Below are 43,627 nucleotides of genomic sequence, written 5' to 3'. Positions count from 1 at the left end.
GAATAGAACGTCGAAAGGTGCCGATAAACGATGCGAGCCATCGTCAGGGTTTCCTTGCCCCGCTCAAATGCGATCTTCTCTACGAAGCGGCTGACGTCGCTTCGGGTAATCGAATCGGCGAGGCGGTCGCCTAGCTCAGGTTCGATGTACTTGCGGAAAACCCGGTCGAACTCATTCGCGCTCCGCTTTTTGCCGACGATCTGTTGAGCCAGATATGTCTCGTATAGCTCGGCGACGGTGCCGACACCCTTGGATCCCTTCCTCTTCGCTCCCGGCTTTCTGGCGATGCTTTTGCCTTGCTCAACGTCGACGAGCAGGTCCCGCGCCTTCCGACGGGCGTGTGCGAGAGTGAAATTCGGGCCATGCCGCCCGATCGTCACGTTCAACCATTTACCTTGGACGCGCTTACGCAAGATATAAGTCTTGGTGCCGCTCGCTCCCATTCGGAGCCTCAGGCCGGTCACGATGCCATCAGCGACCTCAATTTGCCCGCTTGCAGGCGCTTTCAATCCTGCGATCCGAGCATCTGTCAAACCAACTTTGTTCGCCATATGATCCTGCTACCTTAGGTAGCTTTTTGTAGTGGATACTGGCGAACATTTCAAGAACAATGCGGACTATGAATCGCAGATTTCTGCCGTTTTTGGACGCATGCGGAAGCGTAAGGACCCTCTGATTTCAGCTATCGCGAAGTGGCTCGTACTTTTTGGACTCCACCCCGATGAGATGGTTTGGGTCACAACGGCGGCATCAAGCCAAGGGTGACGACCGCCCTGCCAAGGAAAGCGCATCTGGCGTTCAATTTCGACCGAGACGGCTGGTCATCTGATGTCATCGAGCCCTGGGAAAGCAGGAAGCAGGCTTGGCCTCTCGATGAACCAGCCAAACCCATTCGCCGCCAATGCGGCGCTACTTTCGGGACTGGCGAATTTGCCGGAGGCCAGTCCATTACCACCCGCTCTATCTAATGACGGGCCGACCAGGTCAGCTGGCACTCCTGGGAGAAACAGTTCACTCATCATCGCCCCATACATCGGGCATCCGTCAGAAGCGGTCGTAGCTCAGACCTGCACACCGCAACTACACGCGGTCGAATTGGGTGGCTCACGGTTGGTGATCCTCCACTTATGGACACCCCATCCCGGTTCGTCGCCGAGGTCGATCGCCAATTGCCGCATCCGGTCATCGACAACGGTGCCGAACCTCGCCACGACCTCCTGGTGGTCCCAAGCCTGATACTCGTAGTGAGCGCCGATTAGAGTGCCACAGTGGGCGCATCTGTTGCTCAGGTAACGAGAGCCTTCCTCTCGACTGTCGCGGTGCGTGATCCGGCCAAGCGATGCTTGCGCAGCGATCGCCTGCAAGGTGGGATGTTCATGGTTGCCTGATCCTGGGAAGAGGGACGCTGGCGAGATCAACGCCCAATGGCGACCGCGTCCTGATCCGACAAATCCTGCCAACCGGCTGCAAGTGCTTTTTGAAGGGCCACATAGCAAGTGGTAAGGTCGGCACGGGCCTGAATCTCGATGACCTCTGCGGCGAGCCGATCATTTTCTGCGGCAAGCGCGACAAAGAACGCTGTCCGACCCGCCCGCCAGGATTGATCGGCGAGGTCACTGCTCCCGCCCGCCAATAACGCGCTTCGTGTCGCGCTCGCCAGTGTCCTGCGCGCCGCACCGTAGCGGTTGAGCGAACCTTCCGCGTCCTGCAGCGCGGCAAGCACGACGGCGCGATAACCGGCCTCCGCTTCGTCACGCCTAGCGACAGCTCCATCCACACTCGCGCGTCCGCGACCGAAATCGGCCAGATTCCACTGGAGCGTCGGTCCGGCGAGCGAGAAGAGATTGTCCGCATTGACGACGTCGTCCTTCATCGCCCCGCCCAGCCCGATCACGCCGGCGAGGCTGATCCGGGGCATACGCGCCGCTTCCGCGATGCCGATTCCGGCATTGGCCGCACGCAGGCGCTGCTGGGCCGCCCTGATGTCGGGACGGCGCGCAAGCATGGTTGTCGGATCGCCAACCGCCACCTCGGCCGGCGGAAGCGGCAGCGCGGCAGGGGGATCGAGCATGGCGTCAAGCGTGCCGGGCGCTTCGCCGGCCAGCACCGCGATAGCATCCTTCTGGTCGGCGAGATCGGCTTCGAGCGCGACGATGGCCTGACGCCGCATCTCAAGACCACGGTCGGCCTGCTCGCGCTCGATGCGCGACACCTTGCCCGCTTGTTCGAGCTGTCCTGTCAGTTCGGTGATCCGCTCCTGATTAAAGAGCATCCGCTTTGCAAGGTCGAGCCGCTGTTGACCCGCTCGCAACATCAGATAGCGGCGCGCGATCTCGGTGGTGAGGCTGAGCCGGGCGTCCTCGGCATCGGCCTGCGCGGCGCCAAGTTGCGCCTGCGCCGCTTCGATGCCCCGCTGGCGTCCGCCAAACAGGTCGATCTCCCACAAGGCGTCGAATCCGGTCACGAACACCGACGAGGAGCGCGCTTCGCCACCGGTCACGAGGCCTGGCGCCCGGACGTCCCCTGCCCCGGCGCCCGTGCCAAGGACCGGTGCCAGCCCGGCCTGGGCGCCTCGAACCTGCGACCGTGCCTGTCGAACCCTCGCCTCGACGGCCTCTACCGTGGGACTCGCCGAGAGGGCGCTTGTGATCAGCTGATCGAGCAGCGGATCGTTCAGGTCCCTCCACCAGGGCGACAGGCGAGGCGTCGCTGCCGCAGCGGACTGGTCAGCCCGGACGAACGCCTTGCTCATCGACGCCGGCGGCGGCGGCTGGCGGAAGTCCGGCCCCATCACGCATGCCCCGAGCATCGGCAGCAACAGAAGCGGGGGAACGAGAGTAAGCACACGCATCACAGTCTCCGGGTTTCGGATCGCCTTTGCCGGCGCCTTCACAAGCCGCTGGACAGCCATCGGCGAATCGCATATTAGCTCACTTAACGGTCGTTCAACAAGTAGGCTTTTCACGATGTCGGACATGCGGTTCCAGCTGCTCGAAACTGCGGCAGCTCTCTACGCCGAGCGCGGCTATGAAGCGGTGTCGATGCGCGATATCGCCAAGGTGGTCGGCGTCACCCAGGCGAACCTCTATTATCATTTCAAGGACAAGGCCGATCTGATCCAGGCGACGCTGGCGCATGTGTTCGAGCTGCGCGGATTGAGTCTGCAGGGCTGGATCGCCGAGCATCCCGGCGATCAACTGGATGCCTTCGTCCGCTGGTTCGTGACTGCGCTGATGACCGACCGCGTGTTCGCGCGGCTGCTGTACCGCGAACTGATCGACGGCGACGGGGAGCGGATCGCCATGCTTTCCCGGACCGTGCTCCAGCTGCCCTTTCAGGTGATAACCGATGCCGTTGCCAACGGCCGCAGCGCGCAAGACGCGAAGATGGTGGCCATCTCCTATGTGGGCTTCGTCGTCGGGCAGGTCCTCATCCTGCCATTGTCGCCCGGCCTCACCGGACAGGATGACGGATCGGAGAACGCCGACGCCGTTGCCACTCGGCTGCTGGGCCTGATGCGATCCGCCAATGTGGAGGCGTGACATGAGCGATCCCATGCGTCGTGCGAAAGTCATTTTGCTGCTGGCCCCTGCATTGCTCGCGGGTTGCGGTGACAGCCATGGGCCGATGGCGCCGCCCGAGCCGCCGGCGGTCAACCTTCCGGTGACGACCGTCGCCGCGGCAGCTGCGCCGGATGGCGCAATGGCGAGCGGCACTGTGGAATCCGACGATCGGGCGCAGTTGATCGCCCGCGCGGCGGGCACGCTGCGTGCGCCGGGCTTGTACGACGGACAGCCGGTCAGGCGCGGCCAGGTGTTGGCCACCATCGATCCGCGCCAGGCCGATGCGGCGCTTCTCCGGTCACGCGGAGCACTCGATGCCGCGATCGCGGAACAGCGCGATGCCGCGGCGGATGTCGCGCGCGACGCTCCGCTGGCGCAGAGCGGGGCCTTGTCGGGCGACGCCTATCGCAAGGAACGGCTGCGCCATGATCTCGCCACCGCTAACCTTGCGCAGGCGCGCGCAGCCCTCGCCGCGGCGCAGGTCGATCGCAGCTACCTGTCGATCACCAGCCCAGTCGACGGTGTCGTTGTCGCGCGCCTCGCTCATGACGGGGACATGGTGATGCCGGGCTCGCCGCTGGTGGCGGTGGAGGGGCGCGGACGGCTGCTGTTCCGCTTCGCGGTGCCTCAGTCGAGCCTCGGCGCATTCACGCCTGGAAGCTCGGTTCCCGTGCTGCTCGACGGTCGCGAGGACCGGCCCGTCACGGGAAGGGTACGGGGGGTCGTCTCTTCGGCCGACCCCGCGACTCGCCGCTTCACGGTCGAGGTGGCGCTCCCGCGCGACAGCGAGATACTGCCCGGGATGTTCGGGCGCGTCCGGTTGCCGGCCGATGGCAGCCAGCGCGGCACGGCCGGAGCCGTGTCTGTGCCGGCGGCTGCGGTCGTGGATCGCGGCGGCCTGACCGGCGTGTTCGTTGTGGGCCGGGACAACCGTCTAACCTTCCGCTGGGTGCGGCTCGGCGATCACGTCGGTGACAATCTGATCGTGACCTCGGGCCTGTCGGCGGGCGAGCGCATCCTTGCCCGCGCCGACACCAACGTGCGCGACGGCGCGCGCCTGGCATCGGGAGCGAGGCCGTGACCGATATGCCGCTCAATCTCGCCGGCCGGCTCGCGAAGACGTTCATCACCTCCAAACTGACGATCGTGTTCCTGGCGGTGTCGCTCCTGCTTGGGGCGCTGGCTGTGGTGATGACGCCGCGCGAGGAGAACCCACAGATCGTGGTTCCCGGCGCGATGGTCACTGTCGCTCTGCTCGGCGCGAGCGCCGAGGAAGTCGACCGGCTGGTGGTCGCGCCGCTCGAGGGCGTGCTCAGCGAAATGACCGGCGTGGATCACAGCTATGGCGTGGCCCAGCCGGGGGTCGGCATAGTGCAAGTCCAGTTCAAGGTCGGCCAGCCGCCCGAGGATTCATTGGTCAAGCTCTACAACCGGGTCATCGCCAATCGCGGGCGCCTTCCTGCCGATGCCGGCCTGCCCCTCATCCAGGCAGTCGATGCGGATGACGTGCCGATCGTCACGGTCACGCTGGCCTCATCCGCCTATGACGATCACGGCCTCAAGCGGCTTGCGGATTCGGTGGCCGAACGGCTGCGCAGCACGCCCGGTGTCTCGGTCGTCTCGGTCCATGGCGGGCGCGACCGCGAGATTTCCGTCGCGCTCGATCCCGTCCGCCTTCAGGCCTTCTCGATCACGCTGACGGAGGCGCGCGGAGCACTGGGCGCGTCCGATATGGGCCTCAACCTTGCCGGACCGGTCACATCGGGCAATGTCGAGCGGCTGCGCTATTCGGGCGAGCTGGGATCGGCGGCGGCGGTGCGCGACCTGGTGATCGGCGTGCGTGGCGGCCGCACGATCAAGATCGGCGATGTCGCGACGGTCAGCGACGGTCCCCGCGACGAAGTCACGCGCCTCAGCCGTTTCGCCTTCGCGGCTGGCGATCCCCGTGCAAAGCTCGGCGAGGGGGAGATGCCGGCCGTTACCATCGCTGTCGCCAAGAAGAAGGGCGAAAATGCCGTCACCGTGTCCGAGGCGGTGGCGGGTCGCGTTGCGCGAATGCAGGCGAACTTCATCCCCCGCGCGGTCCATGTCGTCACGACCCGCGACGACGGCCAGAAGGCCGACGAGGCAGTGAATGGCCTGATGGAGCATCTGGGAATAGCCCTCGTGACCGTCAGCTTCATCATGCTGCTGTTCCTGGGCTGGCGTGAGGCGCTAATTGTATCGGTGACGGTGCCGGTGATCTTCTCGATCACGCTGGGCGCCGACCTGCTCGGCGGTGTCACGATCAACCGGATCACCCTGTTCGCGCTGATCCTGGCGCTCGGTCTGCTGGTCGACGCCTCGATAGTTGTGATCGAGAACATCCACCGCCATTATCATCACGAGCGGTCGGACGCATCGAAGGAGGACGTCACCGTCCTTGCGACCAACGAGATCGGTGGCGCTACCAATCTCGCGACTTTCGCGGTGATGCTGGTGTTCGCCGCGCTGCTGCTGGTGACGGGCATGGCGGGCGACTATTTCTACCCCATCGCCTATAATGTGCCGATCGCAATGCTCGCTTCCATCGTTGTCGCCTATATCGTCACACCCTGGGCCGCCAACCGCTGGATCAAGCGGCCGGCCCCGACCGGCGGCCTGCTCGACAGCGAGGACGAAGAAGACGGCGAAGCGCATGGCGAGCACAAGCCCGACTGGCTGCGTGACACCTATCTGCGGATCATCCGGCCGCTGCAGGAACGCTCGAAGGCGCGCAAGGCGCTCATGGTCGGCACCATTATCGCACTTGTCCTCTCGGCGGCACAGGGCGGTTGGCAGTTCGTTCGTCCGTCGGGCGTGGGCGGCCCGGTTTCACCGCTCGGCGTCGCCATGGGCTTCCTGCCCAAGGACAACAAGAATACGTTCAACATCGTAGTCACCGCGGCGGAGGCCAGCCCGGTCGAGAATACCGCCCGGATCGTCCATGACATCAACGGCCTGCTCGCCGCAGATTCGCTGGTCGTGAACTATCAGAGTTGGATCGGCCGGGCCGGCGTGCCGGACTTCAACGGGCTGATGCAGGGCACGTCTCTGCGCACCGGCGAGAATGTCGCCGAAATCCGCGTCAATCTCGTCGACAAGCATGAGCGCTCGAAAAGCTCGATCGACCTCGTCCGCGACCTGCGCCCGAAGATCGACGCCATTCGCGCCCGCTATCCGGGTGCCAGGGTAAGGCTGGTGGAGGATCCGCCGGGGCCGCCGGTGCGTGCGACCGTCCTTGCCGAACTGCATGGCGATGATCTGGTGGGCCTGCGCCGTCTTGCCAGGCAGGTCGAGGCCGAGTTCGCCAATACATATGACATGGTCGATATCTCCACGAGCGAGCCGACCGAGGTCGCCGAGTGGCGCTTCACGCCGGATCGCGAGAAAGCAGCGCTCTCGGGCGTTTCGGCGGCGGATGTCGCGGAGGTTCTCGGCCTCGTCTACGAAGGCCAGATCGTCGGCCGCGCGCATATCGGCCCCGAGCGCAATCCCGTGCCCATCCGCGCCTATGTGCCGCGCGCGGACCAGCCCGATCCCGCGCGGCTGGAAGGCCTCTATGTGACCAGCCGCGACGGGCGGCAGATCCCCATCGCCGAACTGGTGCGCCGTACGTCCACGCAGGCGGACAAGCCCATCCAGCGCAAGGACAACGAACGGGTCATCTTCATCGGCGGCGAGCTTTCCCGCAGCGTGCCCGTCTATGCGGTGCTTGATCTGAACAGGCGGCTGTCGGCCCTCACCGCGCCCGATGGACAAAAGCTTGCCGTCGGCAATCTCAGCCTCGGCGAGACCGCGCCCGACATCGTCGACGGCTACCAGCTGCTGTGGAGCGGCGAGATGCGCATGACGCTCGATATCTACCGCGACATGCTGATGGCGCTCGGTGCGGCATTGACGGCGGTCTATTTCCTGCTCGTCGCCTATTATCGCTCGTTCGTCATCCCGCTCATCGCCATGTCGGCGGTGCCGCTCGGGATCATCGGCATATTCCCCGGCCATTGGCTGCTGGGCACCGATTTCTCGGCGACCTCGATCGTCGGCATCATCGCACTGTCCGGTGTGGTCATCCGCAACTCGCTCCTCATCATCGACTTCATCCAGGACAACCGGAAGCAGGGCATGCCGCTCGCCGAAGCGGCCCGCATGGCGGGCGCCGTGCGCCTGAGGCCGATCCTGCTCACCACGCTCGCGATCGTGCTGGGATCGGCGATCATGATCCCCGATCCGGTGTTTGGTGGCCTCGCGATATCGCTGATCTTCGGCACGCTCGCTTCGACCGCACTCACCGTGTTTGTTGTGCCACTGCTCTACGAACGGTTCGCTGACACCACACTTACCCCGATACAGGGCGGCATTTCGATGCCGTGATCCGATCAGGCATCGGACTGACGAGCCAAGCGGGTCTCCGCCCTACGGGCGATATGTTTGGCACTCATGGATCTCAGCGGGATCCGATTTGGCTCCACCTCGTTCACTTCTATGACAGCCTGTTCGACTTCGATCACACGGTCGAAAAATGCCGGGACCAAACATATAGCTTGTCGGGATCGTGCGTGATCACCATGACAAAGACCTCGCACTCGATCGCGATGCAACTGAACAGTTCACTGCTTGCCCTTCACACAAGCTGTCGAGTCCAGTAATGAACTCGACAGCCAAGACCAGCGGCGGGTCGCAGGAGAGCTAGGGTGGTTTATCACGCGCTGCTGCTACGACGCCGATCGCGTCGTGATCACGCAGGCGCGGCATGCCCCCAATCGCTTGTTTCCTGGTAGGTCATGACCTGCCAGTGCTCGCGGTCGATGATGATCTCGTTCCACAGAATTTCAAACTGGAACCCGCTCGGCCCGTCCATATAGAAGGATACGGACTTGGCATTGGGGTGGTGCCCGATCGATGCAGTGATCGTTATCCCCGCCTGCTGTGCGCGGTCCAGAGCTCGCCCGACATCGTCGAGCGACATGACCTCTATTCCGATGTGGAATATCTTTTTCGGCATCGGCAGGTTCGCCGTGGCCAGCGTGTGGAACCGTCCGGTGCGCGAATGGAAGAAGACGATCTTAGAGCGGTTTCCACACGAACTGACTCGGTGGGGATTCCCATAGGCGGCCTGATGTGATTCACGCTCCCTGCTGGTGGCAGGAGGCCAGTATGGATGGCACGCACGCTTTCGCAGGATCTTCGGGACCGGGTTGTCGCCGCGATTGACGGCGGCCTGAGTTGCCATGCAGCGGCGGCCCGGTTTGGGGTCAGCGTGTCGAGTGCGATCCGCTGGCGCCGACTTGCGCTGGAACATGGCCGGGCTGTCGCCAAGCCGCGCGGTGGCGACCGGCATTCTGGCAGGATCGAAGCGCACGGCGGCTTCATTCGGGGACTGATCGCCGAGCAGGGTGACATGACCCTGGTCGAGGTTCAGGCGCGGCTGATCGAACGCGGCGCCTCCGTTGGGATTGGCACGGTGCATCGCTTCTTCGTCCGTCACGGGATCACGCGCAAAAAAAGACCGGGCACGCGATCGAGCAGGACCGTCCCGACGTCCTGAGGCAACGCCAGCGCTGGTTCGACGGACAGATCGACCTCGAACCCGAACGCCTCGTTTTCATCGACGAGACCTGGACTGCCACCAACATGACCCGCAGCCACGGCCGCTGCGCCAAGGGTGAGCGGCTGCGGATGGGCTATCCGCATGGCCATCGCAAAACCACCACGCTGGTCGCCGGCCTGCGCATGACCGGCATGGTCGCGCCGATGGTGCTCGATGGCCCGATCAACGGCGACTGGTTCGAAGCCTATGTGGCGCAGGTCTTGGTGCCCGAACTGCGGCCCGGCGACGTCGTCATCATGGATAACCTCTCGAGCCACAAGCGGGCCGCCGTGAAAGAACGGATCGAAGCGGCGGGAGCAAACCTGCGCTTCCTCCCGCCCTACAGCCCCGACTTCAATCCCATCGAAAAGGCATTCTCTCGTCTGAAAGCGATGCTGCGCAAGGCCGGTGAGCGAACCGTCAGCGGCCTGTGGGGGCTGATCGGCAGGCTCGTCGACATCTTCCAACCCGCCGAATGCGCCAACTACTTCAGTTCGTGCGGATATGAACCGGAATGAGTGGAAACCGCTCTAAGATCATCGTTCGGGCGCATGTAGCCGGACACGCCCAGCTTCAGAACGTTCTCGTAAAAGTGTTCCGACGTCTCGACATCCTGTGACAAAGGGACAAAGTGGCCCAGTCCCAGTTCTCCCGTGCGAAATGCGCTGACAAGCACTTTCGAACGAAAAGGCTGGCAAAGCCGCTTGTAGCCCGCGCCGAACTCATGGACGAAGCCGTTCGGGTCATCGCAAAGATAGAGACGCTCGACCTTGCGTGAACGGCGAAGGTCCTCGCCGGCCTCACCCACGTTGATGCCCTGAGCCCTGAGGTGAGTTACGAACGCCTCCAGTTCAGCCTGATTGTCGAGCTCCCAGCCCGCGCTCGCAAGGTCTTCCTCGGGGCCCTGCTCGATGATCAGGCGATAGGCGCGATCATCCATGCGCAGGCAAAGCCGCTCAGCGCTTCGCTCGGCCACTTCCATGCCAAGGATGTTTACGCCGTAGTCGGCCCATTCGTCCAACTTCATCGAACGTATCACGATATGCGACAGGCACGTGATTTCTGCCATGTGAATCCTCTCTCGGGAAATGGTGTGCCTGCTCATCGGCAGGTTGAAAGCCCTGCCATGGGGTCGCCGGATGACCGGCGATCCCATGGTCTCACGGCCTTTGGTGGTGCCAGCTGGCGCGTCAGAAGAAGACGCTGAGATTATTCGCCAGCAGCGTGCTCTGGTCCAGAATGATGGTGCGCTTCGAAATCTCGAAACCGAACCGGGTGTTGGCGCGGCGAATGATGTCGCGCCTTTCCCCGGCCCAGATGTCCACCTGATTTTCGCTGCGGTTGCGGTAGCAGATGAATGCCGAAGTCACGCGATAAGTATCCTCCGGCATGACGTCGATCATCACGTTGGACACCAGGTGACGCGTCTTTGAACCGGGATTCTCCGACCAAGACACCTCCGTCAAAAGCTTTCGAATGCGCCCGCGCATCATAACGATGTCATCATCGAAGCTGGCGAACTCGTCGTCGGCCGAGAATTCCTCGCTCTCAAATCGCTTCATGCGGCTGAAACGCAGCGGCATGAAATAGCGCAGGCCTTCGAGCACGATGCGGATCTTGTCCTCGGCCGAGAAGTGCCGACGCGTCCGCCGCCGGATGTCCTTCACCACCCGCTCCGCAGGGGCCTTCACCGGTGATTTAAGGAGGGTTTGGGCTTCATCTTCGTTCCTTCGTCACTACGACGAAGCCCAAACCCTCCTTAAATCACAACCTCAAATCTGTGCCATGGGTGCTGACGGGGGACATTTTCAGTTGTTAAATAGCTTCATACTATCCGCCAATAATATCGCCTGGACGCGATTTTTAACTCCAAACTTGGAAAATATGTTGTGGACATGCCATTTAACGGTATCTTCGCTAATTCTATATTTCAGGGCAATTTCGCGATTTGAAAGACCGTCTTTAATTTTATGGAGAATTGCCAATTCTTTTCTCGTAAGGATATCATTTTTGATTTCTTTTGATGTGAAGGCAGGATAATCATTTAACTTGATGCGGTGGCTGCCAAAATCCTGATCGCCTGGCAGGAGATCGAGCAGCGGTATCGAGCTTGGTCCTAAAAATTCCAGATATTGACGCTCGTCAAGCAACGTTCGATAACATCCCTTCCGTTCGGCAATTTCGATGGCATCCGCCACGCGTTGCTCGGCAACCGTCAGCCTTTCTGTTGCCGCATTGGCGCCCGCGAGGCACAACAGAGCTGAAATTTCCAGCCTGCTCGATTGGCTGCGACGCGCGTGATCCAACGTGGCGCTCGCTAACCGGCCCGACAGATGATGCTTCCCTCTTCGCGCTGCGATACGAGCTTCCGCGAGGGATCTCATGGCGCGTAAACATGGGCCATGTGATGTCTGAAAGACAGGCTCGCTTTGCGCCGGCAAGATCGCGCTGGCCTCGTTGGGGTCATCCAGGACCAGTAGATAGGCCAGGGCAAGACGCGCGAGCACATCAAGACGCGGGAAGGTGCATTTCACGGCGATCAGGCGCGCCTCCCAAAGGAGTTCGCTGGCGACTCTCCGGTCGCCTTCGCGATTGGCGATGGCTGCCGCAGTACGAAAGGCCGAAAAGAGGAAATCGACCACGCCGTGTTGACGTACGAAATCCAGAATATTATCAACCCGCGAAGCGATACCGTCAAGTTGGTTCGTCTCGTATCGTAGTTCAAGCTCCAGTATTTCCAGGAGATTGGCAGAGAACGGTGTGGCATTGATCTGGGCTATGTTGTCGTTTCGCGCACATCTAAGGCGCTCGGCGGCGCCTTGCATATTGCCCCGCGAAATGTCGCTGTAGATTATCGCGCTGTGAAGCCAGCCGAGCGCATACCGATGGTCGGCGACGATGTTGACGGCGGATGCTTCAATACTCAATTTTTCCAGGTCGTCAAACCGCCGTTCGCTGGCCGCAATAAAACACAGGCATGTGAGGATTGCCCCCCTGGAGACGAGATCAGCATCACCATTCAACTTTATCCATAACTCGCATTGCCGTCTGCTTTCGGCAAGATTGTCCGCGGTTGCTTCGCCGATCGCGGCGACGAGATCGCACCACCACTTCGTCCGCCGCCGGGCCGTTTCGTCGGAAAGGCCGGCGCTGAGGGCGCGAAGTTCCGTCAGCAGCGCGGCCGCCTGTTTCTGGTCGTGACTGAAAATCTGCGCCCAGGCCGATCCGACAATGATCGTTGGGTCAGAGACAGCCTCGGAGAAGCTGCGCCGCCATAACTGGATCTGATCCACCTCGCCTTGGCGCAACGCGATGTCTATCATGCTCGTTGACGCGACCTCGGCCGCAGCGTCCAAATCGCCCGCTCGCAGATAGAGGCTGATACTTTCGCGACTATGACCGCTTGCCCGCTGCCATTGAGCAGCCCGGGCGAACAGTTCCGATTTCAGGCCGTGAAGCTCTACCGCAAACCTGTGCTCGAGAAATTCGCGGAGCAGCGGGTGAAATTCATAACATAACTGTGTTCGGTCCTGTGGGGTAAGCAGCATGCGTTCGGCGGAGAGCTTTTCGATGAAGTAGGCCCCATCGCCCCTGTTGAAAACATGGTTGAAGTAGTCGGCGGAGATCACCCCAAGGATCGAGGCGCGGATGCAGAACTCCCGCACATCACTGGGGAGACTGGCGAGTATGGCGCTGCGAAAATATCGATCCAGATCGCTATCGCGACCGGTAACACGATCGACGACCAGACGTCCCGCAGTTGCATGATTCGTTGAAGCGGCCTGTAACAAAAGGCATAGTGGTTCCGCCCAGCCTAGTGTTCGTTTCCAGAGCAAATGGATGTCCGGTTCCGAGATGAGAATTCCGGGCTCGCCACGCGCGACTGCATTCGCTTCGACAAGCGAGAAGGCGAGCGCATCCGTCCCGACTTCCCGGAGCTGTCGCCGGGCGGCGATGCGCGCAAAGCCGATGCCCGCAGTCGTTGCTGCCACGATCTCGACGTCAGCCGGCGCAGTCAGCATGAAGTCCTCGATCTCGTCCGTCAAATCCGGATGAAACCCGATGTCGTCAAAACAGAGGAGAATAATCGATTTCGTTTGATCAATGAGTTCCTGCAACCAGGCGGCGAGAGCGTGGAGCGTCTGAGGAACGGCGCCCGGAAGCGGTGGAGGGTCATTCCCGGTGGCGCGGTATGCTGCGACTATCTGCGCATGGATGCGCTCTGCGAGCAGACGGGGATTATAATCGCATTCCTTGGCGGACGTCCAGGCCACATAGGCCCCGCCTTGACGGCGATTGGCCCAGAACTGGGCCATCGCGACACTCTTTCCATAGCCAGAAGGCGCGCGAAGGAGGTGGCGGCGTCTAGCTTCATCAGCCATGAACAGGCGCGGGCGCGGAAGGCATCCAGACGCGAGCCTCGCTACCCGTTCATTGACACCATCCATGATCGTCGAACTTCCTCTCCTGCTCTAGCCTGCCTTTTCCGTCGGCTCTCAGCGGCACAACCGAACTCCTATATTACAGAGATTGTCACTCCTGCCAAACCCAGCCGGAACGCTGGTGACCATTCCCCCGCAACGCCTCCGCCGGCGATGTGCAAGGCGGGTCAGATGACGGCCTCCTTCAAAGGGATGGCGGGATTGCTCAGCTTGCTAGGGTCGATATTCGTGCGCGCGCTGATGAATTGCTTACCAACCAGGAAATCCTGTGGCGAATTGATCGCTTCGACGCACTGGATCCGATCGCCCTTCAAATGGAAAATCGCAAAGCCTGCGGCACACGGGGTGCCTCGCAGAAGGACATTGTCGACATCGGTCGCCTGGCCGGCGATCTGCAGTTTCATGTCATATTGGTCGGACCACTGCCAGGGGACTTCGTGGGTCGACGAGGGGCCGCCGACAATGGCGTTGGCGGCCTGTCTGGCTTGTTCGAGTGCATTGGGCACGCTCTCGAGACGAGCGACGTGGGCGTAGTGGGGGATGGGGCGACGGGCGACGTCGCCGATGGCGAAGATGGCGGGATCGGATGTGCGCGCTTCAAGATCGACGAAAATGCCGGCGCCTGTATTCAGCCCGGCATCCCGCGCGATTTCATCATTGGGAACGGCGCCGACGCCGACGAGGACGGCATCGCACGCGATCGTTCGACCATCGTCGAGACGCACACCGCTTACACGCCCATCATGACCTTCGAACCCCGACACGGTGACACCCAGTTCGAAGTGGACGCCCTGTTTCGCATGGTATTCGTGAAAGAAGGTGGAAAGTTCTGGGCAGGCTACGCGGGCGAGCAGCCGCAGCTCGCGCTCAATCACCGTTACTTCCGCTTCAAGCGCTCGTGCGGACGCGGCCACCTCCAGGCCGATGTAGCCGCCGCCGACTATGGCAAGGCGCCGGCCGGCTCGCAGGGCGTTTTTGAGTCGTTCCGCGTCGCCCGCCGTTCTCAATTCCATAACCCCGTCTAGGTCCGACCCCTCTACCTGCAGCTTGATCGGGCGAGCGCCCGTCGCGATGATGAGATAGTCATATTGCAGAACCTCGCCGGTCGAGAGTGTCACCGTCCTGGATTGGCGTTCCAGCTTGTCCGCCCGAATACCCAGGCGCAGGCCGATCTGGGATGCTTCGTAGAACCCGGCCGGTTTCAGGAGTGTCGGAGCTTTACCCGGTTCGGCCCGGAGCGAAGCCTTGGAAAGCGGCGGACGATGGTAGGGAAGGAGGGATTCTTCACCAACGAGCGTTATCAGCCCCTCGAATCCAAGCTGGCGAAGGATGGCTGCCGCCGTTCCGCCCGCGTGGCCCGCCCCCAGAATCACGACATGTTCATCCGCTCGGCCCATAGATGCTCTCTCCTGAAACGCTGTGGTTTGACCGGCAGGGCGATCATTCTGATCTTCAGGCTCATTCGATAGAAAATTCGGATAGGGATAAAACCCCACTTTAGTTGGGTTGTTCCACGAGATGAAGTAGCCAAGACTACAAAGCGGCACGACTTGCCCAAAGTTAGAGACGCAGGAAGTGCGTGCGCATCGAGAGGAAATGTCCATGAGCACAACCATTTTGAGTGACGGCGCGCCTGATCGCTATGTCGACAGGAAGCGTTATCTTTGGGTATTGTCGGTCGTTTGGCCGGCAGCACCGCTAATCGGGCTTTATCTCGTCCACCTGACGGGATGGAGCATCTTCTACGCATTCACTCTGTTCGTCTGGTACGGCGCAATCCCGGTCTTCGACGTCCTCTTCGGCAAGGATCCGAACAATCCTCCCGAAGCGGCAGTTGCCCGCCTCGAGGCAGACCGCTATTATCGGGTTCTCACTTGGCTTACCGTTCCGGTGCACTATGCTTCGCTGATCGGCTGTGCATGGTGGATCACGACGCAGCCGATCGCGTGGTGGGAGGTAGTGGCTCTCGCTTTCTCCCTGGGGATCGTCAACGGGCTGGCGCTGAATACTGGCCACGAACTCGGGCACAAGAAGGAACCCTTCGACCGCTGGATGGCCAAGATCGTTCTCGCCGTGGTTGGCTATGGCCACTTCTTCATCGAGCACAACAAGGGCCATCATCGCGATGTAGCGACTCCCGAAGACCCCGCTACTTCTCGCATGGGCGAGAGCATTTACAAATTTTCGCTCCGCGAAATTCCGGGCGCGTTCCTGCGCGCATGGAATCTTGAAAAAGTGCGGCTGGAACGTGTCGGAAAGGGTGTCTGGAGCCTCGACAATGAGATCATCCCCCCGCTACTGATTACCTTGGCAGTCTACACCGCGCTTGTTCTGGCTCTCGGCCCCAATCCGAAGTTGCTGGTGTTCCTGCCCATTCAGGTCGCCTTCGGCTGGTGGCAGCTCACCAGCGCGAACTATATCGAGCATTACGGACTGCTGCGCCAGAAGATGGCGGACGGACGGTACGAGCGCGCTCAGCCGCGTCACTCGTGGAACAGCAATCACATCGCGTCGAATCTCATCCTCTTCCACCTTCAGCGGCACTCCGATCACCATGCTCATCCGACGCGCAGCTATCAGTCGCTGCGCGACTTCAAGGGCCTGCCGGAACTGCCCACGGGATATCCGGGCATGTTCTTCATGGCGATGATCCCGCCGATATTCCGGTCAGTAATGGATCCTCGCGTTGTCAAATGGGCCAATGGCGATATCGACAAGATCCAGATTGATCCGGCGCGCAGAAAGCGAATCGCCCGCAAATACGGTGCATCGCAGGGTAGCCGGCTTCCCGTAACATAAGTTCATACCGCAGGCGATCTGACCCGACTCGATCGCCCTTCAGAAGGTCGGACGTTCCTCCCAGTAGCGATGCTGGATGCAAGACCTGGCGACGGCGCCCCAGGCGGCGTCGCCTTTTCTCCGGAATTCGTCCACCGCTTAACGCAGGAAGAAAGCAGCGCGATGACCGAATATAAATGCCCAGACTGCGGCTACATCTACGACGAAGCCAAGGGCAATCCACATGAGGGCTTTGCACCCAACACGACATGGGCGCAAATTCCCGACGATTGGGCATGCCCTGACTGCGCCGTTCGCGACAAGGTGGACTTCATCCCTCTGCTGGCGCAGGGCGCGAGTGCGACGGCGATCGAGGCTTCAACAGACGCCGAACCGTTCGCGAAATGGCACTGCGTGACCTGCGGTCACATCTATGACGAGGCGGTCGGCGACCCGGCGACAGGTCTGCCGCCTGGAACCCGATGGTCCGATGTACCTGCGGATTGGTACTGCCCTGACTGCGGCGCGACGAAAGAAGATTATGAGCGTCTCGACTTCTGATGGGCGCCGGGTGCCGCGCTGTGGCTCTGGTCGCTGCGTCAGCTTGAGGGGAACTCCATGAATATCCAAGCATTCACGCGCGCCATTTTCGACTCGGGCGGCGGCATGAAGGAGGTTCAGTCCCTTTTTGCCTGTCAACGCGAGGCAGCCGAACGGGACAGAGCGCGGTTCGGCCTGCAGGAACGCCTGGATAGCCTGACGCGGCTGAAGAATGCGATCAAGCGGCGCGAAGGCGACATCATCAGGGCGCTAGATGCTGATTTCAGGAAGCCGGAACCTGAGGTGCGGCTGACCGAACTCTTCCCGGTCTATCAGGAGATATCCCACGCCCGGCGGAACCTGAAGTCCTGGTCGAAGCCGCACAGCGTTCGAGGCTCGCTCGGCATGTTCGGCACGACCGCGCAGGTTCGCTACCAACCCAGAGGCGTGTGTCTGATCATCGCGCCCTGGAACTATCCGGTCAATCTGACCTTTGGACCGTTGGTATCCGCCTTGGCCGCCGGTAATACGGTCATGCTCAAGCCGTCCGAGCTGACGCCGGCGACATCAGCCGTCATCCGGCAGATCGTGGAGGAAACCTTCCCGGCGAATCGGGTTGCCGTCTGCGAGGGCGACGCCTCGGTCTCGCAGGCACTGCTCGACCTGCCTTTCGACCACATTTTCTTCACCGGTAGCCCACAGGTCGGCAAGATCGTGATGGCGGCAGCCGCAAAGCACCTGACCTCGGTGACACTCGAACTCGGCGGCAAATCCCCAACGATCGTCGATTCGACAGCCGATATCGACGATGCAGCGCGCAAGATTGTCTGGGGGAAGTTCTCCAACAATGGCCAAACCTGCATCGCACCCGACCACATCTATGTCGCACGCGATCAGGCGAAGCCCCTGGTCGATGCCCTCCGCCGCGAAATCCGGGGCGTATACGGGGAGACGGAGCGCGATCAGAAATGCGGTGCGGATTACGGGCGGATCGTAAATTCTCGGCATTTCGATCGCCTCAGCGCGCTGCTAGACGATGCAACCTCGCGTGGCGCGCTGGTCCTCGAAGGCGGGGTCCGCGATCCGGATCAGAAATATCTCTCGCCAACGCTGATCGGGGGGACCGACCCCGAAATGGCAATTTCGCGGGAAGAAATTTTCGGGCCGATTCTGCCAGTGATCGAATATGACGATATCAGCCGCGTTATCGATACAATCAACACCGGCCCCAAGCCGCTCGCTCTTTATATCTTCAGCAAGCATGCCCCAGCTTGGGAATCAATCATCGAAAGGACCAGTTCCGGCGGTGTTTGTATCAACCAGAACGTCGTCCAGTACCTGCACCCCAATCTGCCGTTCGGAGGGGTCAACAACAGCGGTATCGGAAGCGCGCATGGCTTCCACGGCTTCAAGGCATTCTCGCACGAACGCGCAGTGTTGAGGGACAGGTTCTCTGTTTTGCGGCTTCTGTTTCCGCCCTACACGCCCGCCGTGAAGCGATTGATCGATATTACGGTTCGCATTCTAGGCTGAGCGCCCAGACAGAGAGTGGTTTTGGCACTACAGATCGGAGACATGGATGTTTGATTATATCATAGTGGGTGGGGGATCCGCTGGTTGTTTGCTAGCAGAGCGCTTGTCGGCAAACCCTGACATAAAGGTCTGTCTGCTCGAAGCGGGGCCGCCGGACCGCAGCCCGCTGATCCACATGCCCATCGGGATCGCGCTTCTTTCCAAGAGCAAGACGCTCAACTGGGCCTACGAGACTGAGCCGCAGCCCAACCTCGGCAACCGGAGACTGTTCTGGCCGCGTGGAAAGACACTCGGCGGCTCAAGCTCGATCAATGCAATGGTCTATATCCGTGGTCATCGCGAGGACTATGACGCCTGGGGAGAGGCGGCCGACCCAATCTGGTCCTTCGATAATGTCCTTCCGTTGTTCAAGGCGATGGAGGCGAACGAGCGATTCGGATCCGACGCGCACCACGGCGGTTATGGCGAGCTTCATGTCAGCGATCTTCGGACCGTCAACCGGCTGAGCGAAGCATTCGTGGAGGCTGGGCAAGAAGCGCAGTATTCGCACAACGCCGATTTCAATGGCGACACGCAGGATGGGATCGGCTTCTACCAGGTTACGCAACGCAAAGGGCGGCGTTGGAGTTCCGCCCGAGCCTTTCTGTCAGGCGCAAAAGGGCGGCCTAATCTCCGAATAGTAACCGGAGCGCGGGCAACGCGGATCATTCTGGAAGGGCGCAAGGCGGTCGGCGTGACCTATGCGTCGGGTGACAAGCTCACCGACCTGCGCACCAGGGGCGAGGTCATTCTGTCGGGCGGTGCGATCAATTCACCTCAGTTGCTGATGCTTTCCGGCATCGGCGACGCGGCAGAATTAGGGGGGTTCGGCATTCCGGTCGTCGTCGATCTGCCGGCGGTTGGAAAAAACCTGCAGGATCATCTCGACATCACGATCATGCACGAGGCGAACGATCGTACGCCGATCGGGGTTGCCCCATCGTTCATCCCGCGGGCACTGGCTGGCGCATTATCCTATGTGTTCCAGAGGCGGGGTTTTCTGACGAGTAACGTTGCCGAGTCCGGCGGATTCGTCAAAAGCTCACCCTCACAAAGTCGCCCGAACCTGCAGTTTCACTTCCTTCCTACTCTGCTGAAGGACCACGGCCGCCAGATCGCCTTCGGTTATGGGTACACGTTGCATGTCTGCGATCTATTGCCGAAGAGCCGGGGCCGGATCGGGCTAAAGAGCCGGAATCCGCTCGACGATCCCTTGATCGATCCCGCCTATCTCTCGGCTCCCGAAGACATCGAGACGATGGTCTCGGCGGTAAGGATCGGGCGTCAGATCCTGTCGGCGCCGTCGATAGCGACCTTTTCGAAACGCGAGCTGGTTCCCGGATCGTCAATCGAGAGCGAAGCTGACGTCATAGCGGACATCCGCCATCGGGCCGAAACGATCTACCACCCGGTTGGGACATGCCGGATGGGAAGAGATCCGCATTCCGTCGTCGATCCGGCGTTGCGCGTCCGCGGGGTGGAGGGCCTTCGTGTCGTCGATGCCTCCATCATGCCCACCCTCGTCGCCGGGAACACCAACGCGCCAACGATGATGATCGCGGAACGGGCCGCCGAACTCATTCTCGGGAAAACAAGGCTCATGGCGGGCACGGAGGAGGGATCATCCTCCACCGTATCGCTAGGTGCCAGGCAGCGAAGTCAGGTCGGATGAACGGGCATTCCGACGGCTGATCTGGCCGACAAATTACAGACGACGTCCTGCAGTGGCGGCGCATCACAAGGAGAGGAGAATAACATGACCTTCATTCGTAAGCCTGCGGATCCAACGGCTTTGCCGCTTGCCGGAGCATTGTTCCTACTGAGTGCCGTTCTTGCCACGCCCGCTTCCGCGCAGGACTCGCCGAAACTGAAGCGATGGGCTGTCACTGTGAATGCGACCGAGGTTTTTGTGGATGAGAACGCCCCGAACATCACTCTGGCGGGCGCACCTCTACCCGGCTCTAACGTGCGAATTGGAAACGCGACTACGCCGACTCTGGACGTCGGGTATTTTTTTACGCCGAACATCGCCGCCAATGTGTTTTTGGGGGTGCCCGCACCTGCCGAAATCGACGGCACCGGCAGCATCGGACCGCTCGGGACACTGGCCAAGGTCCATTATGGACCAGTAATCCTTTCGGCTCAGTATCATTTCAACAGCCAGGGCAAGCTTCATCCCTATGTGGGAGTAGGCGTCGGCCGTGTCCTGTTCTTCAACAAGCACGACGGAGCATTGAGCGATTTCAACATCCGCGACAGTTGGGCGCCGACTGGGCAATTGGGCGTTCGGTACGAACTCAATAAATCATGGATGCTGAACGCTGACGTTCGGTATGTTCCATTCTCCACGCACGCGTCAGGTTCGCTAGGTGGAGCGCCCGCGCTGACCCGGCTCGACATCGATCCCATTCTGACGAGCGTTGGGGTTACCCTTCGTTTTTGAATATATATTCGAATACATCGCATGGAAAACTATATGTTGACCCTAATGATGCACCGCCCATTGCGTATCTCGCAGGTCATTCAACATATGACGGAGTAAAATGACGATGGTGGAATTGTTGCCTAGTCGATCTAAGGGGGTTGTCAATGGTCTGGGTGAGGAGGCACAGGCCGTCACCTTTAAGATTTGATTTGTGCTCGCCCCGGCAAGCCCCTGCGAAACTGATCTTCCGAGAATGATACTATGACTATTTATACCGCTCCCGTCGCGGATATCTCCTTCCTGCTGCGGCGGGTGTTCGGCTTCGACGCGATCATGGCCAGCCTGCCTGGCTATGAGGAGGTGAACACAGAGCTCGCCGTCACTATTATGGAGGAGGCTGGCAAGTTCGCAACCAGTGTACTGGAGCCGCTGAACCGCCCAGGTGACGAGGAGGGCTGCACGCTCGAAAACGGTGTCGTCACCACCCCCAGCGGCGTTGCTGCCGCGTACCTCGCTTTCGCGGAGGCCGGCTGGTGCTCGCTCTCGGGCGATCCTGCCTATGGTGGCCAGGGTCTGCCGCGGGTGCTACAGATTCTGCTCGACGAGATATTGTCCTCGGCCAACCTGTCCTTCGGACTGTTTCCCGGCCTCACCCGCGGGGCGGCAGAAGCCATCGGCCATCATGCTTCAGCGGAATTGAAGGCAGCCTTCCTGCCGAAGATGATCTCCGGCGAGTGGACTGGCGCCATGGCGCTGACGGAGTCCTCCGCCGGAACCGACCTTGGCTTGCTTTCGACCCGGGCCGTGCCGAACGCTGACGGCTCCTTCGCTATCACCGGCACGAAGATTTTCATTTCCTCCGGCGATCAGGATTTCGGCGGCAACATCGTCCATCTGGTGCTTGCCCGCCTGCCGGACGCGCCGAAGGGCGTGAAAGGCATCAGCCTGTTCCTCGCCCCGAAATTCCTGGTGAATGCCGACGGCAGCCTTGGTGCACGCAATTCCATGAGCGTCGGTGCACTGGAGCGCAAGATGGGCATTCATGCGCAGCCCACCTGTTTGATGAACTATGATGGCGCTACCGGCTGGCTGGTGGGACAGCCGGGCCGCGGACTGAATGCCATGTTCACTATGATGAACGCGGAACGGCTGTTCGTCGGCATCCAGGGCCTCGGCATCGCCGAAGCAGCCAATCAGAAGGCCGTCGCCTATGCCAAGGAGCGCCTGCAGGGCGGCGGCAGCGACGGCACGCCAGGCCCAGTGGCAATTATCGACCATCCCGACGTGCGCAAGATGCTGCTGTCGGGGCGCGCCTTCGCCGAAGGCGCGCGCGCCCTCGCGATATGGACGGCGCTGCAGATGGATATCGCCGACCGCCATACGGATGCCGCAGTGCGAAAGGAGGCTGACCTCCTCGTGGCGCTCATGACGCCGGTGGTAAAGGCCGCCTTCACCGATTTCGGCTTCGAGACCGCGGTGGCCTCCCAGCAGGTGCTGGGGGGGCACGGCTACATCCGCGAATGGGGAATGGAGCAGTATGTGCGCGATGCCCGCATCGCCCAGATCTACGAAGGCACCAATGGCGTTCAGGCCATGGACCTCGTGGGACGCAAGCTCGCCCTCGACGGCGGCACGCTGACCCAACGCTTCTTCGCCCTGATCCGCGCAGAACTCGACGCCGCGCTGCCAACCGCCGGTGAAGGGCTGGTGGCGCCCGTGGCGCAAGCCCTGGCGCGGCTGGAGCGGGTGACGCAGCGCCTCGCCGGGAGTGGCGGTGGAGCGGAACTGGGTGCGGCGGCCACTGACTATCTGCGCCTGTTCGCTCTCGTCTCCTTCGGCTGGATGTGGGTGCGCATGGCCGCCGCCGTGCCGGCCCTGGACGAGGCGACGGCTGTGGAAGTGCGCAAGACCGCCCTTGCCCGCTTCTTCGTAGAGCGCATGCTGCCGCAGACGCTCGGCCTGGAAGCCGCACTCGCCAGCGGCGCGTCCTCGCTCATGGCGCTCGACGCCGACGCCTTTTGAAGATCTGGCCGAGACGACCGACGCCCGGAACCCACGCACAAGCACCAAATAATCGGAGGGAAACAATGCTCGGAACCATGATGGACGTGCCGCTGCTGGTGTCAGGGATACTGAGGCATGCTGAGGCGTATCACGGTGACGCCGAAGTCGTATCCGCCACGATGGAAGGCGGCCTCCACCGCTACACCTACGCGGACCTCGCCCGGCGCAGCCGACAGCTCGCGAGTGCGCTCGCGCGCATGGGTCTGGAGACCGGAGACCGCGTCGGCACGCTGGCGTGGAACGACTATCGGCACATGGAACTGTATTACAGCGTGTCCGGGTCCGGCTTCGTGTGCCACACCATCAACCCACGGCTATTCCGCGAGCAGATAGCCTACATCATCGAGCATGCTGGTGACAGCGTGCTGTTCTTCGACCTCACCTTCCTGCCCGTCATCGAGGAACTGGCGGACCAGTTGAATGGCCTGAAGGCGGTGGTGGCGATGACAGACACAGCGCACATGCCTGAATCCGATATCCTCGCGCAGAAGCTGCCAGACCTGAAGTGCTACGAGACCCTCATCGACGGCGAGCAGGACAGCTTCGACTGGCCAAGCTTCGACGAGAACACTGCCTCCGGCCTGTGCTACACCTCGGGCACCACGGGTGACCCCAAGGGCGTGCTCTATTCCCACCGCTCCAGCGTGCTGCACGCTATGGCCATCACTGCGCCGGATGCGCTGGGGCTCTCTGCCAATGACGTGGTGTGCCCCATCGTCCCCATGTTCCATGTAAATGCATGGGGCCTGCCCTTTGCAGTGCCCATGGTGGGCGCCAAGCTGGTACTGCCGGGCGCGCGGCTCGACGGGGCGAGCCTGTACGCATTGTTTGAGGCGGAGGGCGTCTCGTTGACCGCCGGCGTGCCCACCGTGTGGCTCGGCCTCTTGGATTGGATGGACGGCCACGCCAAAGAGTTTACCTCTCTCAAGCGGGTGATCATCGGCGGGTCGGCGGTACCAGCCATCATGATCAGTCGATTTCACCACAAGGGGGTGGAGGTGCGACAGGCCTGGGGCATGACGGAGACCAGCCCTCTGGGCCTTTCCGCGGCGCTGAAGCCCAAGCACCGTCTCCTGCCCGCAGAGGATCGTTTGGCGCTGGAATGCAAGCAGGGCCGGCCGGTGTTCGGCATGGAGTTCCGTGTGGTCGGCGGCGAAGGGCGCGAGGTGACGCACGATGGCAGGAGCTTCGGCTCGATGCTGGTGCGCGGACCGTGGGTGGCCGCGGCCTATTTCAACGCCGACACCGGCTCCGCCCACGAGCAGTATCCGGGCTGGTTCGACACTGGCGACGTGGTGACCATAGACAAGGACGGTTTCATCCAGATTGTCGACCGCACCAAGGATGTTGTGAAATCCGGTGGCGAGTGGATCTCCTCAATCGATTTGGAGAACATCGCTCAAGCTCACCCTGCCATAAAGGAGGCGGCCATCGTCGCCCGGCCGGACACCCGTTGGGGAGAGCGCCCGGTGCTGGTGGCAGTGCTGAAGCCCGGTGCCGAATTAAGCCGTGCCGAAATGCGCGCCCATTACAAGGGCAAGACCTCCAAATGGTGCGTGCCGGATGATCTTATTATCGTTGACGAATTGCCGCACACCGCCACGGGCAAGCTCTCCAAAAAGGACATCCGGCTGTCCGTCGTCGAGACATTTGGCACAGATCGGGGCGTGGATTAGCGGAGAGCGAGCCTCGTCTGGGGGTTGATGTTAGGCGACGAGCTTGCGGTGAAGCAAGCGGCGATGTTCGATGGTCTTTCGCTTGATGGTTTCGCGGCGCTTGATGATGGCGGGAGTCCTGCCGAAGTAGGCATCAGCCGGGGTCACGTTGTTCAGGCTCTCGTGGTAGCGCTGGTGGTTGTAGTGCTCTACGAACGCCTCGATCTGGGCCTCGAGATCGCCGGGCAGGAAGTAATTTTCCAGCAGGATGCGGATCTTCAGGGTCTGGTGCCAGCGTTCGATCTTGCCCTGGGTTTGCGGATGCAACGGGGCTCCGCGGACGTGGCTCATCTGCTGGGCCTCGATGTACTCGGCGAGTTCGCCCGCGATGTAGCTGGGGCCGTAGCACGTCGGGAATGAGCACTGATCAGAGGTTATGGCCTCCCGCGCAGCCCTCTAATAGCGCAGCGCGTGGCCATAACTGGGTCTCAGGTCTCAACAGTGGTTTTGGAACAACCACACTGATGAGGAGACCGGCTATGACCGCCTATGATTCTACAGTTCCAACCTTGCTTGTCGCTATCGATATTTCCAAGCACCGGCATGAAGTGCTGATCGGTATTCCTGGCAAGAAGCGCCGCCGGCGATTGACGATCGAGAACTCACTGGAGGATTTCCAACGCCTGTCACGATTGCTGCAGGACTTTGATCTGCCCGTTCGGATCGGGTTCGAGGCAACCGGCAACTGGACTTGATGGGGTGGACGCCCCCCGGCGGCATTGTTGTGCCATAGTGGAGGTGTTGAACACCACTTTAGGAGGCGTCCATGCTGGAGATTAGCACGATAGGGTTGGATATCGCAAAGAACGTATTTCATGCTCACGGCGCGGATGCGAAGGGGCTTCAGGTTTTCAGTCGACGGATTACACGGGGTAAGGTGCTGTCGTTTTTCGCGGATCAGCCGAAGTGTCTTGTGGCGTTGGAAGCATGTGGCGGGGCGCATCATTGGGCCCGAGAGCTGTTACGCATGGGGCATGATGTGCGGTTGATCCCGCCAGCCTATGTGAAGCCATTCGTTAAGCGGCAAAAGAACGATGCTGCTGATGCTGAGGCGATCTGTGAGGCTGCGCAGCGTCCGAATATGCGCTTTGTGACGGTGAAGAGCGAGGAGCAGCAAGCCTCGGCACTGGTGTTCCGGACCCGCGACCTGCTTGTCCGGCAACGCACGCAAACTATCAACGCGATTCGGGGGCACATGGCCGAGTATGGCTGGGTTGCGCCTAGAGGCCCCAGTTGGGTAACACAGCTTGGCGAACTGATCGATGATGAGGCCACTACGTCGCTACCACAGGCTGCGCGCGAGATGTTGCGCGTCATGCTAGGATACTTGAAGAATTTGATCGCCGGGTAGCGGAACTCGACAAGGAAATTGCGCGGCGAGCCCGTGAAGATATAGTGGCTTGCCGTCTTATGACCATTCCCGGCATTGGGCCGATAGCGGCGACAGCGATCGCCGCACTGGCTCCTGCCGCAGCAACATTCAAACGCGGGCGTGACTTTGCCGCCTGGCTTGGCCTTACGCCCCTGCAAAAATCTACAGGCGGCAAGACAAAGTTGGGCCGGACATCCAAGATGGGTGAACGCACGCTGCGCCGATTGCTGATTATAGGCAGCAGTGCTGTTGTGCGTAACGCCAGCAAGCGTGGTGCGGCCGAAGGTTCGTGGCTTGCCGCAATGCTCGCCCGCAAGCCGCGCATGCTGGTAACAGTGGCCCAGGCAAACAAGACAGCGCGGATCGTCTGGGCACTGCTTACGAAGCAAGAGGATTACAGAGCTCCGGTGGCAATGGTGGCATAGGCCGCCAAAGTCATCAGAGGTCGTCGGAAGACGCAGTCGGTCGAAGGAGGGTATGGCACAACAGTCGGCGAGACGGGGTCAAAAAACCAGACCGTTACAAGGTGCACAAAGCACGCGGACTTGATTTGGATTTGACCCGCGAACTCCCATACAGGCCCGCAGCACATCCTGCAAAATGAGGCCGGACAGATGGCAGCATCCGACTACGCGCCAAACCCAACTTTGTACTTGCGTCTGACGGGGCGTTCTCTAATCGCGCCTCCCTCGTCAAGCCTGCTTCTTTGTCGCTTTCCGGGTCATGGTTCTCTCCGCGGTCGGCAAGAGCCGCCGCAACATCTGGTCCGGTTGGAAAAGCGCGAGTGCTGCAAGGTCCACAACGGGCTGACATCACAAGACATGCCCATGGCCCCTAGCGCGCAGTCACCCGCACCTCGCCCGAGGCGACGAGTTCATCCGTCTGGTGGGATGATCTGATAAACTACTGCGCGGCGGGCTCTGCTCCCCAGCGGAACGGCTCGCCCGACCGCCATATGCTGTGCAGGATCACCGATAGCTTGCGTGCAAGAGCTATGCGCGCCTTGCCCGGTCCCGAGCGCTCGGCGATCGCCAGCGCCCAGTCCTTCAACGGCAACGATCGCTTGACCCGGTGCAGGATCACGACCGCTGCTTCATACATGAGCGTTCGCGCCAAAGCATCGCCGCAACCGGAGATCCGACCGCTTCGATCTATCTCTCCCGACTGGTAGCGTCTGGGCGTCAGTCCGAGGTGAGCACCGACAGCTCGAGAACGCGAGAACCGTGCAGGGTCCTCGATGGTGCTGACGAATGCGAGCGCCGATAGTGCCCCAATGCCCGGAACGCTCATCAGCAGCCGGCAGGTCGGGTCTGCCTTGACGCGGCGCTGGATCGCGACATCAAAACCGGCGATCTGCTCACGCATATGCCTCCAGGAGACCAGCAGCGGATGCACGATCGCCGCCACATCGGGCGAATCTTCCATAGCGCGCTCAACGCGCCGGTCGAACCGCATACCTCGCTCACTCCCGGGTAAGATGCCGAAGGTCTTCAGAACGCCGCGGATCATGTTGGCAAGCCGCGTTCGCATCCCGACCAGCTGTGCTCTGGCTCCTAGAAGGGATCGAGCCTGATGAGCCTCGAGTGACTTGACGTGCACCGCTCGATACCAGCCCGTTCGCACCACCTGGGCCAGACCTTCGGCATCGTTGTGGTCCGTCTTGTTCAAGCGCATCTGCAGCGCTGACTTCACTCGGCGCGCATCGAGGCACTCGACCTGTAGACCCGAGGCTCGCAGGCCATGCACGAGCCAAGGCGTCATTGCACCGGTCTCCACACCCACCTTCGCATCAGACCCCGCGTGCCTCGAAACCAGCGCAGAGATCTTGTCCGGCTGCGTCAGGCAATCGCCTCTCCAGATGCGCCGGCCCTCGGCGTCGACCACACAGATGGCGGTCATCTTCTGCGAAACGTCCAATCCTACAGAATGCGGCATCGGAACCTCCAATGTTACTCACCACCGGGCAGAAAGCCCGGATCGCAACACTAGCGGTAATCCGACTCGATGCCGCGATTACCCGAGGTCCACAGATGTAACGGTTTTGTGCCGGTTACCTATCTCACTATGCCACCTTGGCTTCGAATGCGAGCGGGCTAATGCCGCCCAGATATGAATGGCGTCTGCGGGTGTTGTAGAACCCGTTGATGTACTGGAAGATGGCGGCTTCTGTTTGGCGCCGCGTTGGCCAGTTCTGCCGCCAGATTAGCTCTGCCTTCAGCGATTTGAAGAGGGCCTGTCAGTAATTTTGTGCGCGGGGCCGGTTTCATTCATCAGAGGGTGAACCTGTCGCCGAAGATGATGGCGAACTGGGTTTTGGCCTCTGTCCACTTGCGCGGCGGCCGTTTCCATTGTTCGACCGCATGATTGACGACGAGGTATAGCAGCTTCATGGCCGCCTCGTCACCGGGGAAGTGGCCGCGCGTGCGAACTGCCCGGCGCAGCTTCGAGTTCAGGGCCTCGATCGCATTCGTGGTGTAAATCATTCGCCTGATCGGTGCGCTGAAGGAGAAGAACGGGATTACCTGCTCCCAGTGTCGGCGCCAACTTTGCGCGATGGATGGATACTTCTGGCACCAATGGCCTTCCTCGAAGGCTTCCAGCGCGGCCAGGCCGGCATCGGCATTCTCCGGGTGTGGGGAAGCGCTCCAGCAGCGCCAGAAACCAGTCGAGCGGCTATTACCGGCGAAGCGCTCGATCTCCGGAAAATACAGCGGCAGATAGTGCGTGAGGGTCCGGTGCCAGGTCTGGGTCTTGGCCTTCGAAATGGCTTCACGGGTCTTCGACATCTCCTGCAAATCGTTGATACCGGCGGCCAGCGGATCAACGTAGCGCTGGGTCGCACCGATCCGCAGCATGTGCACGATGACCTGGGCATCCTTGGAACCGTTCTTGTCCCAGCCATTGTGAAGCGCTTCGCGAGTCCGGGCCAATGCGACCGACGAAATCAGGCGCAGCTCGAAACCCGCGGAAAGCAGCCTGTGTGCCAGTGTGCGGTGGTAATTGCCGGTAGCTTCAAAGCCGACGACAATCGGGCGGCCAATTGCGGAAAGGTTGTCCGCCAATCGATCGTAGTCGGCCTTGGTCGCCATGACAGTCATGCGGCGGCGGCGGCCGCCTTCCGGTCGCTCGATCAGTACTTCCTGCCGATGCTTGGACATGTCGATGGCTACCAGTACGGCATCGGCGGGAGTAGAACTACGCTTGGTCATGGTCGGTCAGTCTCCAAAGTGTTGAGTCGACAACTTCACTTTAGAGATCTGCAGGCCGATCATGGCCGCCTTGATGAAGCCGGCGGGCGCTACACGCGCTTTGTCAACGGGCACCGAAGATTCCGCAAAAGTGGGCATCTAAAATTCCCTAATTGGGCGGGATGGTTTTCCGGTGATCAGCCGTGATGAAGATCGCGCTTTTCCTTTGCTGGCGGGCGGCCGCGTCGTTTCGGTAAGGGCGGCGGGTTGATGGATGGAGTTGTGCGCGCGTGCTCAGGCAGCAGGTCGGCGTGCTGTCGCATGCGATAGCTCGAGCCCTCGATCTGGACGACTACAGCATGGTGAAGGAGGCGGTCCAACAAGGCGGTGGCCACCACAGGATCGCCAAAGACCTCGCCCCATTCGGCAAAGCCGCGGTTGGATGTGAGGATCATGCCGCCCTTTTCGTATCGGGCGTTGACGAGCTGGAAGAACAAGTTGCCGCCGCCTGACGTGACAGGGAGATATCCGATCTCGTCGACGACGAGCAGGGAGGAGCGGCACAAGAAGCGGATCCTTTCGCGCAACGTGCCCCCGCGTTCAGCCTTGGCCAGCGCCGCGATCAGATCGGCGAGCGGGATGAAGTAGACGCTCTTGCCTGCCTTCACGGCTTCGACTGCGAGGGCGGTCGCGATGTGGCTTTTCCCGGTGCCCGGCGGCCCCAGCAGATGCACGACCTCGGCCCGGTTGATGAAGTCGAGGCCGGCCAGCGCCAGGATCCGGTTGCGGTCGAGCGATGGCTGGAAGGAGAAGTCATATCCGTCCAGCGTCTTGATGATCGGCAGCCTGGCCATGCGCAGGGCCGCCTTGATCCTGCGATTCTCCCGCAGCGACAGCTCTTCGCTCAGCAATATGTCGATGGCCTCGACACCGTCGATCTTGCCCTGCTCAATGCCGCGCAGGGTGGCGTCGAGCATTTCCAGAGCGCGCGGCATTTTGAGATGGACCAGACTGCGGCGGATATTATCGACGCGGGACGCGGCACCCCCATGGTTCATGGCCGTTCTCCCCGCGCCAGTTGGCTGCCGATCGCCTGATAGATCGCCAGAGAGCGCACAGCGACATGCTCGCCGATACGGCCAATGGTGATTGCATCCTTTGCGTGGTGACGACGCCTGGCGCCGCTGCCACCTGTCCGATGCGCAGGATCGATCCTGTATTGCCGGCGCCCCTCCAGGACAGGATGCTCGGCAATGACCTGACCCAGGTCGATGATCCGGATCTTGTCGGGCAGTTGCTGGATTTCGACGACGCGCCGGGAGCGGTCGGGGACGCTGTAATAGTTGCCGCCAACAGAGACCATTCCATCGTGGCTGACCCGGCCTCCAGCTTCAGAACCGCGTCGAAGCGCCCCGCCGGGAGCAACTGCAACTCAGACTGCTCGGCGGCAAAGGCGTCGGCGATGATCCGCTGCGTCGTGCCGTGGACACGGACGTTGGCGACGGTATCGAGCCAGTGGATCAGCTGGACGTTGAGATCTTCCAGGTTGCGGAAGCTCCGGCCGAGGAAGAAGTCCTTGCGGATGTAGCTGAACGGCCGCTCGACCTTTCCCTTGGTCTTGGCCCGATAGGGGCGGCAGGCGCGTGGAACGAAGCGATAATGCCCCGCCAGAGCCAGCAATGATCGATTGTAGATGATGTGACCCTGTTCATCTTCCCCGGTCACGGCGGTTTTCATGCGATCGTAGAGGATCTCGATCGGGACGCCGTCGATCGTTTCAAAAGCCTGCATATGACAGCGCAACAGAGTTTGGAGGTCCTGGTGCATGACATAGCGCGCGAACAGGAAGCGCGAATGCCCCAGCACCAGGCTGAACAGCCAGACGATCCGGCTGATGCCGGGTTCATCGGTAAAATCGACAATGAACCGGGCGAAGTCGACCTGCGCCTGCACGCCAGGCGGCGTCTCGAACCGAACCTCGAAGGGCTTGGGGCCGTTTTCCGGTCGGATCGCCGCCAGGAACCGCTTCACGGCGGTATAGGCGCCCATATAGCCCAGCTCACGGATCTCCCGCGTCAGGCGCGCCGCCGTCAGATCGGGAAAGGCCGTCACCCTCTCACGCAGAAATTCCAGATAGGGCGCCAGCTTGTTCGGCCGCCCCAATGCGCGTGGACCATAGACCGGAGCTTCGACGCCCCGTTCGATATATTTGCGGATGGTCTTGGGATCGCGACCAGTGCGTCGGGCGATGGCGGATATCGATACGCCCTGCCGATGTAGCTCGAGGATCATCATCAATTCTCCAAGTCGGATCATCGGCCCCGTCTCCGCGTCTGCAAAGGAGATGAGGACGATGTCGGCTCATCTCATTCTGCCGGGGCTAGCCCCGGCAGAATGAGATGAAGGGGCCACCAACTAGGGAATTTTCAAAGCCCACTTTTGCGGAGAATTGCAGGACCGATGACACCCTTGTCTCCATCAAGGCAAATACTGCCTTCAAGGGGCGGCTTCCCAATGTGCTACGGAACCGAGTTCACCAGTCGGGCGATCCTGAAGTGGGCCAGCGAGAACAAGGGCGAGTGGCACTATATCGATCCCGGCAAGCCGCAGCAGAACGCGTTCATTGAATCGTTCAATGGGTCGCTGCGCGACGAGCTCCTGAATGAAGAGCTGTTCGACAGCCTAGCTGACGCCAGGCGCAAGCTGGCTGTCTGGCGCTACGACTACAATCGTGTTTCATAACACCCATCTGTCTATGCTGTTGTAGGGAATAGGGTATTTTGATCGGGATGCGATCCCGCGGGGTGTCTGGGGTTCTGCCGCGCCCGGTGCAGAAGGTTTTGGGCTTCAGGTTCTACAAGATCTGACCGGCTGAATATCCAGGGACCGTCAGGCAATGGGTGCTGGCCCTTGATTTCCCCAGCCTCGGCAGCGAGGCGCAATGTCTTCGGGGCAACGCCGATGAACCGTGCGGCTTTGTTCAGGTTGAGCCATGGCTCGTTTCCATCCGGCGCGGGTCGGAAGACCGGGATCTTATGATGCGACCTGTGCGCTGTAACACGTTCCCTGGTCCAGCGATTGCCATGACCGGTCAATAGTCCATTGCGGTTGAGAATCCCGGCAATCAGATCGTCGCTGGCAATCAACACGAGTTGCCGGATGGCCGCAACAATGTCGCCAGAAGTGCTGTTGCGTTGACCTCGCCTGCGCTTCGGCAGGCGCATTTCGGTATGGATGCCGCCTATCCAATGAACCATCAGGACGATCTCGGAAGTCGCATCATCGATATCAGCGACGACTTCCTGAATGACGGTGCGCACGATGCGCTTCTTGAGCCGGGCATCCGTCGTGGGAGCTGCCCAAACCGTACGCAGATCCTGGGCGAGTGACGCGATGCCGGTTTGCATCAGCAGTGACGGTTTCGGTGCCGTCCTATCGTGCGCGCTGATTTTGCTCTCAATTTCGCCCACCAGTTCAAGGGCGCGATTCCAACGTCCCTCAAGTTCCGCTGCAACAAGCCGGTTCTCAGGGTCTGCAGCATCAAATTGCCGGAAGGCTCGATTGGCAGCGTAACGAGCAGCTTCCAGATCACGGCCAAGCGCGTCACGCACCTGATCACGACGACTGGAGGCCTGGGCTTCAGCTTCGGCCGCTGCAGCGATCGCCCCCGGTTCAACGACGCGCAGGATGGCCCCCTCGATTGCATCATCTACGCGCAGCCCGCCAAAGGCGATGCATCGCGGCTCGCCATTATCCAAATGGCCTCTCCAGCACGAATAGCGCGGAATGTTGTGCTTTGTCCCTGTGTAGCGAACCGTGAGCTTGCGCCCGCAGCGCCGGCAACGGAAAAGCCCGGCGAGAAGGGCATCGCCATGCTTGGGCGCGCCGTGATGACGGCTCGTGACTGCATTGTCGCTTACCATCTTGCGAATTGCCTCGGCCCGCTCCCAACTGACATAGCCTTCGTGCGCGTCAGGAATGAGTGCCAACCATTCCTCCCGCGCATTGCGCCGGATGGTGGCGGATTGGCCAAATCCGGGCGTCGCGCTTGTCTTACCATAAGCGTAGGCACCGCCGTAAACCGGGTTCTCGATCATTCGGTGGATCGTTGCATAGGTTGGCCTGCGCCACACCGTATCGCCACCGTTGCGCTTGGCAGGCAAATCCAACTCGTGTTCCAGAAACCACATGAGGGCCTGACGAGCGCTGCCAAGTTCAACGACCTTATCGAATACCAGCGTGATGGCTTCCTGCACACGGCGATCAGGATCCTTCTCGAGCCGATCTCCAGCCTTCACAAAACCGACAGGGGCGGCAACTACAAGTTCGCCGCGCCGCGCCTTCTCGTAACGGGCCGAGAGCGAGCGCTGGCGTAGCAGATCCAGTTCATATTCGTTGAGGCTCCCCTTCAAGCCGAGCAAGAGGCGGTCGTTACCTTGTCGAGGAGCGTATACGGTCTCCTGATCGATCAAAACGGTATCGACGACGCGGCACATCTCGATGAGCTGCTGCCAGTCCCGGCTGTTGCGGGCAAATCGAGACACTTCCCGCGCGGCTACAGCGCCGATCTTGCCAAGGCAAACCTCGGCAACCATCCGTTCAAAGCCGGCACGTGTTACCGTCCCGGCGGCCGAGCGGCCGAGATCGTCATCGATGATCTCGACGCGGGACCAACCCAGTGAGGTCAGGCGATCGCGCATGGCATATTGCAGAGCGCTGCTCTCCCGGTTGTGTAGAACCTGGTGGGCAGATGACTGCCTGACATACAGGATTGCCTTGCGCTCGAGATGATGCGGCCTGATCTTTTCATGCATCATGATCCGCGCCCTCCCGTGAGTTTGTCGGTTCTCCCGCGATGTGATCGAGGATCAAGCGCGCCATCAGTTGCTTCAGCTTCCGGCGTGTCTCGTCCGGCAAGGTCTGCCACGGCGGCACGGACGCTGCCTGTCCTTCGCTTGGGATGAGGAACAGGTCGAACTGGTAGGCTGTGGGCTGGCGAGGCATCGGCGTCTCTCCGAATCGTGTCCTGAGAACCCGATGCTGCGCCGATATTCCCGGATTGCGATGCCGCCCCGCCGTCGATCAACAACGCTGATAGGGCATCGATCGCAGCAAAAGAAACCTGGGGTGCGGAGGCGAGAAGCCAGCCTTCACTTGCACCCCGGTCGAACATCCAACCCGGCACCTCCAGCAAACGGTCGCAATCACCGCCCGACAGGCTGCAGCGAAAGACGGCCGAGCCATTCCTATCAATCACTTCATGAACGAAGATCTGGCGCCCGGCCCAAGGATGCCAAGGGTAAAGGAGCTCGCGCTCGCAGGTCCCGTGGGTGTTCTGTCGTCGAGTTGTACAACAACGTCAGGCCGCACTCGTCGCTGGGGACCGAACACCGGCACAAGCGCGCCGGGCGTTCCTGCTAAATGGAGGCGTCACGCCCGACGCGCTTGTGCCGGTAGGGCAGCACGAATATCAAACCGGCAGACTCTCGTTATGACCGCGGGATCAGAGGGGGGCAGGTCACTCCAGCATCGCCAAGATCTGCTCGGCGTGAACGTCCGTCTTCGATGAACGCTGGTCACCACCAGGCTTCCTGGCAACCGCGCGCCTATGCTCCCGCGCAAGCTGGTGCCAGCGGATCGCGCTCGACACACTCACTCCAAATCGCGCCGCAGCACCGCGACGGCTCAGTCCGCCGTCAATCGCCGCGACAACCCGATCACGCAAATCCCGCGATAGTGCTTTGGCCATCCGTGCTGGCCTCCTCCACCAGCACAGATCCTGAATCAGAACTTCCCTGCCAAGGGAATCCCTCACGATTCAGCCGCTGTGGAAAACGCTCTAGTCGCTGGCCGACGCCATCCGCACATCCGTCGCGATCGTATAAACGGCTTCGCGCTGTGCGCGCCGATTGGGATGATCGACGCGGTACCCCTGATAATGGCGATGCAGCAATCCAGCGCGAACTAAGGCGTGGACATTTAGTCTAGCGCATAGCGATCTTCAGTAAGCGGTAAAACTCCCCCACGCGGCTCACTGGGCCTACGTGACGGTGATCGAGCGGCGCTGTAGTTTTTGGTAATCAGGCAGCGCTGGCGATATCGCTCATTTCGAACATGGTTTGCGCAGCGTTTGTATCGACCCAGTTGTAAGGTAGCAGGTCGTCGATTGTGTCAGTGTCGGCGCGGGTGACGATCCGCGCGAGCACATCGGCGATGTAGGCGTAGAGGTTTGAACCCCAGCATCTTGCACGTTTCGACCAGCGAGAAGATCGCCGCCCAGTTCTCGGCGCCGAGTTGAGGGCCCGCGAACAACGCATTCTTTCTTTGTAAGGCTACCGGTCTCATGGCGCGCTCGGCGATATTGTTGTCGAGCTCGATCCGGCCGTCGTCGAGGAAGAGCGTGAACCCACTCCAGCGCCTCAGCGCGCATTTTCATCGCGTCGCTCGTCGCGGAGCCCGCCATCATCCTAGGCGCGGTCTCGGCGAACCAGCCATGGAACTGGTCGACCAACGGACGGGTCCGCTCCTGGCGGTCCGCGAGCCGGACGTCGGCGGGCTTGCCCCGGATTTCCTTCTCGATGGCATAGATCGCGGCGATGCGCTTCAAGGCATCCTGCGCGACCGGGGCATCAGCTGCTCTCGGTCAGCGGGATCGAGATAGCCTTCGATGAGCACACACGAGTTTGCGACGAGATCGTCCATCGTGTTCATCCAGCCGAATCCACGACCGGATAGCTCGGCATTGGCCACTCATGCTGAGGATTGTCTATCATCAGATGAACAAAGATCGGTAGCAGGCAGCCAAGGAGCGACGCTCCGTCCCGCACCTGATCGCGATTGACATCGCTGTTCCAGGTCGCACCGCCGTGCACCAGCTGATTTCGCAGGACGTAGAGCCGATCGAACAGGATAGACAGGATCCGCACCGTGTCGTGCTCGCGCAAGGCGTGATTGATGGCTATGCGACTGCGCCCGAGTTTTTGGTCCCAGTCCTCGTAACTTGGCGCGCCGTTCTGATGCTGCCAGAACGGATGATAGACATAGCGATTGTCGAGAAGGAGGCGGATCTCCTGGCTGAACCGCTGCCAGACGGCATCGTAGACACGGTGACGCCCATCGAACTTCACGAGTGTCGAAAAAAACGACTGAAACAGCCCGCGCTCGCCTTCCGGCGCTGAGCTGCTGGCGGAGGCTTCCACGTCGCCGGCGTAGGCAGCGTTGAACCCGATCCAGAGCAGAATGAAGCGAACGTCCTGGTCTTCCTGCTCTGCTTCAGCACGACGAAGCCAGGAAAGCGCACGATGAACGCGAAGGGTCAACGGCGTTGAAAAGCCGTCACGAAGCGCGCGCTGCTTCTCTTTCAAGACTTCAGGATGGAGAGGATTGCCCGCCGGGTATCGATAAACCATGCGCAGAGCTCAGCGCGATGATTTCTTTCAGGATAGTTTACCGAGCGTCTCGGTGCGGCTTGTCCGCAATTGATCTGATCCACGCATCGATTTCCTCTTCAACCCACACCGTGCATTTGGGGCCGAGCGAGCGGGATTTCGGAAAGCGCCCTTCGCTCATCCGCTGATAGATAGCTGACCGACGCAGGCCAACACGGTCGATGACTTCAGGCAGCCGCAAAAGCCTGGCCGGCGGGGGGCCAGACGTCGCATGTTCTGCGTTTGCGCCGTCCTCGGTAGGCTGGGGCTGTGCATTCATGATCGTTCCTGTCGGGTCAATTTCTCGGTCCCCTCCGAGGTGAATTGGATCAGCGCGGAAGCGACATCGAAATGTCGCGGCCCACAAAATCATCGATATGCTTGGCAAGCATGCGCGCGACGAGCTGCGAAGTGCCGTTCGCCCACCGGGGTCGCAAATCTTCCACGCGTCGCCCAAGCGTGCGTTCGAGCTGGCCTGGCAAGGCCGTAAAGAAGTCCTCAAGGAACTCCCCCATCTCGCTGCGCATCCATTCGCAGGCGAGATCCTCCTGACCAGCCAACGCGAGGATCATGCTGGCGCGGGGAAAGGCGCCGCAGACATCGAGAACGCGCGCGGCTTCATCAAGGCCGATCGGCCGATCGCCGCGCATGACACGAAGCAGGGTCTCGCGGTGGATCCCGACTTCCCGAGCGATCTGGTGCTTCGGCTTGTCAGACGACTCGATTGCATGGGCAAGAATGTGCGCGAGGCTGGTGTTGGCTTCGCATCGGAATGGCGCGGGCTGGTGCATCGACAAAAACTCCAACGATGAGGAACTGAGTCGTAGCCATATCGCGCGTGATCCATGTAGGAAAATGAAAAGAACATTTATGGAACATATCGTTTCTAGGCGAATCATCCCCTAGGCCCGAGTCGCCGACCATCACCGCCACGCTTGTCGGGATTCGTCGACGCTAATTGCGAAATAAGCCGCTGTTTCTGCGCATTATCGCCGACGCCGAGCAATTGATGCGTCCATATCCGTCCGCCACTTCAGCTCCAGCGGCAATCCGACTTTCCTACATCGATTTCCTAGATCCATGTGGAACACACAGCGAACGAAAGAACGCTGGGTTCACCCCTCCAGATGGAGCTCCATATGCAGTCTCTTACCCTTTCCCGGCGTTCCAGCGCCATTGATCAGAACCCCTCGAAGCTCGGGCGGGCCATGACCTTTGCGGTAGCGCTTGCTGTCGCAGCATTGGCCGCCAGCGCCGCTTACGCCGGCGCCGACACGACCTTCACCCCTGCCCTCACGAAATTCACTGATTTCCTCGAAGGCTCGGGCGGCAAGATCATCACCGTCCTCAGCCTTGCGGGCGGTCTCATCGGTCTCGCCTCCGGCCGGTTCTCGCTCGGACAGGTCGCTGTTCCGGTCGGTGTCGGCATCGGCGTCGGCACGGGTGTTCCGATCGTCACCTCGGTCGTCACCGCGGTCATCTGACGCATCGGACGGGAAGGCGCGTCGCCATGGCAGACCCATATATCATCCCGCGGCGGCTCGACGATCCGGAGCTTATCGGCTTCTGGACCATCGACGAGTTCGCCGGGATGCTCATCCCCTTCACCTGGGGGATCCTCAGCCAGCATATCTTTATCGGCATTATCGTTGCCTTCGGCGCCTGGTTCGCGCTGCGAAAGGCAAAAGCAGGACGCGCCAGCTCCTGGGTAGCCCATGCCGCCTATTGGTATCTGCCGGCCGGATTGTTGGGTCTGAAATCGACGCCGCCTTCCCACTGCCGCCTGCTTGCCGGTTGAGGGGAGATATCCATGTTTGCCGACATTTCACACGAGCGTCAGCAGTCGCTGCTGCGCCAGCGCAACCTCTTTGCGCTCACCAGCGCCGGACTTGGCATTGCGCTCGTCGTAGCGGTCAGCCTTGCTGCCACCCGCGACCGCGAAGTCGTGCTCCTGCCAACGCTCCCCAAGCAGCTCACTGTCAGCAGCGCGGGGGTCGAGGCCGACTATCTCGAACTCGTGACCCGCGATGCCGCGCTCGTTCTCCTCAATCGCAGCCCCGAGGGTCTCGACTACTGGATGGACGAGATCCTGAAGCTCGCCGATCCGGCAAGCTACGGACGGCTAAAGGCCGATCTCGTGCGGATTGTCGAAGAGCAGCGGGGTTCGGACGTCACCCAGGCCTTCGTCATCCGCTCGATGACCGTCGACCCCAAGGGGCTGACGTCCGACGTGACGGGGACGCTCAAGACGTTTGTCGGTGCCCAGGTCATCGCGAGCGACGAGCGCCGTTTCCGCTTCAACTGGACCTACCGGGGCCTGCGTCTCGCGCTGTCAGGCTTCAGCCAGTTGCCCACCAAAGACCCAACGAAGGAGGCCCAGTGATGGCTTACCGACGCAAGACGCGCGCGTGGAGTCTGGCTCTTTGCGCCAGTACCATGCTCGCATTCTCAGGGAGCGGCGCCGAGGCCGCCGACCAGTTCAAACAGGCTGCAGACGGAGCGAGCATCGAATGCGCTGTGTCGGCCCGCGAGCTGACGCGCTTCGCGCTGGTCGATGACCAGTTTGCCAGCGTCTCGAAGATCTCGACCGGCACGCCCTACAACGATTTTGCGGTCACCAACGAACCGCTGCGCGGCGACATATACGTGTCGGTGCCCGAGACCTATGCGGCGCGGTCGATCAGCTTCTTCGCCACGACCAAGAAGGGCTTCGTCTACAAGGTCGCGTGCCGGGTTGAGCAAATTCCAGCGACCCAGGTCTTCGTCACCAACCCCACGATCGCGAAGAACCGGGCTGCGGATTGGGAAAGCCAGACCCCGCTCGAGACCAGCGCCGTCAGGCTGATCCAGGCCATGGCCAACGACCGGACTGTCGATGGCTTCGAGGTCCGCCAGAGGGCCGCCATGCCTGCCCGGGTCGGCGATCTCGAAGTCCAGCTCATCGCTGATTATCGCGGCGCCAGTCTCACCGGAAAGGTGGTCCGCATCCACAATCGCGGGTCGAAGCCGGTGACGCTGGCCGAACGCGATCTCGCGCCCCGCGACACTCTAGCTGTCTCGATCGCCGAGCCAAAGCTCGAGCCCGGGACCAGCACCACGGCCTTTGTTGTCGGCGCAAACGCGGAGACCGGCCATGACTGATGCAGCTAATACGCCAAGCCCTGCCCCTCTGCAGGCCGAGAGTGCGGCGCCATCCGAACTTTCCGGGCTCAACGCCCGCACTGCGCGCCGTCAGAAGCTGCTGCTGGGCTCGCTGGGAGCGCTCGCGCTGCTGGGCGGGAGCTGGTTCATCCTTGGCGGTGACGACAAGGCCAAGACCGGCGATCCCAATGCGGCGCAGACGATCGACACGGCAGGTCTGGTCAACCGCGATCTGTCACAGCGCGAGTTCGTGGCAACCTATGGCAACCGGCTGGATGCGGTCACACGCGAACAGAAGGCGCTGAAGGATGGGAGCATCCCGCGGACGGAGATCGAGGCACAGCTCGCGGCTCTCAAAGCCGAAAACCAGGCCATGCGGGTCGATGGGCAGGCTGCGATTGATGCCATCTCCGCAGAGAATGCTGAGCTGAAGACACGGCTTGCCGCTCAGCCAGCGACGACGGCACCCGCTGTACCGCCACCGGCCTATGGGCCGCAGGCAGGCGGTTATGACGCGCGGGGACGTTCGCCTCAGCCCAGTGCTGTGGCCGCAGGCGGTGATCCGCAGGGCGGCATGATCCCGTCCTCTGGCGAGGTGAAGCTGATGAGCTTCAGCTCCGACAAGGCGGCAAGCAGTGGTCTCAGAGTGGGTCGCCCCGATGCCCCGCCGGTCGTCGTCGAGGACTCGCCTGATTACCTGCCGCCCAATTCCTATGCGCCCGCCCGGGTGATCGTCGGCGTCGACGCCTCGGCGGGCGTCGCCAGCCAGACCGATCCGCTGCCCGTGGTGCTGAGGATCACGGGGCCTGCCCGATCCGTCATGCAGAACGGGAAAGTTCTGACCACCCGGATCCAGGGCTGCGTTGTGAACGGTGCAGCGCGCGGGGATCTCAGCAGCGAGAAGGTCTATGTGAAGCTCGCGCGCATGACCTGCGATCAGCCTGGTGGCCGGGTCGCGGTGAGCGAGGTCAAGGGCTTCATCAGCTTCGCTGGCAAGTCCGGGGTGCGCGGTCGCGTCGTGAGCCGCGAAGGCAGCCTCGTCAGCCAGGCATTGCTCGCCGGGATCGTCGGCGGTTTCGGGCGCGGCTTCTCCGCAAACGCCAACAGCGTGTTCTCCGGCGTCACGACCAACCCCGACGGCAGCCGCTCCAAGCTGTCCGCCGGCGACATCCTCGGTGGCGGGCTTGGCCAGGGCGCCGCCGATGCCGCCGACACCGTCAGCAAATACCTGATCGAGCGCGCCGAACAGTACCAACCCGTCGTCGAGATGCCGACCGGCATCGATGTCGAGATCGTGTTCCTCGACGGCGTCTACGTGAGGAACTCCCAATGATCGAAAACAATCTCCTTGAGCAGGGCAATGGTCGGCGCCGCTGGTTGCGTGCCAGCGCAGGACTGGCAGCAATCATCGCCTTGTCGGCCGCAACCGGATGGGCGGTGGCAAGCCTTGCAGCCCCCACTGCCGCTCCGGACATGGCGAAGGTGCGTGAGGCACTGAAGCTGCGGCTGCCCAAGACCCCGATCGACGCGATCAACTGCAAAGGCCTTGGCGGTTTGTGCGAGGTCGCATCCAAGTCGACGCTCTTCTATGTCGACCGGGCTGCGAAGTATCTGGTGATCGGCCGGGTCTATGACATGGAAGCCCGTCAGGATCTGACGGCTGCACGGCTGCTCGCCCTCAATCCGGACCTGCTGGCAGCAGGGGCAGCACGGCGCAGCAATCCCGAAGCGCAAGCGGATGGGAACCCAAACCCATCAGCAGCTTCAGCCCGGAACGCTGAACCGCGGCATGTGCAGCTTAGCAAGCTTCCATCAAATGGCGCGATCACCTGGGGCCCTGCCAATGGTCCACGTGTCGTTGTCTTCTCGGACTTCCACTGCGGCTACTGCAAGAAGCTTGAGGCAGAACTGAAGGCGATCGGGGCGCGGGTCGAAGAACGGCCGATCTCGATTTTCGGCGCAGAGAGCCGCCGCGACGCCGAGCGGGTTCTGTGCTCACCTCGTCCCGAGCTGGCGCTGCACATGGCATATTCGGGTCTGGCGCTCGCCAATCCCAAACCCTGCGACACGAGCGGCCTCGATGCCAACGAGGCCTTCGCCCGGGCACACGGCTTTGGCGGCACGCCGGTGATCGTGCGCCCCGCCGATGGCGCCGTTCTCGAGGGTTTCCGGCCTGCTGCAGTGCTCCGGGAATTCCTGCGCCCAACCTCCACCCGGGCTCCCACCCCAGCTCCGAAAGGATAACCCCATGCGGTTTCCATCACGTCTTCTTGTCTGCGCCTGCCTTGCCGGCTTCTCCAGTGGCTGCGCCACGTTCGGCACCAATGTCGAAGGTGACTTCACCTGCCGGGCGCCCAAGGGCGACTGCGCACCGGCCCACGTCATCGATGCCAAGGCAACGAACATTCTGTCGGCGGGCACGACGCCTCATGCCGAGACACGCTCCCGGTCGGGCGTGGTGGAGGCTGACACCACGCGTACGGCGGAGCGGACCCTGCGGGTCGTCTTCCCAGCGCATGTCGATGAGGCAGGAACGCTCCATGATGAAGCGGTCGCCTGGACAGTCGTCGACAACCCGCGCTGGGCAACCGAACTGCGCCGCAAGGCGGGTGAGGACAAGAGCGGGGCCGTCATGCGCCAGGTCCGCCGGCAGTTGAAGGCCGCTCAAGCTGCGTCGGCACACGAAGCCGCAGACGGACACTCGAATGCTACCGTCGATCTTGCATCGCCCTATTCATCCGCGCCCACGAACGGGACCAGCACCCTGGAGACCCCGGGCGCTGATGCCCTCAGTTCCGAAAATGCAGTTTCAGATGCCTCGCCGCTGGTCCTCCCCTCCACGGCGCGCGAGGCCGTTGCCGGTGCCAAAGCACCGGCGGTCGAGGGGTTCGACACGCCGCCTCCCCCGCGTGATCGGACCCCTCGGCCAGAGGCGCGGCACAGCGCTCCCGTGTTCCCCAGCGCCGCGGCGATTGAAGCAGCGAAAGCTGCGATCCGCCCCGCAGCCAGGGCCGGTGAACAGCCGATAGCCAGCACCCCGCAGCCCGAGGAACCCAAGTAATGGCCGAGCAACTCAAGTCCGTCATTGATCGGCTGCTTAGCGGATTGCTGGGTGACGCCGAGCACGTCGAAAAGCCCCGCCCCCAGCTGATGGTCGACATGCTGTCCGACTGGCTGCCCTACAGGGTCTATGATCCGGCAACGCGCCTGTACTTCAACGCACGCTCGAAGGGCTTTGTCCTCTCGGTCACGCCGCTGATCGGCGCGGACGAGCGCACAGGGGAAATCCTTGGGCAGTTCTTTTCGGAAGGCTTGCCAGCGGGCGCCTGCCTGCAAGTGCTCCACCTTGCGAGCCCGCGCATCAGCAGAATCATCGCCCCGTGGTTTGCGCCACGGTACATGCAGGGCGGCGTGTACGAGGCGATTGCCCGTCACCGCGCGCGGCGGCTCTATTCGCTCGTCTGGGAGTCCGGCTCTGCGGACGCGCCGTTCCACGCCCGTCACCACCAGGTGATCGTCTCGGTCGGTGTGCCGACGTCAAAGTCGGTCAGCAATGAGGATCTCAAGCAGACCCGCGAGGGGCTGATGGCGATGCTCAAGTCGCTCAACCTCGGCGTGGTCGAAGTCGGTCCCGAAGCGCTGATCGCCGTCATCGATGATCTGACCTCGCCCACCACCGCGCCGCAAGACGATGCTGTGCCCTATAACCCGAACGATCCGATCGCCTCCCAGGCGATCCGCCACGACATCGAACTGGTCGTGGCAGAAGACCGCATGCGCCTCTTGACCGAG

Annotated in this window: 36 protein-coding genes and 8 pseudogenes (1 of these 44 running past the window's edge); 22 read left to right on the top strand and 22 right to left on the bottom strand. The window is 61.6% G+C overall.

Features of this window, described 5'->3' with window-relative positions; all coding sequences use genetic code 11:
- Together SGR02S_RS01845 and SGR02S_RS01840 are read right to left on the bottom strand one after the other, a co-directional pair.
- On the bottom strand, positions 1–551 hold a 551-nt coding region (locus SGR02S_RS01845), incomplete at its 3' end, for an Arm DNA-binding domain-containing protein (protein WP_156482918.1).
- 863 nt (positions 552–1,414) lie between these two features.
- Positions 1,415–2,977 (bottom strand): efflux transporter outer membrane subunit, encoded by a 1,563-nt coding sequence (locus SGR02S_RS01840; protein ID WP_082796890.1) that lies wholly within the window; start codon positions 2,975–2,977, stop codon positions 1,415–1,417.
- Here SGR02S_RS01840 and SGR02S_RS01835 point away from each other — a divergent pair.
- From SGR02S_RS01835 to SGR02S_RS01825, 3 genes are read left to right on the top strand one after another with little or no spacing between them, the layout of a single operon-like run.
- Positions 2,976–3,542 (top strand): TetR/AcrR family transcriptional regulator, encoded by a 567-nt coding sequence (locus tag SGR02S_RS01835; protein WP_169799612.1) that lies wholly within the window; start codon positions 2,976–2,978, stop codon positions 3,540–3,542. The two genes, SGR02S_RS01840 and SGR02S_RS01835, sit on opposite strands and share 2 nt — an antisense overlap.
- 1 nt (position 3,543) lies before the next feature.
- Positions 3,544–4,644, top strand: coding sequence for an efflux RND transporter periplasmic adaptor subunit (locus tag SGR02S_RS01830; protein WP_169799611.1), 1,101 nt, complete (start codon positions 3,544–3,546; stop codon positions 4,642–4,644).
- Between the two features lie 5 nt (positions 4,645–4,649).
- A complete protein-coding gene (locus SGR02S_RS01825; RefSeq protein ID WP_082796894.1) occupies positions 4,650–7,955 on the top strand; it encodes an efflux RND transporter permease subunit in 3,306 nt (1,101 codons plus the stop codon).
- Between the two features lie 364 nt (positions 7,956–8,319).
- On the opposite strand, the gene SGR02S_RS19440 is transcribed toward SGR02S_RS01825, so the two are convergent.
- The gene (locus SGR02S_RS19440) at positions 8,320–8,814 is read right to left on the bottom strand and encodes a VOC family protein (protein WP_082796893.1); all 495 of its coding nucleotides are present in this window, start codon (positions 8,812–8,814) and stop codon (positions 8,320–8,322) included.
- On the opposite strand from SGR02S_RS19440, the gene SGR02S_RS19435 reads away from it, so the two are divergent.
- Positions 8,743–9,689 (top strand): IS630 family transposase gene (locus SGR02S_RS19435; RefSeq protein ID WP_156482917.1). Its coding sequence is split into 2 segments (ribosomal slippage): positions 8,743–9,079 and positions 9,079–9,689, totalling 948 coding nucleotides; the frame shifts between segments, so codons are not numbered across the junction. The genes SGR02S_RS19440 and SGR02S_RS19435 overlap by 72 nt on opposite strands.
- Here SGR02S_RS19435 and SGR02S_RS01805 read toward each other — a convergent pair.
- From SGR02S_RS01805 to SGR02S_RS01790, 4 genes are all read right to left on the bottom strand, one after another.
- Positions 9,656–10,240 (bottom strand): VOC family protein, encoded by a 585-nt coding sequence (locus SGR02S_RS01805; protein ID WP_067105304.1) that lies wholly within the window; start codon positions 10,238–10,240, stop codon positions 9,656–9,658. The two genes, SGR02S_RS19435 and SGR02S_RS01805, sit on opposite strands and share 34 nt — an antisense overlap.
- Positions 10,241–10,361: 121 nt before the next feature.
- The gene (locus SGR02S_RS01800; protein ID WP_439951050.1) at positions 10,362–10,778 is read right to left on the bottom strand and encodes an aromatic-ring-hydroxylating dioxygenase subunit beta; all 417 of its coding nucleotides are present in this window, start codon (positions 10,776–10,778) and stop codon (positions 10,362–10,364) included.
- Positions 10,779–10,979: 201 nt separating this feature from the next.
- Positions 10,980–13,553 carry a LuxR C-terminal-related transcriptional regulator gene (locus tag SGR02S_RS01795; protein WP_218000084.1) on the bottom strand — a complete coding sequence of 858 codons (2,574 nt, stop codon included), beginning with the start codon at positions 13,551–13,553 and terminating at the stop codon, positions 10,980–10,982.
- A gap of 227 nt (positions 13,554–13,780) precedes the next feature.
- Positions 13,781–15,109, bottom strand: a complete 1,329-nt coding sequence (locus tag SGR02S_RS01790) for an NAD(P)/FAD-dependent oxidoreductase (RefSeq protein ID WP_218000083.1) — start codon at positions 15,107–15,109, stop codon at positions 13,781–13,783.
- Between the two features lie 106 nt (positions 15,110–15,215).
- Here SGR02S_RS01790 and SGR02S_RS01785 point away from each other — a divergent pair, with 106 nt between their 5' ends.
- The 7 genes from SGR02S_RS01785 (at position 15,216) to SGR02S_RS01755 (ending at position 24,668) form a co-directional block, all read left to right on the top strand.
- Positions 15,216–16,412: an alkane 1-monooxygenase gene (locus tag SGR02S_RS01785; RefSeq protein WP_255211365.1), complete on the top strand. Its 1,197-nt coding sequence runs from the start codon at positions 15,216–15,218 to the stop codon at positions 16,410–16,412.
- Between the two features lie 69 nt (positions 16,413–16,481).
- A complete protein-coding gene (locus SGR02S_RS20760; RefSeq protein ID WP_439951049.1) occupies positions 16,482–16,952 on the top strand; it encodes a rubredoxin in 471 nt (156 codons plus the stop codon).
- 57 nt (positions 16,953–17,009) lie between these two features.
- Positions 17,010–18,464, top strand: coding sequence for an aldehyde dehydrogenase family protein (locus tag SGR02S_RS01775; protein ID WP_067105299.1), 1,455 nt, complete (start codon positions 17,010–17,012; stop codon positions 18,462–18,464).
- 46 nt (positions 18,465–18,510) lie between these two features.
- The gene (locus SGR02S_RS01770; protein ID WP_067105298.1) at positions 18,511–20,175 is read left to right on the top strand and encodes a GMC family oxidoreductase; all 1,665 of its coding nucleotides are present in this window, start codon (positions 18,511–18,513) and stop codon (positions 20,173–20,175) included.
- Positions 20,176–20,259: 84 nt separating this feature from the next.
- Complete coding sequence (locus tag SGR02S_RS01765; RefSeq protein ID WP_052209043.1) at positions 20,260–20,946, top strand: OmpW/AlkL family protein; 687 nt, start codon at positions 20,260–20,262, stop codon at positions 20,944–20,946.
- 243 nt (positions 20,947–21,189) lie between these two features.
- A complete protein-coding gene (locus SGR02S_RS01760; protein ID WP_040110216.1) occupies positions 21,190–22,950 on the top strand; it encodes an acyl-CoA dehydrogenase C-terminal domain-containing protein in 1,761 nt (586 codons plus the stop codon).
- Between the two features lie 65 nt (positions 22,951–23,015).
- A complete protein-coding gene (locus SGR02S_RS01755) occupies positions 23,016–24,668 on the top strand; it encodes a long-chain-fatty-acid--CoA ligase (protein WP_067105297.1) in 1,653 nt (550 codons plus the stop codon).
- 30 nt (positions 24,669–24,698) lie between these two features.
- On the opposite strand, the pseudogene SGR02S_RS01750 reads toward SGR02S_RS01755, so the two are convergent.
- Positions 24,699–25,049, bottom strand: a pseudogene (locus SGR02S_RS01750) (integrase core domain-containing protein); the annotation flags it as partial.
- Positions 25,050–25,186: 137 nt separating this feature from the next.
- Here SGR02S_RS01750 and SGR02S_RS01745 point away from each other — a divergent pair.
- Positions 25,187–25,402 carry a hypothetical protein gene (locus SGR02S_RS01745; protein WP_218000082.1) on the top strand — a complete coding sequence of 72 codons (216 nt, stop codon included), beginning with the start codon at positions 25,187–25,189 and terminating at the stop codon, positions 25,400–25,402.
- 71 nt (positions 25,403–25,473) lie between these two features.
- A pseudogene (locus tag SGR02S_RS01740) lies at positions 25,474–26,504 on the top strand (IS110 family RNA-guided transposase).
- Positions 26,505–26,982: 478 nt separating this feature from the next.
- Here the strand turns inward: SGR02S_RS01740 and SGR02S_RS01735 are convergent.
- The 6 genes and pseudogenes from SGR02S_RS01735 to istA form a co-directional block, all read right to left on the bottom strand.
- Positions 26,983–28,014, bottom strand: a complete 1,032-nt coding sequence (locus SGR02S_RS01735) for an IS110 family RNA-guided transposase (protein WP_067105294.1) — start codon at positions 28,012–28,014, stop codon at positions 26,983–26,985.
- A gap of 127 nt (positions 28,015–28,141) precedes the next feature.
- Positions 28,142–28,306, bottom strand: a pseudogene (locus SGR02S_RS19425) (IS3 family transposase); the annotation flags it as partial.
- Positions 28,307–28,349: 43 nt separating this feature from the next.
- Positions 28,350–28,865: a transposase gene (locus SGR02S_RS20510; RefSeq protein ID WP_255211366.1), complete on the bottom strand. Its 516-nt coding sequence runs from the start codon at positions 28,863–28,865 to the stop codon at positions 28,350–28,352.
- Positions 28,839–29,237, bottom strand: a pseudogene (locus SGR02S_RS20505) (IS110 family transposase); the annotation flags it as partial. The pseudogene SGR02S_RS20505 and the gene SGR02S_RS20510, both read right to left, overlap by 27 nt.
- A 227-nt stretch (positions 29,238–29,464) precedes the next feature.
- A complete protein-coding gene (istB, locus tag SGR02S_RS01725; protein ID WP_067105293.1) occupies positions 29,465–30,325 on the bottom strand; it encodes an IS21-like element helper ATPase IstB in 861 nt (286 codons plus the stop codon).
- A pseudogene (gene istA / locus SGR02S_RS01720) lies at positions 30,322–31,583 on the bottom strand (IS21 family transposase). The gene istB and the pseudogene istA overlap by 4 nt, the downstream one beginning before the upstream one ends.
- Positions 31,584–31,790: 207 nt before the next feature.
- Here istA and SGR02S_RS01715 point away from each other — a divergent pair.
- Positions 31,791–32,003, top strand: a pseudogene (locus SGR02S_RS01715) (integrase core domain-containing protein); the annotation flags it as partial.
- 17 nt (positions 32,004–32,020) lie between these two features.
- On the opposite strand, the gene SGR02S_RS01710 reads toward SGR02S_RS01715, so the two are convergent.
- The 8 genes and pseudogenes from SGR02S_RS01710 to SGR02S_RS01695 all read right to left on the bottom strand — a co-directional run bounded on the left by SGR02S_RS01710 (position 32,021) and on the right by SGR02S_RS01695 (position 37,485).
- Positions 32,021–34,084 carry a recombinase family protein gene (locus SGR02S_RS01710; RefSeq protein ID WP_067105292.1) on the bottom strand — a complete coding sequence of 688 codons (2,064 nt, stop codon included), beginning with the start codon at positions 34,082–34,084 and terminating at the stop codon, positions 32,021–32,023.
- On the bottom strand, positions 34,074–34,271 hold the full coding sequence (locus SGR02S_RS01705) for a hypothetical protein (RefSeq protein WP_067105291.1): 198 nt from the start codon (positions 34,269–34,271) through the stop codon (positions 34,074–34,076). Before SGR02S_RS01705 ends, SGR02S_RS01710 begins: the two co-directional genes overlap by 11 nt.
- 514 nt (positions 34,272–34,785) lie before the next feature.
- On the bottom strand, positions 34,786–35,016 hold the full coding sequence (locus SGR02S_RS20755; protein WP_156482916.1) for a COG3415 family protein: 231 nt from the start codon (positions 35,014–35,016) through the stop codon (positions 34,786–34,788).
- Positions 35,017–35,347: 331 nt separating this feature from the next.
- Positions 35,348–35,693: pseudogene (locus SGR02S_RS20685) on the bottom strand (IS66 family transposase); the annotation flags it as partial.
- Between the two features lie 61 nt (positions 35,694–35,754).
- Positions 35,755–35,874 (bottom strand): annotated as a pseudogene (locus tag SGR02S_RS20680) (IS66 family transposase); the annotation flags it as partial.
- Between the two features lie 100 nt (positions 35,875–35,974).
- Positions 35,975–36,676, bottom strand: coding sequence for a HEPN domain-containing protein (locus tag SGR02S_RS01700; protein WP_067105290.1), 702 nt, complete (start codon positions 36,674–36,676; stop codon positions 35,975–35,977).
- A 37-nt stretch (positions 36,677–36,713) separates the two neighbouring features.
- The gene (locus SGR02S_RS19410; protein WP_082796884.1) at positions 36,714–36,974 is read right to left on the bottom strand and encodes an AlpA family transcriptional regulator; all 261 of its coding nucleotides are present in this window, start codon (positions 36,972–36,974) and stop codon (positions 36,714–36,716) included.
- Positions 36,975–37,023: 49 nt separating this feature from the next.
- Positions 37,024–37,485, bottom strand: a complete 462-nt coding sequence (locus SGR02S_RS01695) for a transcriptional regulator (protein WP_067105316.1) — start codon at positions 37,483–37,485, stop codon at positions 37,024–37,026.
- 348 nt (positions 37,486–37,833) lie between these two features.
- Between SGR02S_RS01695 and SGR02S_RS01690 the strand changes: the two genes are divergently transcribed.
- The 8 genes in view from SGR02S_RS01690 to traC are tightly spaced (at most 26 nt apart) and all read left to right on the top strand, a layout consistent with a single transcriptional unit that may run on beyond the window.
- Positions 37,834–38,178, top strand: coding sequence for a TrbC/VirB2 family protein (locus SGR02S_RS01690; RefSeq protein ID WP_067105315.1), 345 nt, complete (start codon positions 37,834–37,836; stop codon positions 38,176–38,178).
- A 26-nt stretch (positions 38,179–38,204) separates the two neighbouring features.
- Positions 38,205–38,492: a type IV conjugative transfer system protein TraL gene (traL, locus tag SGR02S_RS01685; RefSeq protein ID WP_007013892.1), complete on the top strand. Its 288-nt coding sequence runs from the start codon at positions 38,205–38,207 to the stop codon at positions 38,490–38,492.
- A gap of 12 nt (positions 38,493–38,504) precedes the next feature.
- The gene (locus tag SGR02S_RS01680) at positions 38,505–39,077 is read left to right on the top strand and encodes a type IV conjugative transfer system protein TraE (protein WP_067105289.1); all 573 of its coding nucleotides are present in this window, start codon (positions 38,505–38,507) and stop codon (positions 39,075–39,077) included.
- Positions 39,077–39,835, top strand: coding sequence for a type-F conjugative transfer system secretin TraK (locus SGR02S_RS01675; protein WP_067105288.1), 759 nt, complete (start codon positions 39,077–39,079; stop codon positions 39,833–39,835). Before SGR02S_RS01680 ends, SGR02S_RS01675 begins: the two co-directional genes overlap by 1 nt.
- Positions 39,828–41,168 carry a TraB/VirB10 family protein gene (locus SGR02S_RS01670; protein WP_067105287.1) on the top strand — a complete coding sequence of 447 codons (1,341 nt, stop codon included), beginning with the start codon at positions 39,828–39,830 and terminating at the stop codon, positions 41,166–41,168. Before SGR02S_RS01675 ends, SGR02S_RS01670 begins: the two co-directional genes overlap by 8 nt.
- Entirely contained in the window at positions 41,165–42,079 is a 915-nt protein-coding gene (locus SGR02S_RS01665) for a DsbC family protein (protein ID WP_067105286.1), read from the top strand. The genes SGR02S_RS01670 and SGR02S_RS01665 overlap by 4 nt, the downstream gene beginning before the upstream one ends.
- Before the next feature lie 4 nt (positions 42,080–42,083).
- Positions 42,084–42,896, top strand: coding sequence for a TraV family lipoprotein (locus SGR02S_RS01660; RefSeq protein ID WP_067105285.1), 813 nt, complete (start codon positions 42,084–42,086; stop codon positions 42,894–42,896).
- Positions 42,896–43,627 carry the beginning of a type IV secretion system protein TraC gene (gene traC / locus SGR02S_RS01655; protein WP_067105284.1) on the top strand. It continues 1,812 nt past the right edge of the window, so 732 of the gene's 2,544 nt are visible here — the first part of the coding sequence; the start codon lies at positions 42,896–42,898; its stop codon lies off the right edge, out of view. The genes SGR02S_RS01660 and traC overlap by 1 nt, the downstream gene beginning before the upstream one ends.

Source organism: Sphingopyxis granuli NBRC 100800 (assembly GCF_001591045.1).
Taxonomy (GTDB): domain Bacteria; phylum Pseudomonadota; class Alphaproteobacteria; order Sphingomonadales; family Sphingomonadaceae; genus Sphingopyxis; species Sphingopyxis granuli.
Note: the sequence above shows the minus strand (reverse complement) of the source record. Positions and strands in the feature narration are given on the sequence as shown.

What these genes read in the sequence shown, in the direction of transcription:
- SGR02S_RS01755 (WP_067105297.1), top strand. Translation starts at nt 23,016, where the DNA reads ATGCTCGGAACCATGATGGACGTGCCGCTGCTGGTGTCAGGGATACTG.
- SGR02S_RS01795 (WP_218000084.1), bottom strand. Translation starts at nt 13,553, where the DNA reads ATGGCTGATGAAGCTAGACGCCGCCACCTCCTTCGCGCGCCTTCTGGC.
- SGR02S_RS20510 (WP_255211366.1), bottom strand. Translation starts at nt 28,865, where the DNA reads ATGTCGAAGACCCGTGAAGCCATTTCGAAGGCCAAGACCCAGACCTGG.
- SGR02S_RS01735 (WP_067105294.1), bottom strand. Translation starts at nt 28,014, where the DNA reads ATGCCGCATTCTGTAGGATTGGACGTTTCGCAGAAGATGACCGCCATC.
- SGR02S_RS01765 (WP_052209043.1), top strand. Translation starts at nt 20,260, where the DNA reads ATGACCTTCATTCGTAAGCCTGCGGATCCAACGGCTTTGCCGCTTGCC.
- SGR02S_RS01805 (WP_067105304.1), bottom strand. Translation starts at nt 10,240, where the DNA reads ATGGCAGAAATCACGTGCCTGTCGCATATCGTGATACGTTCGATGAAG.
- traL (WP_007013892.1), top strand. Translation starts at nt 38,205, where the DNA reads ATGGCAGACCCATATATCATCCCGCGGCGGCTCGACGATCCGGAGCTT.
- SGR02S_RS19440 (WP_082796893.1), bottom strand. Translation starts at nt 8,814, where the DNA reads ATGGCAACTCAGGCCGCCGTCAATCGCGGCGACAACCCGGTCCCGAAG.
- SGR02S_RS01675 (WP_067105288.1), top strand. Translation starts at nt 39,077, where the DNA reads ATGGCTTACCGACGCAAGACGCGCGCGTGGAGTCTGGCTCTTTGCGCC.
- SGR02S_RS01775 (WP_067105299.1), top strand. Translation starts at nt 17,010, where the DNA reads ATGAATATCCAAGCATTCACGCGCGCCATTTTCGACTCGGGCGGCGGC.
- SGR02S_RS01760 (WP_040110216.1), top strand. Translation starts at nt 21,190, where the DNA reads ATGACTATTTATACCGCTCCCGTCGCGGATATCTCCTTCCTGCTGCGG.
- SGR02S_RS20755 (WP_156482916.1), bottom strand. Translation starts at nt 35,016, where the DNA reads ATGGCCAAAGCACTATCGCGGGATTTGCGTGATCGGGTTGTCGCGGCG.
- SGR02S_RS01705 (WP_067105291.1), bottom strand. Translation starts at nt 34,271, where the DNA reads ATGCCTCGCCAGCCCACAGCCTACCAGTTCGACCTGTTCCTCATCCCA.
- SGR02S_RS01680 (WP_067105289.1), top strand. Translation starts at nt 38,505, where the DNA reads ATGTTTGCCGACATTTCACACGAGCGTCAGCAGTCGCTGCTGCGCCAG.
- SGR02S_RS01745 (WP_218000082.1), top strand. Translation starts at nt 25,187, where the DNA reads ATGACCGCCTATGATTCTACAGTTCCAACCTTGCTTGTCGCTATCGAT.
- SGR02S_RS01690 (WP_067105315.1), top strand. Translation starts at nt 37,834, where the DNA reads ATGCAGTCTCTTACCCTTTCCCGGCGTTCCAGCGCCATTGATCAGAAC.
- SGR02S_RS01840 (WP_082796890.1), bottom strand. Translation starts at nt 2,977, where the DNA reads ATGTCCGACATCGTGAAAAGCCTACTTGTTGAACGACCGTTAAGTGAG.
- SGR02S_RS01695 (WP_067105316.1), bottom strand. Translation starts at nt 37,485, where the DNA reads ATGCACCAGCCCGCGCCATTCCGATGCGAAGCCAACACCAGCCTCGCG.
- SGR02S_RS01660 (WP_067105285.1), top strand. Translation starts at nt 42,084, where the DNA reads ATGCGGTTTCCATCACGTCTTCTTGTCTGCGCCTGCCTTGCCGGCTTC.
- SGR02S_RS01770 (WP_067105298.1), top strand. Translation starts at nt 18,511, where the DNA reads ATGTTTGATTATATCATAGTGGGTGGGGGATCCGCTGGTTGTTTGCTA.
- SGR02S_RS01825 (WP_082796894.1), top strand. Translation starts at nt 4,650, where the DNA reads ATGCCGCTCAATCTCGCCGGCCGGCTCGCGAAGACGTTCATCACCTCC.
- SGR02S_RS01785 (WP_255211365.1), top strand. Translation starts at nt 15,216, where the DNA reads ATGAGCACAACCATTTTGAGTGACGGCGCGCCTGATCGCTATGTCGAC.
- SGR02S_RS01830 (WP_169799611.1), top strand. Translation starts at nt 3,544, where the DNA reads ATGAGCGATCCCATGCGTCGTGCGAAAGTCATTTTGCTGCTGGCCCCT.
- SGR02S_RS01670 (WP_067105287.1), top strand. Translation starts at nt 39,828, where the DNA reads ATGACTGATGCAGCTAATACGCCAAGCCCTGCCCCTCTGCAGGCCGAG.
- SGR02S_RS19410 (WP_082796884.1), bottom strand. Translation starts at nt 36,974, where the DNA reads ATGAATGCACAGCCCCAGCCTACCGAGGACGGCGCAAACGCAGAACAT.
- istB (WP_067105293.1), bottom strand. Translation starts at nt 30,325, where the DNA reads ATGAACCATGGGGGTGCCGCGTCCCGCGTCGATAATATCCGCCGCAGT.
- SGR02S_RS01710 (WP_067105292.1), bottom strand. Translation starts at nt 34,084, where the DNA reads ATGATGCATGAAAAGATCAGGCCGCATCATCTCGAGCGCAAGGCAATC.
- SGR02S_RS01665 (WP_067105286.1), top strand. Translation starts at nt 41,165, where the DNA reads ATGATCGAAAACAATCTCCTTGAGCAGGGCAATGGTCGGCGCCGCTGG.
- SGR02S_RS01835 (WP_169799612.1), top strand. Translation starts at nt 2,976, where the DNA reads ATGCGGTTCCAGCTGCTCGAAACTGCGGCAGCTCTCTACGCCGAGCGC.
- SGR02S_RS20760 (WP_439951049.1), top strand. Translation starts at nt 16,482, where the DNA reads ATGCTGGATGCAAGACCTGGCGACGGCGCCCCAGGCGGCGTCGCCTTT.
- SGR02S_RS01700 (WP_067105290.1), bottom strand. Translation starts at nt 36,676, where the DNA reads ATGGTTTATCGATACCCGGCGGGCAATCCTCTCCATCCTGAAGTCTTG.